Here is a 56,830-nt window from a genome sequence, read left to right on the forward strand (position 1 = left end):
CGGCACGAACGACCTGTTCCACGACGAGGACCTCGCCTACGCCGAAAGCTTGACGGCGGCCGGGGTGCCGTGCGAGGTCGAGGTCGTGCCGGGCGCGTTTCACGGATTCGACGGCGCGGTGCCGAAAGCTTCTGTGTCACAGGCCTTCTTCGCCAGCCAGGTGGCCTGGTTGCGGCAAAACCTCACGCCTTCAGGAAGCCGAGCAGGCCGGCGTTGATGACGTCGGCGTGGGTGGTGGGCATGTGGAAAAACTTTCGTCCACCTGGGCCCCGGCGTCGCCGATGCTGGCCTCCATCTGCGCTACCTGCGAGCACCCATCAGCTGCGCTCGTACACGACACGGCCCTCGACGACTGTGGCGGCGACCAGGCTCGCGTCGAGCTCGCGCAGCACGTGGTCCGGCGCTCCGGCAAGGACACACAGGTCGGCGGGCTCGCCGGGGCTGACCGACCGCGGAAGCGTCGGATGTTCTGGCGCGCCGAGGAACGACGTCAGCGCCGTGCGCGCCGCGATCCGCTCCTGCGCACCGATGACGGTGCCCGACGCCGTCGTCCGGTGCACTGCGGCCCGCATGGCCGCCCACGGGTCGGCGTCGCCGAACGGGAAGTCCGTCGACAGCGCGACCGGGATCCCCGCCGCGATCAGCGACGCCACGCGCCACAGCTGGTGAAGCTCGTCCTGCGGAACGTCGACGAGGTACTGGTCGCCCCGTTCGGCCACGAAGTTCGGTTGGGTGACAACGGCCAGTCCGAGTTCGGCGAGGTCGGCCAGGCAGTCGTCCGGTACGACGGCGGCGTGCTCGATGCGGTCCCCCGGGCGGGATCCCGCCGCACGCAGCGCGGCGATGGCGACGACGAGTTGCGCCGCCGTGACGCAGTGCAGGGCGACGACGGCACCCGCCGCATGGCGGGCGACGACCCATGAGGTCAGCCCGTCGAGGTCCAGGTCGTCGTCGTGCAGAATGCGCTTGCCGGGTGCCAGGCAGTGCACCCGTTGCAGGAGCTCGCCGTGGCGATGTGACTCGGCGAATCGCACGACGTCGTTCACCCCGAGATCGGGTGTCGCATCGGTCATTCCGGTGACGCCGTAGGACGCAAGCCTGAGGCTGACGTCGGCGAGTCCGGTTTCCCGTCGGGCCAGGGCGCCAGACCAACTCGGGTCGGCGCTGCGCAGCCGGCCGTCCGGGTGATCGGGGAGACCGACGCGGGCCAGGCCCGCAGAGTTCAGGGTCCACAGGATTCCGCTGCGGTGCTGCACGCGCACCGGCACCGGCGGTGAAACCTCGTCGAGCGCCACGCGGTCCAACTCCCCCGCGACCGCCTCGTGGTAGCCAACGGCGCGAATCCAGCCGTCCTCGCCGACGTGTGCGGTGGCCAGCGCGGCCCGAAGACCGTTTCGGTCGCGTACTTCCCGAGGTCCGACACTCACCGACGTCGTGGCTGCCGCCGCGGAGTGCACGTGCACGTGGTGGTCGTGCAGTCCAGGGATGACGGTGCACCCGGACGCGTCGAACACCGGCTCTCCTCGTGCCGGCGTCAGGTCCTGCGCAACCTCGACGACTTGGTGGTCGGTCCTGATGTCGGCGACGGTGCCGTCGAGCAGGTGCGCACGCTGGATCAGCACGAGGTCAATCTCCGTTCGGCGATCAGCCGCTCGACGCGTTGGTTGTCAGCGCCGAGGTCCGCAGCCCGGGTTTGCGGACCCGGTTTCCTAGCAACCATTGCAGGACAGCTACTTTCGCTAGGCACTTCGGGCAGGGAGGCGTAGGTGGCGGCGACCGCCGCCATGGCCACGTCGACGACCTCGCCACCGCCGTGGGACAGCGACTCGGCGACACCCAGCGCGGCGTGCAGTCCGGTGAGCGGATCGGCGATCGCGTCGCCGCAGAACACCGGACCCTCGGGGCTGTCGCCCACCAGCCCGCCCGACACCGCGGCGTCGTCACCGAACGCCGTCCGGTTGGCGCGTTCACCGTCGCTGCCGTGGCCGGTGATACGCACCCAGACGCGCCCGTCTCGGGCGGCGACGTCGTCTGGGCCGAGGCCGCGATGCTGCAACGCCGACGGCCGTGACGACTCGACGACGACGTCCGCCGCCTCCAGCAGGGCGCGCAGCCGACTACTGTCTTCGAAGTCAGCTGCATAACAGAGCTTTCCGGCGTTCATCCAGTTGAAGAAGGCGGACGAGCCGGCTCGGGTGCCGTCAGGTCTGGCCGTGGTCTCGACCTTCACGACGGTGGCGCCCGCCCGTCGAAGCAACTGCCCGCACAGGGGTCCCGCCCACATCGACGACAGGTCGACGACCAGCAGATCAGACGGTTCGCGCAGCGCAGCGGCGGGGCCGATGCGACGCACTGCGGGAGCAGCGGGGACGGTCTCCCCCCGAGCGCCCGCGGGCAGGCCGAGCAGCCTGGCACGTTCGACGACGTCGGCGGCAGTCCGGCCAATGCCCAGGCTTCTACGATGGGCCACGGATCGCCCTGTTGCTCAGCCGATTCGACCAGTGCGGAGACCGCATCGACGTCGTCGGGCCGGGACAGCGTCAACGCACACCACCCGTCACGCGCGGCGACGAGCCGGGTCGCTCCGCCAGCGGAGATCCGGCCCCGCCGCGACAGCCCGAGCAGGGCCGCGCGACCGGCGAGCAGTTCGGCGGCGTTCACCTGGACCCCGAGATGGCGGTGTAGATCGGCGGCCGTCGACCGCGCGGCGGCGAGGACCCCGGCGCGCGAGAAGTCTGGGAAACCCGACGGAAGCCCGGTGAGGTGAGCCAGTCCGCTTGCTCCCCAGTCCCGCTGCGCCCCGTCCACGGTGCCCATTGTCCCCGTACCTAGAACAGCAGGGCGCCGAATCTCCAGTCCAGTACCTGCCGGTCGGGCTCACCGACGGCATGGACGACGGACCGCAGCGCCAGGATCCCGCCGCGCCCACCGGGCAGTGGCGTCGCCTCGTCGACGTGGAGGTCGCTGTAGAGCGTGTCCCCCTCGTGCACGGGGCCGGTGTGGTCGCAGGATTGCCAGCCGAGCACGGTGACGAGGTTCGGCAGCGCACGGGTCGCCTGCGCCAGCGCCAGCCCGATGGTGTGTCCGCCGTACACCAGTCGTTGCCCGCCGACGCGGAAGTCATGGTGCGTCGCAGCGACGTTGAGGGTCAGTCGGGCGAGCTCCGGTGCACCGGTGACCACGTCGGCGGTACTACGCGTGACGGTGCCTGCGATCGCCGGGTCGAAGTGTGGGCCGGGAACACGGGCACGGAAGGCGTCGGCATCCCAATCGCGGGTCGGATCGAATGGGCGGGGAGCGTCCGCACCGATGGCCGAGAGGTCGTCGGCGTGGCCGGTGGCGCCGACGCCCTCGCGCAGCGGAAGCATCGCGCAGCGGTGGAAGTCGAGCACCAGCCGGTCGGCTTGGTCGATGGTGGTCATCCGCAACGCGGCAAGACCGGTCGGGGCGCGCCCGGGCTTCGTCGAATTCTGTTTCAGACCAACGACTTCGGTGCGGGTGTACAGCGTATCGCCGATCAACGGGAAGCGGTGGAACCACAGCCCGCGGTAGAACAGATTGGCCTTGACGCGCTGCGTGGACAGCGTGCTCTGGCCGATTGCGACGTCGCAGACGAATGCGGGGTGTGCCAGGGCGGCCGGCGCACCGGTGACGGCGTGCGTCAGCGTCTGGTCGAGCGGCAGGCGCAAGCGGTCCCCGAGGATCGACTGATGCACGGCCGCGCCGCCGGCGGTCAAGGTCATCGACGGTGCCCAGTCGAACACCTGGCCGACGTGGAGATCGTCGAAGTGTGGGCCGCCTTCGATATGGCCGGACAAAGTCACGGCTTCACATGCTGGCAGTCTGGCAATCAGCGTGTCAATATGGCCGTACATTTAGACCCCATGAATCTCAGTGGCGAAGAGACCATGCTGGTCGCGACCGTGCGCTCGTTCGTCGATCGCGACGTCAAGCCCACCGTGCGAGACGTCGAGCACGCGAACGAGTACCCCGAGGCGTGGATCGAACAGATGAAGCGCATCGGCATCTTCGGGTTGGCGGTGCCTGAAGAGTTCGGCGGCACGCCGGTGTCGACGCGGTGCTATGTGCTGGTCACCCAGGAGTTGGCGCGCGGCTGGATGAGCCTGGCGGGTGCGATGGGCGGCCACACCGTCGTCGCCAAGCTCCTGGACCTGTTCGGCACCGACGAGCAGAAGCAGCGTTACCTGCCCGCCATGGCCACCGGCGACGTCCGCGCGACCATGGCGCTCACCGAGCCGGGCGGTGGTTCGGACCTGCAGGCGATGACCACGGTTGCCCGCCCCGACGGTGACGACCTGGTGATCAACGGCGCCAAGACGTGGATCACCAATGCACGGCGCTCCGGCCTGATCGCCCTGCTGTGCAAGACCGATCCCGACGCGACGCCCAAGCACCGGGGCGTCTCGATCGTCCTCGTCGAACACGGCGACGGGCTCTCCGTGTCGCGGGATCTGCCCAAGCTCGGCTACAAGGGCATCGAGTCGTGTGAGCTTTCGTTCGCCGAGTACCGGGTGCCCGCGACGGCCATCCTCGGCGGAGCGCCCGGCAAGGGCTTTGGCCAGATGATGAAGGGCCTCGAGACCGGCCGCATCCAGGTCGCCTCGCGAGCCCTCGGGGTCGCCGCCGCGGCCCTCGAGGATGCGCTGGCTTACGCCCAGGAACGCGAGAGCTTCGGCCAGCCCATCTGGAAGCACCAGGCAGTCGGCCATTATCTCGCCGACATGGCGACCAAGCTGACCGCCGCACGCCAACTGACGTTCCACGCGGCCGACCGCTACGACTGCGGCGAGCGCGCCGACATGGAGGCGGGCATGGCCAAGCTGTTCGCCTCCGAGGCCGCCATGGAGATCGCGCTGAACGCGGTGCGGATCCACGGCGGTTACGGCTACTCCACCGAATACGACGTGGAGCGCTACTTCCGTGACGCGCCCCTTATGATCGTCGGCGAGGGCACCAACGAGATCCAGCGCAACGTGATCGCGGGGCAGCTGGTGGCTCGCGGCGGGATCTGATCATGCGGCCCGCACCGGCGTATCAGGCTCTGCGCCAGACACTTCGAGACGACATCGCCGCCGGGGCGTACCGGGACGGCGCACGGCTGCCCACCGAGTCCGAGCTCGTCGCGCAGCACGGGCTGTCACGGCAGACCGTGCGGCGGGCGTTCCAGGACCTGGTGGCCGAAGGCGTGGTGTACCGGATCCCTGGCCGTGGCACGTACGCACGCGACGGCGGACACCGATACCTCCGACAACTCGGCTCGATCGAAGACCTGATGAGCCTGTCCGACGACACCACCATGGAAGTGCTCACCGGACTCCGTCGCCGGGTCGACGTCGACGCGGCCAGCAGGATGCGACTCGACGACGACGTCGTCTACACCGTGGTGTTCCGTCGACTGCACGACGGCGTGCCCTTCGTCCTGACGCGGGTCCACCTGCCGGAGTCCGTGGCCAGGCCCGTGCTCGGACTGACCGACTTGACCGACGGCGCGGTCAGCACCAGCACCGTGATCGGCCTGACCGAGCCGCATCTCGCCCACCCGATAGCCGAAGCAGCCCAGTCGATCACGGTCTCGACGGCAGACGACGAGGTTGCCGTCGCGGTGGGCTGCGGTCGGGGTCATCCGATGCTGCGGGTCGACAGGCTTTACTCCGACGCGGCGGGCACACCCGTCGAGTTGGCCGTCAGCCACTTCCTGCCCGAGCAGTACACCTACCGCGTGACCCTGCGCCGCTCCACCTAGCCCCCACCTGCGATTTCGGCGCGCCAACGTTCGCCGGGCAACAGTTAGCGCGCCGAAATCGCTGGGTGGATGGTGTCGACGAGGCCCCAGTCGAGGGCGGTCGCGGCGTCGATCGTCCGGCCCGTCAACACCAGGTACGCCGTGCGCCAGCGGCCGATCCGTCGCGTGATGCTGACGGTTCCGCCCGCGCCGGGGAGGAGCCCCAGCGTCAACTCGGGCAGACCGAGGGTCGCATCGGGCGTGCACGTCACGTGTCCGCAGAACGCCGCCATCTCGAGTCCGCTGCCCAGTACCCGGCCGTGCACCTCGGCTCGACACGACGTGCCGAGGCGCGCGGTGATCTCGTCGAGGACCAGCGCCGGGCTGTGCCGCGTGCGGGCGAGATGCGCCGACGCCGGGTTGGCGAAGGTACCGAACTCGGCGAGATCACCTCCGCTGCAGAAGGATCGGCCGTTGCCGGAAAACACCACCTCGGTCACCGTCGGGTCGAGGCGGGCAACCTCGAGCGCATCGAGCAGTGCGGCGCGCGCGTCGGTCGAGAAGGCGTTGTGACGCTGCGGCCGGTTGAACCGCACGTAGAGCATGTCCCCTTCGCGCTGGGCCACGACCGGGTCGAGAAGTTCGGGCACGGTGGCCGGACCACGCTCGGCAAGCCACCGGGCGAACTCGGGTCCGGACTGCAGCGTCGAGTAGGCCAGGGATTCGGTGATGATCCCCGCGAAGGTAGACGCCGCCGGGTCGAACGCGCGCAGCACGTCACCGCACACCGCCGCGGCGATCGGCCAGCGAGAGCAACGCTCGCGGAGCTCGTCGACGGTGTCGGAGGCCGACGCCACCGCGATCGTCCGTCCGTCGGCAGTCGGCTCCTCGACCAGCGTGAAAGTCGCTTCCGCCAGCTCACTTTCGCTACCGGCACCGACGCCGACGGTCACGCCGTCGCAGAGCGCGACGCGCTTCACGAGTACTTCTTGATCAGCTCCTGCTTGTACAGCTTGCCCGTGTCGGTGCGTGGCAACTGCGCCTCGAACGATATCGATCGTGGACACTTGTAGTGCGCCAAGCGCTCCCGCAACCACGTCATCAGCTCGTCGCCGAACGCGTCGGTGTCGTCCTCAGGATCGACGGTCTGCACGACCCCCTTGACGCTCTGTCCCATCTCGTCGTCCGGAATGCCGAACACCGCGGCGTCCATCACCTTGGGATGGGTGACGAGCATGTTCTCCGCTTCCTGCGGATAGATGTTGACGCCGCCGGAGATGATCATGTGGTGCCGTCGATCGGTGAGGTAGAGGTAGCCCTCCTCGTCGACGTAGCCGATGTCGCCCACCGTCATCCACCCCTTGGCACTTCGGGATGAGGCGGTCTTCTCGGGATCGTTGAGGTACTCGAAGGTGTTGCCGCCTTCGAAGTAGATCTCCCCGGCCTTGCCTGCGGGCGCTTCGTTGCCGTCCTCGTCGAGGATGTGCAAGCCACCCGTCATCGGCCTACCGACTGAACCCGGGTGCGTCAGCCACTCCTCGGCCGAAATGAGCGTCGAGCCGTGAGCCTCGGAGGAGGCGTAGTACTCGTCAACGATCGGCCCCCACCAGTCGATCATCTGCTTCTTGATTTCGACGGGGCACGGAGCCGCCGCGTGGATCACCCGCTCGAGACTCGACACGTCGTACGAATTGCGCACGTCTTCAGGCAGTTTCAGCATTCGGGTGAACATGGCTGGGACGAACTGGCCGTGGGTGACGCGGTGCTGCGCAATCGCGTCGAGGCAGCCCTCGGCGTCGAACTTCTCCAGGACGACGGTCGTCACGCCGGCGGCCTGCACGCTCATCGACCAGACCGACGGCGCGGTGTGGTAGAGCGGGGCAGGGCTCAGATAGACCGCGCCGGGGTGCATCCAGACCCCCACCAGCGCCGACATCATGCCGGGCGCCTCGGCGGGTGAGACGTGTTGCAGTGCCCTCTTGATGCCCTTCGGGCGTCCGGTGGTACCCGACGAGTACTGCAACAGATCACCCTCCCACTCGTCGTCAATGGGCGTATCAGGTTGAACGGCAACGCATTCCGGGTAGCGATCCCAGCCTTCGAGGTCGTCGTCGGCGATCAGCAGCACGTCGGGTAGGCCATTGGGGAGGTGCTCGCCGAGGTTCTCGCACACCTTGCGCAGCGCCGCGGAGCCAATGATCGCCTTCGCACTGCTGTTGTCGATGATGTAGGCCGCTTCGGCCGCGGTCAGGTGCGTGTTGATGGGAACGTAGTACAGCCCGCTGCGGCGGGCGGCCCACATGACGGCGTGCATGTGCTCGTTGTTCTCCATGACGATCGCCACTGCGTCACCCTCGGCCAGTCCGGCCGACCGGAACAGATGCGCCAACTGGTTCGCCCTGGCCTCCAACTCGCCAAACGTGACCACCGTGCCAGACGGATGCATGATGATGGCCGGCTTGTCGGGGGTCGCTACGGCGGTGTCGCGAATCTGCATGCGCTGACTTTACGATGCCGGAAGTTGACGAGTGTCAAGTAGTGCTCTTGCGGCGCTCTTGCGACGGCGAAATTGATCTTGTGGCGGAGTAGATCGCCATACCATGACATCGCCGGGGAATTCCGGACGTGCGGGGGTGCTCCATGGACGCGGTGACGGATGACATGGCCACGCCTTCGGGCGTCATCACGTTTCTGTTCACCGACATCGAGCGGTCGACGCGGCGGTGGGAGGCCGACGCCAATGCGACGGCGGCTGCCCTGGAGACCCACGACGAGGTGATGCGTGGCGCTGTCACCATGGGCGTCGCGACCGGTGAAGCCGAGCAGCGCGGCGGCGACTACTTCGGCGCCGTACTCAACCGCGCTGCCAGGGTGATGTCCGCCGGACATGGCGGCCAGATCCTGCTCGACGGCCAAACCGCCGGGCTGGTGAACGAACTCGACCTCATCGTCCTCGGTACGCGGCGGCTTCGCGATCTGGCACAACCGGTCGACGTCTTTCAGGTCGACGCCCCTGGTCTGCGCGCGGAGTTTCCCGGGGCTGAACACACTGGATGCGAACGCCGGGAATCTGCGGGCACCCACAACGAGTTTGGTGGGGCGGTCATCGGAGCTCATCGAGGTCCAGGAGGCGCTGAAGGCGCATCGGTTGGTCACGCTGACCGGCGTCGGCGGGGTCGGTAAGGCACGGCTCGCGCTGGAGGTCGCCGCGCTCTCGGCGGACGGCTTCGCGGACGGGGTCTGGGTGATCGAACTCGCGCCGGTCGGCGCACCGGAATCGGTGCCAGACGCGGTGGCGGCCGTGCTCGGCGTTACTCAGCAGCAGGGCATGACTTTGGCGGACAGCCTGGCCGCCGCCTTGGAGGGCCGCTCGCGACTGCTTGTGTTCGACAACTGCGAGCACGTGCTCGATGCCGCCGCCGACCTGATCGAGGTGATCCTCGGCCGGTCGTCGACGGTGCGCGTGCTCGCCACCAGCCGCGAGGGATTGCGCGTCAGCGACGAACAACTGTGGCCGGTGCCGTCGCTCGCCATCGGGCTCAACTCGGCGGCCACGACCCTGTTCCTCGACCGCGCGCACGCGGTGGCGCCACATGTTTCGCTCGCGGATGCCTGCGATGAGCACGCGGTCGCCGAGATCGGTCGCCGCTTGGACGGCATCCCCCTGGCGATCGAGTTGGCCGCGTCCCGAATGCAGTCGATGACGGTCATCGAGGTGCGCGACCGACTCGACGACCGCTTTCGGCTATTGGTCGGATCGCGGCGGGGACTGGAGCGTCACCAGACGCTGCGCCATGCGGTGCAGTGGTCGTACGACCTGCTCGACGATGCCGAAGCGACACTCCTCGTGAGATGTTCGGTCTTCGCCGGCGGGTTCGACATCGATGGCGCAGGAGCCGTCGCCGATTCCGACGACGAATACGCCACTCTCGATCTTCTCGACGCTCTGGTGCGCAAGTCGTTGTTGGTGGCCGATCAGTCCGCGCACCGGACGCGGTACTCGATGCTGGAGACGATTCGGCAATTCGCCGAGGAGCAACTCGCGGCTAGCGGCCGGGCCGACGACGTCCGCGCCAGTCACGCCCACTATTTCGCCGAGTTCGAGGCCGAGGTGTTGGCACTATGGGACGGCCCCCGCCAACGCATGGCCTACGCGTGGTTGGACCTCGAGTTGGCGAACTTACGGGCTGCGTTCCGGTGGGCCGCCGACCACGATGACCTAGATGCCGCAGCGAGCGTCGCGCACTTTGCCGGGTTCGTCGGATTCTGGGGCGAGCAGCACGAGCCCATCCGGTGGGCCGAGGAACTCATCGAACCCGCGGCCGCGGTGCAGCACCGGCGCTTGGCTCAGCTCTATGCCCTTGCGACGCTGTGCTTCGCGGCTGGGCGGATCGACGATTCGATAAGGTACGCCGAGGCCGGTCAGGCAGCTGTCAGGAGCGGGCGCTTCGACGACGTACGCAAGGAATCCGAAGCAGCGGTGGGCAGCTGCTATGCCATGACAGGGGAGGCCGGGCGCTGGGTTGAGTGGTGCCGAGACGTCATCGCGCGCCGTCCGGAAACCTACGTTCACGCACAAGCAATCTTGGCACTCGCGCTGAAGATGGCCGGCGCCGACGACGAAGCAACCGCGGCAACGGAAGAGCTTCTCGCCGTCGCCGACACCATCGACAATCCCAACCTGGCCGCGTGGGCCCTGTTCGCATACGGCACCACCCACCGCGAGGTTGCTCCCGCCGCGGCGTATGACGCTCTGCGCCGGGGTTTGACCATCGCGCAGGACAGCGGCAGCGGGCAGACGGCGTCGAGCATCGCGTCGATGCTGTCGCCGCTTGCTATTACCAACGGTGAACCCCCGGCCGCCGTCGTCTGCGGATTCGCGGTGAACCCGTTCACCCAGTCATCACTCCCCGAGATCGTGTCGACCGTCGCGCATCTGCGGGAACTACTCGGCGATTCCAGCTACGAATCGCTCGCTCGCACAGGGCAAAACATGACCACGGCTGTCATGGTCAGGTACACCTACGAACAGATCGATCGCATCCGCGCCGAGCTCTAGTCCGCCTCGGCCAAGCGGGTCTTGAGCGCGTCGAACTCGTCCTTGATGCCGGTCGGTAACTTCTCGCCGACGAACTCGAACCACTCCTCGATCAGAGGTAGCTCCTTGCGCCACTCCTCGGCGTTGACCGCGAGCGCCTCGTCGACGTCGGCGGCGTCCACGTTCAGACCGTCGAGGTCCAGATCGGCGGCCGTCGGCACGATGCCGATCGGGGTCGACTTGCCCTCGGCCTGGTGCTCGATGCGCTCGATCGCCCACTTCAGCACGCGACTGTTCTCGCCGAAGCCCGGCCACAGGAAGCGACCGTTGTCGCCGCGCCGGAACCAGTTCACGAAGAACACCGCGGGCATCTTGGACTCATCGGCGTTCTTGCCGACGTCGATCCAGTGCTGCATGTAGTCGCCGACGTTGTAGCCCATGAACGGCAGCATCGCCATCGGGTCACGGCGCACGGTGCCGACCTTGCCCTCGGCGGCGGCGGTCTGCTCGGAGCCCAGCGTGGCACCGATGAAGACACCGTGCTGCCAGTCGCGTGCCTGCGTGATCAGCGGAACGGTCGTCTTGCGGCGGCCACCGAACAGGATCGCCGAGATCGGCACGCCCTGCGGGTCGTCCCACTCGGGGGCCAACGTCGGGCACTGCGAGATCGGGGTGCAGTAACGCGAGTTCGGATGTGCCGCTTTGGTTTCCGTCTCACGCAGGATCCAGTCGTTGCCCTTCCAGTCGATCAGATGGTCGGGCTCGCCCTCCAGACCCTCCCACCACACGTCGCCGTCGTCTGTCTTGGCGACGTTGGTGAAGACGGTGTTGCCCGCGGCGATGGTCTTCATCGCGTTCGGGTTGGAATCCCAGTTGGTGCCCGGCGCGACGCCGAAGAAGCCGAACTCGGGGTTGACTGCGTAGAGCCTGCCGTCCTTGCCGAAACGCATCCACGCGATGTCGTCGCCGACGGTCTCGGCGCGCCAGCCGGGGATGGTGGGCTGCAGCATCGCGAGGTTGGTCTTGCCACACGCGGACGGAAACGCGGCGGCGATGAAGTACGCCTTGTTCTCCGGCGAGATCAGCTTGAGGATCAGCATGTGCTCGGCGAGCCAGCCCTCGTCGTGGGCCATCGCCGACGCGATGCGCAGCGAGTAGCACTTCTTGCCGAGCAGCGCGTTGCCGCCGTACCCGGACCCGTAGCTCCAGATTTCGCGGGTCTCGGGGAAGTGGGTGATGTACTTGGTGTCGTTGCAGGGCCACGGCACGTCCGCCTGGCCCTCCTCCAACGGAGCGCCGATCGAGTGCAGAGCCTTGACGAAGAACCCGTCGTCGCCGATCTTGTCGAGTGCGGCCTTGCCCATCCGGGTCATCGTGCGCATCGAGACCACGACGTACTCCGAGTCGGTGATCTCGACGCCGAGCTTGGGGTCCTCCGCACCGAGCGGTCCCATGCAGAACGGCACCACCCACAGGGTCCGACCGCGCATCGATCCGCGGTACAGGCCGGTCATCAGCTCCCGCATCTCGGCGGGATCCATCCAGTTGTTGGTCGGGCCCGCGTCGATCTCGCGCGCCGAACAGATGAAGGTCCGCGACTCCACGCGCGCCACGTCGGACGGATTCGACAGCGCGAGGTAGGAATTCGGCTGCTTCTTGTCGTTCAGTTTCTGGAAGGTGCCCACCTCGACGAGCTGCGCGCACAGGCGCTCGTACTCTTCATCGGAACCGTCGGCGAACATCACGCGGTCGGGCTGAGTCAGCTCGGCAACCTCGCGAACCCAGGCGAGCAGCCCCTCGTGTTTGGTCGGCGCGCTGTCCAGACCGGGAATGGTCGCTGAGGTCATCAAAATCTCCTGCTGGCGGTCTCGGTTATACCTGGGTTGAGGTTAACGTGGGTGACTTACCCGCGGTAATTCGGGAGTATGTCCGTTCTCTCACAGGAACGATTCAGAATGGCGTTTCCCGCCAAATTGGCCGCCGATCAACGGTTCGATCACCATTCGTACTGATCAGTAATGTCTTCGCGGGTCCATTTGGGGTCGACGGAACCCGGGGTTGGCCTCGCTTTCGCCCACGCCGATTCGGCGGCGAGCAGTCGTTCGGCGACCACCGCTTCGCCGTGCCACCGCAGTGCCGCCCCGACCTCGGTGACCCACCTGTCGAGCAACGCGCGATCGTGCAGCAGCCCACGTGCGCGCACCACCCACGCCATCATTGCCAGACCCACGGCCGCGCCCGCCGTCAATCCCGCGACGGACAGGCCCGGCGCCACCCCTGCCAGGAGACGGCTCGACGCCAGCGCGATCCCCAGCCCGAAGCCAACCCCCAGCACCGCCATCAGCCGGCCCTCCAATCGCCGCGACGACGACGGCGACCGACTCACCTCGGGCGGAGGACGGCGGACTGGCTGCAGCGGCACTGCGCCGCGTTGCTCCAGCCCGAGGTCGGTCGCGGCGGCGCCGATCGCGCGGGCGATCTCCTCGTCGAGCTCGACGACGAACCGGTCGGCCTCGGCCCGCACCAGCGTCTCGAAGTCGGCCGATCCGCCGACGGGTACCGCAGAGGCGACCTCGCGCAGTTCGGCGCGCAACTCCGAGCACCCGTCCCTGACGAACCGGAGCAGCCGCAGGCGGGTGCGCTGGAGCACGCCTCTCAGCTCTACGGCACCGGCCCTGGCCGCCGACGCGCGCCGATCGGTGATCGGGCGCCCTCGCGACCGCTCCGCTTGCACTCGAAACTCACTAGACCGCAACTGATTTCGTCGTCTCAGATCCGGATCCGCGAGGCGCTCGTCCAGCTCGGCGACCAGATCGCCAAGGCGTGGTTCACCGAGATCGGGGGCAGCGGCGACACCCACCCACGGCATCGACTCGGCGCGCACGTCCCAACCCGCGACGAGTATCCGGTCGGCTTCCATCACATCGCGCCAACCCCTGTGCGCATCGACCTTCGACACCACTCCGACCACCAGATCGGTACGTGCCGCCGCCCGCTCCAAGAGCGCCCAGTCCGACCGGGTAGCCGGCGCCACCGCCGACACCACGGCGAGCACCGCGTCGGGCGCACGCTCCGGCGAGAGCCCGTCGGCCCCGACCACCGTCAGGTCGGGAATTTGCGTGCGCAGACCCTCGATGACACCGCTCACGCCCGACAGTGGCGGTCCGACCACCAGGACGACCCGATCCGGCGAGGTCACGTCGACGACCTCCGCGCACCGTCGAGGAGTCGCAGCGAGCCCCTGACGATGTCTGCGCTGCACCGGCGATGCAAGGCGTTGACGGGCCCGCGACCGTACCTTCGCCACCGGACGGCACGTTCGAGGTGGGCGGGTGCCGTGTCGCCGCGGTCGACGGACAGACCGGCGGCCTCGATCACCTCGACGGCAGCACCCATGGTAGCCATCACCGTGACGTCGTCAACAAGTAGATCCGACACCGCACTGGCATCCAATTGTACTGCGAGGCAGCGTATTTCGGCGATGGCCGCACGCAGGCGCCGGTACTTGACCGGTGCCGCCGTCGCGTCGAGTGCGGCGACCACCTCGTCGAGGTTGCCGAGGTGAGACAGGTGCGAACCCAGCCGACCGGCATCACACCCGTCGGCCAGCGCGAGAACCGCGTGCGCGATGCCGAACCTGTCGAGGCGTGCGAGCAGGCGGGCACGCACGTCACGACCGACCGGATGAGGATCGTCGACGAAGGCGTCGACACTGGTGAGGCTTGGCGGCTCGGTCACGAATCGACGAAGTGCCGCCACGAGATCGTGCTCGAGGTCGCCGCCGTCCTCCAGTGCCGCCAGGAGTCCCACCACCGGTATCACCGGGGCGCCGGTCAGCTCGTGAACGGCCACAGCCCTCCTGCGGGCGACGGCGATCGGTCCCCCTGCACCGGCACCCGCGAGATCGGCCTTCGTGAGGACGATCAGCACCGGCCGACGAGCGGATCGTGCGACCGCGAGATCCTCGGTCTTGGCAGTCTCGGCGATCACCAGGATGCAGACGTCGAACGCGTCGCCGCTGGCGCCGAACGGCACCACGTGAACACCCCGTTGCCGCAGTGCGGCCTCCACCCGGCCCCGGCCGACACCCGTCCGGCCGACCACCGCAACGCGCACCGGTCGCCGCAAACGGTTGATTACCGGCGTGAAGTGCGCGCTACCCACGGTTTCAGCGACGCTTGCCAGCTCGCCGATGAACTCCTGTGTCATGTTCCGGCCCCCCGGGACCATCGTCGCACCCCCGCGGACCCCCGGCAGGCGGCGCTATTCACAGAACCCGCCGGGTAGCTGAAGAAGACAACTGTTGGGTATCGAATTGCACCACGATGCGGGTCCACCGTCCTCGATGAGCGACCATGGACGGATGCACGTGCAGCGCGAGGAGGCCTGGGAGGCGGCCTCGGAGTCGGTTTCCGACCCAACCCCATTCCTCGCGCACCCTCATCCGCGCATCACCAGCTTCCGATCCCGCCGGTCAGCGCTGTCCGGTCTGCAGCGGGAGACGTGGGATCGCCGCTGGCCGGAGCTCGGAATGCAGGCCAGGGACTCCGACGGGAACCTCGCAGGAGTGCTGGACGCGCAGGCCTGGTTCGAACGCTCGGCGCCGCTGGTGCTCGAGATCGGCTGCGGAACCGGCGTCTCGACCCTGGCCATGGCCGCGTCCGAGCCCGACCTGGACGTGATCGCGGTCGAGGTCTACAAGCGCGGCCTCGCGCAGCTGCTGAACGGCATCGACCGCGAGGGCCTAGACAATGTGCGTCTGATCCGCGGTGACGGTGTCGACGTGCTCGAGCACCTTCTCGCACCGGAGTCCCTGACCGGCGTGCGGGTTTTCTTCCCGGACCCCTGGCCCAAGGTGCGGCACCACAAGCGCCGACTGATGCAGCCCGCGACGGTCGCCCTGATCGCCGACCGGCTCCGGCCCGGCGGGATCCTGCACGCCGCGACGGATCATCCCGGATATGCCGAACAGATCGGCGAGGTCGGCGACGCCGAACCCAGACTGCGCAGGCTCAGTGGTGACGCCATCACGGGAGCGGGTCCCGAGCTGCCCATCTCGGTACGACGACCCGTAACGAAGTACGAGGACAAGGCGCAGCGCGCGGGCAGCGCGGTGGCCGAATTCCTCTGGGAGAAGCGGCCATGAGCGTCACCGAGGACTTCGGGATCGTCGGGCAGGACGTCGGCGACGTTGCCGATGCGCTCGCCGGCGAGGTCGGCGACAGTGCGGAGACTCTGCTCCGGAGTCCTCAGCGGGTACTGCTCGTATGGGACGCACCGAACCTCGACATGGGTCTCGGGTCGATCCTGGGCGGCCGCCCGACCGCGGCCCACCGGCCACGGTTCGACGCGCTTGGTCGGTGGCTCCTGGCCCGTACCGCCGACTTGTCGAGCGCCCGCTCGTCCGCGGAGCCGCCGGTCACGTTCGAGCCGGAGGCCACGGTCTTCACCAACATCGCACCAGGCAGCGCCGACGTCGTCCGCCCGTGGGTGGAGGCGCTGCGCAACGTTGGTTTCGCGGTGTTCGCCAAACCCAAGATCGACGACGACAGCGACGTCGACAGCGACATGCTGGACCACATCGCGCTGCGCCTGAGCGAGGGCCTCGCCAGCGTGTACGTGGCGTCCGCTGACGGGCAGGCGTTCCGGCTCCCCCTCGAGGAGATCGCCCGCGACGGCATCCCGGTAAGCGTTCTCGGATTTCGCGAACATGCCAGTTGGGCGCTAGCGTCGGATACCTTGGAGTTTGTCGATCTCGAGGACATCCCCGGTGTCTTCCGGGAGCCGCTACCGCGAATCGGCCTTGACTCGCTGCCCCAGCAAGGGGCGTGGCTGCAGCCGTTCCGGCCGCTGTCCTCGCTACTTACCTCGCGCGCGTGAACAGATAGAAGCAGCCGAGGGAGAGACAACTTGAAGAAGACCAGTTAGGAGCTCACGTGTTCGCCTGGTGGGGTCGGATGGTGTACCAGTTCCGATACGCAGTCATCGGAATCATGGTCGCGCTGTGCCTTGGTGGCGGCATCTACGGCGCAAGCCTGGGTCAGCACGTTACCCAGAGCGGCTTCTACGACGACACCAGCCAGTCAGTCGCTGCCTCCGAGTTGGCCGACGACGTCTACGGGCGCGACCGGCTCAGCCACATCGTCGCCGTCCTGGACGCGCCCGAGGGCAAGAAGGCCAATGACCCGCAGTGGTCCAAGCAGATGAAGGACGAGCTCGACCAGGTCGTCGCGGACCACCCCGACCAGATTCTTTACTGGCGGGGCTATCTGGAGAGTCCCACCGGAGACCCAACTACCAACGCCGCGCTCGCCAACGACGGCACCCGCACGTTCGTCGTCATGCCGCTCAAGGGTGACAACGACGACACCATCCTCAAGAACTACAAGATCATTCAGCCCGATCTGCAGACCGTTGACGACGGCAAGATCAAACTGGCCGGCCTTCAGCCCATCGCCAGTGAGCTGACCGGCACCATCGGCGACGATCAGAAGCGCGCCGAGGTGGCGGCCATCCCGCTGGTGGCGGTGGTGCTGTTCTTCGTCTTCGGCACCGTCATCGCCGCGAGCCTGCCCGCCATCATCGGCGGACTGACAATCATGGGTGCGCTCGGCATCATGCGCCTGGCCGCCGAGTTCACCCCCGTGCACTTCTTCGCCCAACCCGTGGTCACGCTGATCGGCCTTGGCATCGCGATCGACTATGGCTTGTTCATCGTGAGTCGGTTCCGAGAAGAGCTGGCCGAGGGTTACGACACCGAGGCGGCAGTGCGGCGCACGATGATGACGTCGGGTCGCACCGTCATGTTCTCTGCGGTCATCATCGTGGCGTCGTCGGTGCCCCTGCTGCTCTTCCCGCAGGGCTTCCTCAAGTCGATCACCTACGCGATCATCGCCTCGGTCATGCTCGCGGCGATCATGTCGAACACCGTGCTCATCGCCGCGCTGGCCGTCCTCGGACACCGCGTTGACTCGCTCGGGGTGAGCTCCTTGACCAGGTTCGCCCTACCCGACACCATCAAGTCTGACGCCTCCAACCCGAAGAAGAACACCCTCGCCCTCGCCTCGATCCCGGCGGGCATCCTTCTTCCCCCGGTGGGCATCGCAATCGGGCACATCGCCCGTTCCCAGATCAAGAGGACCGGCGAACAGGGCGCAGGCCTGGCACTCATCGGCCTGCTGTTCGCCTACCTCGGCACCTATGGCGGACTCGCCTACGGCGCTTACGCCCTCCGGGATGCCGGCGTCGTCGAGGGAGCCCTGTTCTGGATCCTGCTCGGCATCGTGATCTTCTGCGCCACCGTCACCGCGATCCTCGTCCTGGCGAGGTACATCCCGCTGATCCGCAAGCCGACCATCTGGTGGCTGAACTTCCTGGCCGAGAAGACGCAGAAGACGAAAACCCGCGAAGAGGTCGAGAAGGGCTTCTGGGGCACGCTGGTCAACAAGGTCATGAAGCGGCCGGGACTGTTCGCGCTGCCGATCGTGATCGTGATGATCCTGCTCGTCATCCCGCTGGGTCAGCTGGCTCTCGGAGGCATCAGCGAGAAGTACCTGCCCCCGGACAATGCGGTGCGCCAGGCACAGAACGCCTTCGACTCCAGTTTCCCCGGGTACCGCACCGAGAAGCTGACGCTGGTCGTCCAGAACGCGACACCGGAGCAGCTCGCTCAGGTCAAGAACGAGGCGGCCCAGATCACCGGCTTCACCGGCACCTGGGACGAGCGCCCCGTGGCGCCGGACGTCAAGGATCCGGCGATACCGGTCGGCACCGACGGACAACCGCACCCCTGCCTGTCGAAAGACCTGCCCTGTGTACTGCAGAACGGTCTCGAACAGCGCAACGACGCCGCCAAGAAGATCGACGAGCTGCGGAACCTCTCGGCGCCCAAGGGCGTGACGATCTGGGTCGGCGGCACCCCCGCCCTGGAGCAGGACAGCATCCACAGCCTCTTCGCGAAGCTACCGCTGATGGTCGTGGTGCTGATCCTCACCACCACGGTGCTCATGTTCCTGGCGTTCGGCTCACTGGTGCTGCCCATCAAGGCCGCGCTGATGAGTGCGCTCACCCTCGGCTCGACGATGGGCATCCTGACGTGGATGTTCGTCGACGGGCACGGCTCGGGTCTGATGAACTACACGCCGCAGCCACTCATGGCCCCGATGATCGGTCTGATCATTGCCGTCATCTGGGGTCTGTCGACGGACTACGAGGTGTTCCTGGTCTCCCGCATGGTGGAGGCCAGAGCGCGCGGATTGTCCACGGCAGAGGCGATCCGCATCGGCACCGCCACCACGGGCCGCCTGATCACTGGCGCCGCACTCGTCCTTGCGGTCGTCGCGGGCGCGTTCGTGTTCTCGGACCTCGTGATGATGAAGTACCTGGCCTTCGGTCTGCTGTTGGCCCTGCTGCTCGACGCCACGATCATCCGAATGTTCCTGGTTCCAGCGATCATGAAGATGCTCGGCGACGACTGCTGGTGGGCGCCGCAGTGGATGAAGCGCATTCAGGAGCGGCTGGGGCTCGGTGAAGTGGAACTCCCCGACGAGCGCAAGCGGCCCACGGCCCGCGAGCCCGAGGTGGATTCCGAGGCTCTCGTCGGCGCCGGTGCACCCATGCGGGCGCTGCCACCTCACGACCCCACCCATCCGCAGGGTGGGCGGTCGTCGACGACGGGCAAGGTCGCTCCGCAGCGTGTCAGCCCACCTTCGGCCGCGGGGACGACGCGCATCCCGACCACCACGTCGGCGCCCGTTGCCGAGCCGCCGACCACGCGGATGCCCGCCGCGCCCGCCGATCAGACCACCCGGATACCGGCGCCGGCCGATGCCGCCACCACGCGCACGCCACGGATCGACCCGAATCGGCCCGCCACCCCGCCGCGGACCGCGACCCCCACCAGAGAATCCAGCTCCCGCGGGGCGAGCGCCACCGGGAGCCGCGAGATCGAGTCGTGGCTCGGCGACCTGCGCGGCGGAGCCACTGGTTCGGGCTCGCAATCGGAGGTCCAGCGGCCACCGACGGCTGGTCGACGTCAACCACCGCCCTCTCCGGCAGCCGAGCCACCCACCACGGCGATTCCCACTCAGCGGGCTTCGGACTCCGAGCCCACCGAGAAGATCGACACGCGCGACACCGAGGAGAATCCCAAGCGCCGCGGCGGCGGGGTAAGCGCGGCTGATCTGTTGCGCAGGGAAGGCCGGCTCTAGGTTTCGGCCTCGAGGTCGTCGGCCTTGCCTTCGATGGGTGGCCCGACGTCCGCGGCGAGGGCGGCCTCCTCGGCAGCCGGGTCGTCGGCCAGCAGCACGCGCGCCGCGCTGTTGAGAACCGCGACTATCGGGACCGCCAGAAGTGCGCCCACGATCCCGGCCGTGACACCGCCCGCAGCGATCGCGAGCACCACCGCAAGGGGATGAAGAGACACCGCGCGGCCCATCACGAGCGGCTGCAGGACGTGCGCCTCGAACTGCTGCACGGCGATGATCAGACCGAACGTGATCAACGCATAGACCCAGCCCTTCGCGATCAGCGCGACGATCACGGCCAGCCCGCCGGTGAGGACCGCGCCCACCAAGGGGATGAATGCACCGAGGAAGACGAGCGACGCCAGGGGCAGCGCAAGGGGAATCCCCATGATCGCCAGGCCGGTTCCAATGCCGACCGCGTCGACGAGCGCCACCAGGAAGGTGGCACGGACGTAGCCGATCAACGAGTGGAAGCCGGCGCGGCTCGCGTCGCGCACACGGTCGCGGACGGTCAGCGGGAAGATCTTGGTGACGAACGCGAAGATGTTGCGGCCGCCCTGCAGCAAGAAGATCAGCGTGAACAACATCAGCAACGCGCCGGTGACGATCTCGGTGATGGTGCCCGCCGTCGACAGAGCGCCGCTGGTCAACTTCGACTGATTGTTCTTGAGCGCCTCGATGGCGGTGTCCGTCGCGCTCTTGATCTGGTCGTTGCTGAAGTGCGACAGCAAGCCGGTGTTGAGCGAGTTCCTGGCGTTGGTGATGCTGAGGGTCACCTGGTCGACCAGTGCGGGGGCGCCCTGGATGAACTGGCTGACTACGAACGTCAGGATGCCGCCCACCACCACGATGCTGCACAGAATTACCGCGGCCACGGCCGCGCCCCTCGGCAGTCCGCGGCGGTCGAGGTGGTCGACGAGCGGCAGCAACATCGCCGTCACCATCGTCGCGAGCAACACCGGCACCACGATGACCTCGAGGTGCATCACCACCCAGAACAACGCGATGAGCGCACCCATGATGATCAGCAGTCGCCACGACCATGCGGCGGTCTTGCGGACGAGTGGGTGCACCGACGCGTCGGCCTGCGGGTCAAGCGACAAGAGGAAGCCCTCTGGCATCCCGGTAGCGTAACGACTCGCCGCGCGCGATCCGGGCAAGCTCGTCGGGCGGTCGCGCGCCGTTACCCTGTAGCCGTGTCGCAGGACGCCTCGGAGGGCAGGAGCAAAGCGACCCGGGAAGATGCCCCGGAGGGCAGGAGCGAAGCGACCCGGGAAATTCGCCAGCGCGGCAAGTACTGGTGGTTGCGTTGGGCGATCATCTGCGTCGCTCTCGCGGTGCTCGCCGTCGAGGTGGTGCTGGTATGGGACCAGCTCGCGAAGGCATGGCGGAGCCTGCTGTCGGCCAACTGGTGGTGGGTTCTCGCCTCGGTGTTCGCCGCGCTGGCGTCGATGCACAGCTTCGCCCAGATCCAGCGCACCCTGCTCAAGTCCGCGGGCGTACACGTAAAGCAGTGGCGGTCGGAGGCCGCGTTCTACGCCGGCAATGCCCTGTCGACGACCATGCCGGGTGGCCCCGTGCTCTCGGCGACGTTCGTCTATCGGCAGCAACGCATTTGGGGCGCCTCGCCCATGGTCGCGTCGTGGCAGTTGGTCATGTCGGGGGTGTTGCAGGTGGTCGGCCTGGCCCTGCTCGGGCTCGCGGGTGCCTTCCTCCTCGGCGCGAGCAAGAACCCCCTGTCGCTCATCTTCACGCTCGGCGGTTTCGTCGCGTTGCTGGTGTTGGCGCAGAGCGTTGCTTCGAATCCTCATCAGATCGACGGCATCGGGGTGCGCCTGCTGTCCTGGTTCAACTCGGTGCGGGGCAAGCCGGCCGACACCGGCCTGCACAAGTGGCGCGAGATGCTCGAGCAGCTCGAGTCGGTGAGCTTGACCCGACGTGCCCTTGGCACGGCGTTCAGCTGGTCACTCTTCAACTGGGTGGCCGACGTCGCCTGCCTGGCATTCGCCGCATACGCCGCGGGCGGCAAGCCGTCACTGGCGGGTCTCACGGTGGCCTACGCGGCGGCGCGCGCGGTCGGGTCCATCCCGCTAATGCCAGGTGGGTTACTGGTCGTGGAGGCCGTCCTCGTCCCCGGCCTGGTGTCCAGCGGCATGACGCTGGCGTCCGCGATCTCCGCGATGCTCATCTACCGGCTGGTGAGCTGGATCTTCATCTCGGCGATCGGCTGGGTGGTGTTCTTCTTCATGTTCCGCACCGAGAAGGACATCGACCCGGACGCGGCCCTCGAGCCCGACGCATCGTCATCCACGCCAGAGCAGTTCAGCCCCGGCCCGGAAGCGGTCTACGAGGCGGAGGTCCAACCACCGCGCCAGTTCAGTCCGGATCCCGAAGCAAGACACGAGCCCGAGGCGGGGCCATAGGATCGGCGGATGCACCGCACCATCTGGAACACCTTCGCGATTCTGGGTGCGGCCGCCCTCCTCACCGCCTGCGGGACTTCGAGCCAAACTCCGTCCGAGTCGACCGGAGCCTCCGGCTCGGCGACGTCGACCGCCGGCACGGCGACACCCACCACTGCCGCGAGGGTGCAAGCCACTCCCATCATCGCGAGTGTCATCGCGGCACCGGTGCCGGTGCCGACGACCGACGGCAAGAAGCACCTCGCCTACGAGCTGCAGCTGATCAATGCCCTCGGAGGTGACGTCACGCTGAAGTCGTTGTCCGTCAAGGCCGGAGGCGACGAGCTCGTGTCGTTGTCCGGCGATGGATTGAAGTACTGGACGCGCGCCCTCGGCGCCGGGGAGATCCCGACCACGACCTTGGGCCCCGGGCAGGCGGGCATCGTATGGCTCGACGTCGTGCTCGACGGCTCGGCGCCGGTACCCGCCGATCTGTCGCACACCATCGTCGTCGACCTGGCCAAGCCGATGCCACCGCTTCTGCCCGCCACAATGACCGAGGACGACGTCGCCCCCGTGACGGTGTCCACGCATCAGCCGGTCGTCATCTCGCCACCGCTGACCGGTCCGCGCTGGCTGGACGCCAACAGCTGCTGCGACATGACGGCGCACCGGACCGCGATGAACCCCCTGGACGGAAACCTTTGGGCTGCTGAGCGATTCGCGATCGACTACCTACAGCTCAGCGCCGACGGCACCATCGTCAAGGGCGATCAAACCAAGCCGGAGAGCTACCCGTACTTCGGCGCCGACATCCACGCGGTCGCCGACGGGCCCGTCGTCACCGTGCTCGACGGGTTGCCCGAGCAGGTGGCGGGCAAGAGTCCCACCGGATTGACGCTCGAGCAGTACGGCGGCAACCACGTCGTACAGGACATCGGCGGGGGCAACTATGCGTTCTACGCACACCTGAAGACCGGCTCCGTGAAGGTGAAGCCCGGCGACCAACTCACCACCGGTCAGGTGATCGCCAACCTCGGCAACACCGGCAACACCGACGCGCCACATCTTCACTTCCACGTGATGAGCACACCGGACCCGTTGCGCTCCAACGGTTTACCGTTCGTCTTCAAGGACTTCACCCTGGACGGAAGGATGGCGTCGATGGAAGCGCTGGATCCGCTGTTGACGGGCCAACCCGCCCCGATGGCACCGGGCAGTGCGTCGCGTGACGAGAAGAACCTCAGTCCGTTGGTACTCGACGTGATGACCTATGCAGGAGGCTAGCGACGCGACGGCGCGCGCCGCGGCGACCGCACTGCTCGCCGACGTCGTGTGCGTGCTGGTGTTCTGCGCGATCGGCAGGCGGAGTCACGCCGAGGGGATCACCGTCGCGGGCGTGCTCGAAACGGCATGGCCGTTCCTGTCCGGCACTGCGGCCGGTTGGCTGGCCGCCAGGGCATGGCAACGTCCGACCTCGTTGGCCCCGACGGGCCTCGTCATCTGGCTGAGCACCGTCGTCATCGGAATGTTGTTGCGCAAGGCCACATCTCAAGGCACGGCGATCAGCTTCGTGGTGGTCGCTTCGCTTTCGACCGCCATCCTGCTACTCGGTTGGCGCCTCGGCGCAAGGGCCCTGGCTCGCCGCTGAGCGAGCCGTCGCCCTCTGAAAACGGTTCCGGTTCAGGCGAAGTCGACACGGTCAGCGTGGCGCGCAGACCGCCGAGTGGGCCGGTCGACAACTCGATGCCGCCACCGTGCAGCGCCGCCTGCTGCGCCACCAACGCGAGTCCGAGGCCCGATCCACCGGGCGCCGCCGTACTGCCACGGGCGAACCTGCCCATGACGAACTGGTGCTCGTCGGCGGGAAGTCCGCATCCGTCGTCGTCGACGACGATGGTGAGCACCTCGTCGCGGCCGTCGACTGCGGCATGCCGGTGTGCGGTCAACAAGATCGTGGTGGCGCCGCCGTGAGCAATTGCATTGCGCACCAGGTTGTCCACCGCGAGCCGCAGCCCAGCCGGCCAACCCCAGATCGTGCCCATGGCATCGTCACTGTGCACGACGATCTCCACGTCGCCGGCCCGGCTGTTCTCGCGGGCCACCCGGTCGAGCATGTCCGTGACGTCGATCAGTTCACGGTCCTCGGCCTGCGCCAACTGTCCCGACGCGAGCTGTCCGAGAGCCGTGATGATGGCCTCCACCCGGCGCTGGGCACGGGCCAGGTCGCCGACGACCTCGTCCCGTTCGTCGGCGGGCAGGTCGTGGATCCTCAGGGTGTCGAGGTCGGCCCGCATCGCGGTCAACGGAGTACGCAATTCGTGTGCGGCATTGGCCGCGAAGTCCTGAGCAGCCTGGAGAGAGTTCGTCGTGGCCAGCTGCGCAGCGGCGAGGCGTTCGAGCATGCCGGCCATCGCATCGGACAGCTCCTCGGCCTCCCGCGCGCCCTTCACCGCCGTCATCCGGTCGCTGCCCTTCCCCAGTCGCATGGTCTGCTCGGTGAGCCTGCGCAACGGCCGGATCGCCGGACCCGCCAGCATCCACCCCAGTCCCCCGGCGATGAGCACGGTCACGACGCCGACTGCGCTGTAGAGCGGGATACGCGCCCGGTTCAGCAGGATGCTGTCGGCACGGATGCCGACCGACATTAGTACCCCGCCCTGTTGGTCCACCGGGATGGTGCGTACCCGATACTCGATGCCGTTGACCTCGACGGTCTCGCTCCCCGGCGGCAACAGAGGCAGCTGGAAGCCCCGCTGGAACACCACCTGACCCGACGATCGCGACCGCCCGGTCTGGAGCACGCCATTCGTTTGGTCGTAGACGCTGGCGTCGACGATCGCGTCCAGTCGACGGTCGAGCTGCGCGGCGTCGTTGTTGGCCAACACCACCGACGTGAGAACGGTGAACACCGCGACGACGGCGGCCGCCGCGACCGCCGAGGCGAGGGCGACGCGCGTACGCAGTGAGGCGGACCGGCCGACTCGGGGCAGTCGCACCTCAAGGCTCGTCGCGCAGGACGTACCCGATCCCGCGAACGGTGTGGATCACCCGGGGGTGGCCTTCGCGCTCGAGCTTGCGTCGCAGGTAGCTGATGAACACGTCGGCGACGTTGGTGTCCACGTCGAAGTCGTAACCCCACACCAACTCGAGCAACCGCTGCCGCGACAACACCACGCCCGCATTCTCCGCCAGAACCGCAAGCAGATCGAACTCTCGCTTGGTCAGTTCTGCCCGCTCGCCCTCGACGAACACCAGCCGCCTGGCCGTGTCGATGGTCAGCGGTCCGACCGTCATCGTGTCCGGCGAACGGTCCGACAAACTCGACCGCCGCAACAGCGCATGCAGCCTGGCGACCAGTTCGCCGAGGTCGAACGGCTTGGTCAGGTAGTCGTCCGCACCCGCTTCGAGACCGGCGATCCTGTCGTTGACCGTGTCTCGCGCAGACAGCACGCAGATCGGGATGTCGTTGCCCAGCGCCCGCAATGCGGTCACCACCGCCACGCCGTCCAGTTCCGGCATCTGCACGTCCAGCACCAGCGCGTCGTGCGATTCGGTGGACAGCAGGCGCAGCGCTTCCTTGCCAGTCGCCGCGACCCGCACGTCGAAACCGGAGTGCCGCAATCCACGGGACACGGATGTTCTGACGTCCGGATCGTCGTCCACCATCAACACCGTGCGACCCGCGCCGTCAAGCGCAGGTGGCCCCGCCACCCGCACCAGGTCTACGGAATGGCTGGGGCAGGCGCCGCGCCGCAGCGGTTCTTCAGGTCGACGAGAGGCTGACGGATGCCCGTGAGGTCGGCCTTCACGCCCGGGTTCTGCTCCATGTAGGTGGCCACCTCCGTGCGCACCTCATCGCGCGGCAGACCCTCGAGGCTGGTGAAGAAGTAGTTCACGTCGGGGTGGGTGAACAGGTACGCCGAGGTCGACGCGGAGACGCCCGACGCCACGCCTGCGAGGTCCGCGGCGGTGCAGTTCGGGGGGTTGAGGGCTGGATCATCTGCCATGGCAGACGGAAGCGCACCGAACAACATCGCGCCTGCGATCGCGCCGGCGCCCATTGCGCCAGCTACCGCACGTCGCCCAGCACGGGCCGAGAGCAACATGATCAAGCTCCTTCATCGAATGTGCAGAGTCCTTCAGGTTCCTCGGTGACCGCCAAACCTGTGCAGTCACCGACAACGGAAAGCTAAGCAGAATCGGTGACGACTTTCTTGCCTTGCGGCCAAACCGGCGTCAAAAAGATCGAACTTCCAGTTCACGGGCGTCTCGTGAAGACGCGGGCGAGTCGCTGAGGGCTACCTGGGAGTCGTCGTCGAAGGCCCCGGCAGCGGGCCGGTGCCGGGTGCGACTGCCGTGGCGGGCGATGACTGCGCCGGCACTGAGGTCCCCGGCACCCCTACCGTCTGTGCCGTGGGGAGCGCGCCTGGCAAACCTCCGGGCGGCGAGCCGGCCTGCGACTGCGCCCCCTGCAGCAGCCCCATCACCTGCGGCAGCGTCACCGGCAGCTTGCAGCGGGTCGACAGGCTCACCAGCGGACTCTGCAGCGCCTGCATGTCCTTGGCCGCCTGCGGGTTCGCGTCGAAGTACGTCTTCAACGCACCGAGTGACTGCGGTCCCGCCTGCTGCTGCGAAATCGTCGTCAGGGCGGTGTTGGTTTGGGGGTGCGCATCGAGGTAGTTACCGGTCGAGGTGGCCACCGAACCGATCGTGCGCGCAACCTGGCTCGCCGCGCAGGGGTCCGGCGCGGCCGTCGCCGACGGCGCCCCCGGCACCGCCATCGCTGTCACGATCACACCACCGACTGCAGACGCAGCGAACACGCCTCCGAGGCAGCGCCGAAGGGCGGGAGTGGTGGTCTTCATGGGAAACTCCTCACCTGGGGCGGTCGTGCAATTGCCTGCCCACCGCACGGATCACCGATATTCGCCGCTGGGAGAGACCCCCGACCCGCAGCGTTCACGCGCCATACTGCCATCAGGCGAGCCCAGCCACCAATCCGCACAGCAAAGCCCCAGGTCAGTGGACGAGGTAGCTGGCAGCGATCCGGCCCGTCGCGCGGGGCGGAGACCATACCCCACGCTGAGGTAGGCTCTCGCTACGAAACGCGGGGAGTAAGGCAGGGGTCCGCCATCCAGCATTTCATGTTGCGGTTGAGCAGCAAGCTGCGCAGATACCGCTGGGCAGTCTTCGTAGCGTGGCTGCTCCTCCTGGTTCCCTCGCTGTACCTTGCGCTGAACCAGTCGGGCAACCTCACCGGCGGCGGCTTCGAAGTGGCCGGATCTCAGTCGCTGACCGTCGAGCACGCGATCCAGGATCACTTCCCCGATCAGGGCGCCTCCCCCTTGGCGCTGGTCGCTGCGCCACGCGCGGATGCCTCGTTCGACGACATGAACCAGGCCGTCGCGCAGCTCGAACGCATCGCGGCCGAGGTCCCCAGCGTCAAGGTCGTGTCGAATCCGCAGCAGCCGCCGCCCCAGCCGGACCGGCCGTACGTCCTCACCTTGCAGACGGACTTCAACAGCGGCAGTTCCGACCTGGCGAAGCAACTGCGCAAGAAGGTCGGCATCGACGGCGACCAACCGGGGCAGATCGAGAACGGGAAGGTCAAGCTCTACGTCATCGGCCAGGGCGCGCTCGGTGCCGCGGCGAGCGAGGCCACCAAGCACGACATCGCTCAGGCTGAGAAGTGGAACCTCCCGATCGTCATGATCGTCCTGCTGGCGGTCTTCGGATCGCTTGCCGCCGCCGCGATGCCGTTGGTGCTGGGCATCTGCACGGTGGTCGTGACCATGGGGCTCGTCTATCTACTGTCGATGGTCACCCAGATGTCGGTCTTCGTCACCTCGACGGTTTCGATGTTCGGCATCGCCTTGGCCGTGGATTACTCCCTCTTCATCCTGATGCGGTTCCGGGAGGAATTGCGGTCGGGCCGTGACCCTGCGCAGGCGGCCGACGCCGCGATGGCGACCTCCGGTCTCGCGGTGCTGCTGTCGGGCCTCACGGTGATCGCCTCGGTGACCGGCATCTACCTGATCCACACGCCCGTCCTGGCGTCGATGGCCACCGGTGCGATCCTTGCGGTCGCAGTCGCCGTGCTGACCTCGACGACGCTGATCCCCGCGGTACTAGCGACGGTCGGGAAGGCGGCGTCCAAGCGGTCGTCGTGGCTGCACGTCTCGCGCAGACCCGAGACGACGCAGTCGCGGTTCTGGACCCGCTGGGTGGGCTGGGTCATGCGACGACAGTGGCTGTCGGCGCTCGGCGCGACGCTCGTGCTGATCGTGCTCGCCACTCCTGCGTTCGCGATGACGCTGGGTAACAGCCTGCAGCGCCAGTTCGAGCCCACCCACGAGATCCGTGGTGGCATCAGCGCGGCGTCACAGGCGCTCGGTCCCGGCGCGCTCGGCCCCATCCGAGTCCTGGTCACCTTCCCCGACGGCAACGCCAACGGGTCGGAGAACACCGGGGCCCTGGACGCGGTCCAGCAGAAGATGAGCCAGGGGCCCGACGTGGCGACGGTGTCGCCCCCGGTCTTCGGCAATGACAACCGCAACGCGTTGCTGTCGGCGGTGCTCTCCATCGACCCAGAGGACCCGGCAGCGCGCGACACCGTCGACTGGTTGCGCGCCGAGCTGCCACGCGCCGCCCCCGGGTCCCCTGCCGTCATCGACGTCGGCGGCCCCACCGCACTACTCAAGGACTTCGACCAACGCGTGGCCGCGACTCAGCCCATGGTCTTCGTGTTCGTCGCGCTGATCGCATTCGTGATGCTCCTGATCTCGATCCGCTCGGTGTTCCTGGCGCTCAAGGGCGTCCTGATGACGTGCCTGTCCGTGGCCGCCGCCTACGGCAGCCTCGTCGTCGTATTCAAGTGGGGCTGGCTCGAGGCGTTGGGATTCCAACCGCTCGGATCACTGGACAGCACCATCCCGCCCCTGGTGCTCGCGATGACCTTCGGGTTGTCGATGGACTACGAGATCTTCCTGCTGACCCGGATCCGCGAGCGATTCCTCCAGACCAACAACACCCGCGACGCCGTCGCATACGGCGTCAGCACGAGTGCGCGCACGATCACCAGCGCGGCTCTGATCATGATCGCGGTGTTCATCGGATTCGCGTTCGCGGGCATGCCGCTGGTGGCCCAGCTCGGTGTCGCGTGCGCCGTCGCGATCGCCGTGGACGCGACGATCGTCCGCCTGGTGCTGGTGCCCGCGCTGATGGCCATGTTCGCGCAGTGGAACTGGTGGCTGCCCGGTTGGCTCGATCGCATTCTGCCGTCGGTGGACTTCGAGAAGCCGCTGCCCAAGGCCGACATCGGCGATCTCATCGTCATCCCGGAAGACATCTCCAGGATCGGGCCGTCGGGCGCCGACATCCGCAACGTGGTGAAGTCGGCGGCGAAACTCAAGACGCTCGCGCCGCAGACCATCACCGTCGCCGACCCGCTGGCGTTCAGTGGCTGTTTGCCGCTGGGCGGATCGCTTGCACAACACGTCAAGGGCGGCGACGAGCCCCTGGCCGCGCTACGACCCGGCGACACCCTGCGGCTCAACGTCACTCACCACGGCAAGTCGGGCAAGAAGAACGGTGGGACCCGGTTCCTCCCCCGCCAGCCCGTCCATCCGGTGACCATGTGGCGCGGCCGGCTCGCGGTGGCACTCGATGCACTGGCGGCGGCCGCCGACGCAGACGAGCCGATGGTGCGACGGCTCAGCCCGATGGAGACCACGAACGTCCTCCTGCCGACCGGCGACCGTTTGCAGATCCCCACCGGGGCCGAGACCCTGCGTCTGAAGTGCTACCTGATCATGTGCCGCAACAGTGCACGGGACTACGCAGAGTTTGCCGATCTGGTCGAGTCGATGGAGACTCAAGCTGCGGCAGTGGTGCTGGCAGGAATGGACCGGTATTACTGTGGACAACGGTTGAGAAGCCAGTGGGTGGCGACGCAGCTCGTACGGCGGCTAGCCGACCCACACCCGTCTGGTGACGCCGAAGAGTGGATGAGCCCCGAGGCGGAGTCCGATTGGGCACACGTCAGGCAGCGCTGCCTGTCCGTGGCAGTTGCAATGTTGGAGGAGGCGAGGTGACGTTGACGACGGACGCGCGTGGCGACGCCGCCGGGCGCCCGAACCAAGCCGCGACGGCAGCGCGGAGACGTCCAGCCGTCGACCAGCGGCCGGTGGAGTTCTGGCCCACGTCAGCGATTCGTGCAGCGCTCGAGACCGACGATCTGACCGTATGGCAGCGCATCGTCGTCGCGATCAAGCGCGACCCGTACGGCAGGACCGCCCGTCAGGTCGAGGAAGTCCTGGATACGGCACCGCCCTACGGCGTGTCGAAGGCCTTGGACGAGGTTCTGGCCCGCACCCGAGCAGACCTCGAGGCCAACGAGTGTGCCGAGGTGGCGCGCCACGTCCACGGGCTTCTCCAGCGGTCCGGTCTCGGGCAGCACGAGTTCTCGTCGCGCATCGGCATTCCCGGCGACCAGTTCGCGAGCTACCTCCAAGGCACCACCAGCCCGGCGGCATCGTTGATGATCAGGATGCGGCGGTTGTCCGACCGCTTCGCCAAGATGCGCAACGGCCGCCCCGACTGACTAGCGGGAGTTGATGGGCGACAGATCGTCGACCAGCCAGCGCCCGTCCTGCTTGATCAGCGAAACCCGTAGTGGCAGAGGCACGGTCGCCGGTTGCCGGCCCGGCGCGTTCTGCGTGCCGCGCATGATCACGGCGACGACCGCATTCTGCGGGCCGATGGCCTCGACTCCCGCCGAGACGGTGCTGGCCTGAACGGTGAGCCCCTTGCCCGTCAAATCCTTTGCCATGGCTGCGAACTCGCCGCGGAAGCCGTCGGCTCCCCACTGCGTCATCATCGCCGTCAACCGGTCGAAGTTGGCGCTCGGACTTTGCGGGGTGAACGTCGCCGACGCCTCCGCAGCACTGCTGGCGATGCCGACCACCTCGGTCATGTCGCGATGCATGGCGGCCTCCGGTGCCGTCCACTTCGTGTAGCCGACCACGACGGCCGCGGCCAACGCGACGGTGGCAAGACCCGCCACGGCCAATCGCAGACCAGGACCGTCGTCGTCGGTGCCGACCGTGACGCCGTCGCGGCGGAACAGCACGGCGTTGACCACGACACCCTGCCCGATCAGCAGGCTCAGCACCGAGCACACCGACACCCACCACAGCGGCCACGCAAGCGCGATGCCGACGTAGACCAGCGCCAGAATCGCCCCGAGCGGAGCCAGCACGTCGAACGCCAGGACCCTGAACCGGTTCCTCATCTGATGGTCTCCAACCGCGACACCAGCAGCTTGCCGTCGACGTCGGACACCGCCAGCCGCAGCGTCCAGTGCACGGTCAACGGCTTCGAACCCACGTTCTGGCTGACCGAGGTGGCGACCACGATGACGTTGTCGGTCCGCGACGACACGGTCGCCAGCTCGGGCTGCGGCACCGGCGGTAGGCCCGCGTCACCGGGCGAGGCGTGGTATCGAGACTCGATCGCGACGGACTCGACCTGGCCGACCGTCTGGGACTGCAGCTTCTGCACCACCTGGCTGAACGGCTCGACCGCGGTTTCGAAGTTCGCGTTGAGCTGACCGACGGTGCCGTCGTGCAGTGTCTGCATGCTCTGCGTGACCGTGTCCTTGTTCATGTTGATCAGGACGCCGGTCCAGTCGGCGGCGGCCTGAAGCACGCGGGTCTGGTAGGCGCGGTCGTCGACCTCGTGGCGATGGCCCACCCACATCAGCGCCGCCAGGACGACTGCGGCCACCGAGATGACGCCGAGCACCGCGGAGCCGATGCCGAACCCGGTCATACCGCCGTTGCCCGCCTGGGTGGGCTCGTCATCGAGCTGGTCTGGCATGGCCGTGAGGGTACCCGGCGTGACCCGGCGGCCGCGTTTGCCGTCGACCCCGCTCCCCCCGGCACGCACAGTGCATCCGATGGCAGGATGGTGAGGTGACGTTAGAAGCCACCCACAGCGGTATCGACCTGTCCTACGTCGACGACGACGCCCGCCCCCAGGACGACCTCTTCGGTCACGTCAACGGTCGCTGGCTGGCCGATTACGACATCCCGGCGGATAGGGCCACCGACGGCGCCTTCCGGTTGCTCGCCGACCGCGCCGAGGAGCAGGTGCGCGACCTGATCGTCGAAGCCAGCGAGCTCGACGCGGCGCCGGACACCGACGAGCAGCGGGTGGGCGATCTGTACGGCAGCTTCATGGACACCGAGACCGTCGCGCGCGTCGGCGTCCAGCCGCTGCTCGACGAGCTGGCGACGATCGACGCCGCCGACGACGCGACCGCGTTGGCGGCGGTGCTCGGGGGGCTGCAGCGCACCGGCGTCGGCGGTGGCACCGGCCTGTACGTCGACACCGACTCCAAGGACTCGACGCGCTACCTACTGCACCTATCGCAGTCCGGCCTCGGTCTGCCCGACGAGTCGTACTACCGCGACGCCCAGCACGCCGAGATCCTGGCCGCCTACCCGGGACACATCACGCGGATGTTCTCTCTGGCCTTCGGCGAGGAACCGCAGCCGAACGAGTGGGAGGCCACGTCTGAGCGAATCGTCGTGCTGGAGACCAAGATTGCGGCCGCACACTGGGACGTGGTGAAGCGTCGCGACGCCGACCTGACCTACAACCTGCGCGCCTTCACCGACCTGACCGCAGAGGCGCCCGGGTTCGACTGGGCAGGCTGGATCGCAGCGATCGGCACCACCCCGGAGGCCGCCGCCGAGGTCGTGGTGCGCCAGCCGGACTTCCTGACCGCCTTCGCCGCGCTGTGGGCCGGCGAGGACCTCGAGGACTGGAAGCGCTGGCTCCGCTGGCGGCTGATCAGCTCACGCTCGCCGATGCTGACCGACCCGCTGGTGGCCGAGAACTTCGACTTCTACGGCCGCACCCTCAGCGGCACCGAGGAGATCCGCGATCGCTGGAAGCGCGGCGTGGCCCTGGTGGAGAACCTGATGGGCGACGCGGTCGGAAAGCTTTACGTCGAACGCCACTTTCCGCCCGACGCGAAGGCGCGGATGGACGAGTTGGTGGCCAACCTCCGCGAGGCGTACCGCGTCAGCATCAGCCAGCTGGAGTGGATGACGCCCGAGACGCGCGAGCGAGCACTGGCCAAGCTGGACAAGTTCACCCCCAAGATCGGCTACCCCGTGCGGTGGCGGGACTACCCGGGCCTGGTGATCGACCGCGCCGACCTGTACGGAAACTACAAGCGCGGCAACGCCGTCGGCTACGACCGAGAGCTGGCGAAGTTGGGCGGCCCGGTGGATCGTGACGAGTGGTTCATGACGCCGCAGACCGTGAATGCCTACTACAACCCCGGCATGAACGAAATCGTCTTTCCCGCAGCGATTCTGCAGCCACCGTTCTTCGACGCCGCTGCCGACGACGCAGCCAACTACGGCGGCATCGGCGCGGTGATCGGCCACGAGATCGGCCATGGCTTCGACGACCAGGGCGCCAAGTACGACGGTGACGGCAACCTCGTCGACTGGTGGACCGACAGCGACCGCACCGAATTCGGTTCTCGCACCCAGGCATTGATCGCCCAGTACGAAGACTTCGTCCCGCGGCGGCTCAGCGGCGGTCAACACGTGAACGGCGCGTTCACCGTCGGCGAGAACATCGGCGATCTCGGCGGGCTCTCGATCGCGCTGCTGGCCTACGAGTTGTCGCTGGGCGGCGAGCCCGCCCCGGCGATCGACGGGCTGACGGGCGTGCAGCGGGTGTTCTTCGGTTGGGCGCAGGTGTGGCGCACCAAGTCCCGCGACGCAGAAGCCATCCGGCGGCTCGCGATCGACCCGCACTCGCCGCCGGAGTTCCGGTGCAACGGTGTCGTCCGCAACATCGACGCGTACTACGACGCCTTCGAGGTTGACGAATCCGACGAGCTCTATCTGGATCCCGAGAAGCGCGTGCGCATCTGGAACTAGCCTCACACGAAGACGGCCGCCCCGATGGGGCGGCCGTTCTCGTCTGCTCGGTCTTACATCTGCCAGTCCTGTGCCCCGTCGTTCTGGCTGTAGGTACCGACGGAGTTCTTCACGACGATCGGGTCACCACTGCCGAAGTTGTCGAAGAACCACTGCGCGTTGGCCGCGCTGAGGTTGATGCACCCGTGGCTGACGTTCCGCTTGCCCTGGTCGGCCACCGACCACGGCGCGCTGTGTGCGAAGTTGCCGCTGTTGTCGATGCGGACCGCGTTCTGGACCGTCAGCTTGTATCCCTGCGCCGAGGTGCTCGGCACGCCGTACGTCGCGGAGTCCATGACGATGCTGGGGAACTTCTCGAGTACGTAGTACGTGCCGTTCGGGGTGTCGTTGCCGGTCTTGCCCATCGACACCGGGAACGTCTTCTCCAGCGTGCCGTTGCGCACGATCTGCATCTGATGCGTGGTGTTGTCGACGGTCGCCACCAGCGACTCCCCGGTCCGGAAGCTGGACTTGGTGCCGCCCGCGTCGATGTTGACGGTCGTGTTCGCCGGCCAGAAGTTGATCGGGCGCCAGCGCAGTTGCGTGTCGCTCAACCAGTAGAACTTGCCGGGCACCGGCGGTACCGACGAGACGTGCACTGCCGACTGGGCCATCTGACGGTCCGCGATCGGCCGCGCGAAGTTGATCGCGATCGGCTTGGCGACGCCCACCATCGCACCGTTGCTCGGGTTGAACGTCGGCGGAGCGAAGACCGGCTTCCCGGTGTAGGGCGTGGGATCCTGACCCGCGGGCGTGCCCTCGGGGATCACCGTGGGCGCGGGCGCGGCCAGAGGATCGACGGGCGCAGGCGCCATCGGGTCGACCGGCGGAGCGAACCCGAACGGCAGCGGCGCAGGCGGCGGCACGTCCCCGACCGGGGGCGGTGCCGGCTGCTCGATGGGTGGCGAATCGATTGCCGCCGGATCGGGGTTGACCTCGGGATCTGCCCAGGCAGACGGGCTGCCGATCAGCGCGCCGCCGACCAGTCCGGCTGCGAAGATCGCCGAGGCGAATCGCGTCATGGTTCGCGTGAACGTTCTCTGTGGCATGCGCCACCTCCAATGCACAAGTGATTCCAGTGTCGCACAGCGCGGAGACCGGATATCTACGGCGGAACTCGCCAGCACCCGGACACCGCTCGATCGAAACGGCAGTGACCTGCTCGTTTGATCGGCTCCATGCGTCAGTTCGTTACGTTCGCCGCATCTTCCCGGTCAGGACTTCACCAGTCGGGCGATGGCCGCCGACGCCTCGGCGAGCTTTCTGTCAGCCTCGTCGCCACCCTCGGCGACCGCATGCGACACGCAATGGCCCAGATGCTCGTCGAGCAATCCCAGCGCGACGGACTGCAGCGCGCTGTTCACGGCACTGATCTGCGTCAGGATGTCGATGCAGTACTTGTCGTCGTCGATCATCTTGGCGATGCCGCGCACCTGACCCTCGATGCGGCGCAGGCGCTTCGCGTAGTTCTCCTTGTGGGGCGAATAGCCGTGCTCGGTCGCCTCGACCACGTCGGACACCGTCACCCTCCCAGCATCTGCTTCATCTGGCCGATCTCAGCCTGCTGTACCGTCACGATCTGCTTCGCCAACGTCTTGGCGTCGGTGTTGGCCCCGTCGGCGATCTCGGTGTTGGCCATCGCGATGGCTCCCTCGTGGTGGCCGATCATCGACTGCAGCCAGAGTTTGTCGAACTCGGCACCCTTGAGCGACTCCAACCTCGTCATTGTCGCCTCATCGACCATTCCCTGCATCTCCATGCCGTCCATACCGCCCTCGTGACCCTCGTGACCGGTGTCGGTGTCGGCGTTCCACTGGACCAGGAAGACCTTCATGGTCTGGATCTCGGGGCCCTGCGCCGCGGAGATGCCCGAGGCCAGCTTGATCACCGCCGGGTCGGTGGAACGCTGGGGCACCAGGTCTGACATCTCGACTGCCTGTTCGTGGTGCGGAATCATGCCCGTGACGAACGTGACGTCGGCGGCGTTGTTCGGGGCGGGGCTCTCCGCGGGCGCCGCAGCGCTCGACTCGCTGCCATCCGCGTCGGTGTGGCCGTCGGAGGCCGGGCCGGTACACGAGGTCAGGAACAGTGCGGCGGCGATCGCGGCAACCAGGGCGATGAACGGCTTCATGCAATCCACCTTACCGGATACCCCACAGGGGTATCCGGTACGGTGGATTGGTCGGCGAACGACCCGAAGGCATACTTGATCAATGCCCTCAGACGCTCCTGCTGATGATCTTCACGCAAGCGGCTCATCTACCCCCGACATCAAGCCTCGCAGCCGCGACGTCACCGATGGTCTCGAGAAGACCGCCGCCCGCGGGATGCTCCGAGCCGTAGGAATGGGCGACGACGACTGGGTCAAGTCGCAGATCGGCGTCGCGTCGTCGTGGAACGAGATCACCCCGTGCAACCTGTCGCTGGACCGGCTGGCCAAAGCCGTCAAGGAAGGCGTGCACGCCGCGGGCGGCTTCCCGATGGAGTTCGGCACCATCTCGGTGTCCGACGGCATCTCGATGGGCCACGAGGGCATGCACTTCTCGCTCGTCTCGCGTGAGGTGATCGCCGACAGCGTGGAGACCGTGATGATGGCCGAACGCCTCGACGGTTCCGTGCTGCTCGCCGGCTGCGACAAGTCCCTGCCCGGCATGCTGATGGCCGCTGCCCGCCTCGATCTGGCCAGCGTCTTCCTCTATGCCGGCTCGATCATGCCCGGCAAGGCCACGCTGACCGACGGCACTGAGATGGACGTCACGATCATCGACGCGTTCGAGGCGGTCGGCGCCTGCGCACGAGGACTGATGTCCCGCGACGACGTCGACATCATCGAACGCGCGATCTGCCCCGGCGAGGGTGCCTGCGGCGGTATGTACACCGCGAACACCATGGCCAGCGCCGCCGAGGCGATCGGCATGTCCCTGCCGGGCAGCGCGGCACCGCCTGCTAGCGACCGCCGGCGCGACGGCTTCGCCAAGCGCAGCGGGGAAGCCGTCGTCGACTTGCTCAAGCGCGGCATCACCGCCCGCGACATCATGACCAAGGAGGCGTTCGAGAACGCCATCGCCGTGGTGATGGCGTTCGGTGGGTCGACGAACGCGGTGCTCCACCTCCTGGCGATTGCCCACGAGGCCGACGTGAAGCTGACCCTCGACGACTTCATCCGGGTCGGCGCCAAGGTGCCGCACCTGGCCGACGTCAAGCCGTTCGGCAAGCACGTGATGTTCGACGTCGACCACATCGGCGGCGTTCCGGTCATCATGAAGACCCTGCTGGACGCGGGCCTGATGCACGGTGACTGCCTGACCGTCACGGGCGAGACGATGGCCGAGAACCTCGCTCACATCGCGCCGCCGGATCCCGACGGCAAGGTGCTGCGCGCGTTGAGCAACCCGATCCATCCGACCGGCGGCATCACGATCCTGCACGGCTCCCTGGCGCCCGAAGGCGCCGTGGTCAAGTCGGCGGGTTTCGATTCCGACGTGTTCGTCGGCACCGCAAGGGTTTTCGACGGTGAGCGCGCGGCGATGGACGCGCTCGAGGACGGCACCATCGTCGCGGGTGACGTCGTCGTGATTCGCTACGAGGGTCCCAAGGGCGGCCCGGGAATGCGTGAGATGTTGGCCATCACCGGCGCCATCAAGGGCGCCGGCCTCGGCAAGGAAGTGCTGCTGATGACCGACGGCCGGTTCTCGGGTGGCACCACCGGCCTGTGCGTCGGGCACGTGGCACCGGAAGCCGTCGACGCAGGCCCGATCGCGTTCCTTCGGGACGGTGACCAGATTCGCCTCGACGTCGGCAAGGGCACCCTTGACGTTCTCGTCGATACCGCCGAATTCGATTCCCGCAAGGCGGGTTTCAACCCGCCGGCACCCAGGTACACCAGCGGCGTCCTGGCCAAGTACCGCAAGCTGGTGGGTTCGGCAGCCACCGGCGCGGTCTGTGGCTGACCTCCATCCAGCGTTGGCCACCCTCGCTCCCCTACTGGGCAGCTGGGCGGGTTCCGGCGCCGGTGAGTACCCGACGATCCCGTCGTTCGGCTACCTCGAAGAGGTCACGTTCGGCCACGTCGGCAAGCCGTTCCTCAGCTACGGGCAGCGGACCAGGGCAAGCGATGACGGCCGCCCGCTGCACGCCGAGACCGGGTATCTCCGGCTGCCGTCACCGGGACGCGTCGAACTGGTTCTCGCGCATCCGACGGGTGTCACGGAAATCCAGGAGGGCTCGCTCACGGTTACCGGCGACGTGCTCGAGTTGGAGTTGAACGCGACGTCGATCGGACTCACCGCCTCCGCCAAAGACGTTACGGCGCTGAGCCGTTCGATTCGCATCGACGGTGACGAGCTGATCTACACCCTGCGAATGGGCGCGGTCGGCCAGCCGCTTCAACATCACCTGGCCGCGACGTTGCACAGGAAGCAGGCATGACCAGCCAGACGAATCCCGACGGCAGAATCAGGGTCCCGGCCGACCTCGACGCGGTCACGTCGGTGGGCGAGGAGGATCACTCCGACGTCGACCCCGCGTCGATCGAGCGCATCTGGCAGGCCACCCGTCACTGGTACTCGGCAGGAATGCATCCCGCCATCCAGGTGTGCGTCCGCCACCACGGCAAGGTGGTCCTCGACCGAGCGATCGGGCACGGCTGGGGCAATGGTCCCGAGGATCCGGCCGACGCCGACAAGGTTGCGGTGACGACGGAGACGCCGTTCTGCGTGTACTCCGCGGCCAAGGCCATGACCACGACGGTCATCCACATGTTGGCCGAACGCGGTGTCTTCTCCCTCGACGATCGCGTCTGCGACTACCTGCCGACCTACACCAGTTACGGAAAGGACCGCACGACGATCCGGCACGTGCTTACCCACAGCGCGGGCGTTCCCTTCGCCACCGGACCGAAGCCCGACCTGAAGCGGATGAACGACAGTGAGTACGCCCGCGAGATGCTCGGCAACCTGCGGACCATCTACCCGCCCGGGATGGTGCACGTCTACCACGCGCTGACGTGGGGGCCGCTCACCCGGGAGATCGTCTCGGCCGCCACCGGCAAGGACATTCGGGACGTGCTCGGCGACGAGATCCTGAAACCCCTCGGCTTCCGGTGGACCAATTACGGCGTTGCGCCCCAAGACATTTCACTGGTCGCGCCCAGTCATGCGACGGGCAAGCCGTTGCCCGCACCGATCGCGGCGGCCTTCAAACTGGCCGTAGGCGGAACGACGCACCAGATCATCCCGTTCACCAACACCCCACACTTCCTCACCAGCGTGGTGCCGTCGTCCAGCACGGTCTCGACCGCGAACGAGCTGTCCCGCTTCGCCGAGATGCTGCGCCGCGGCGGCGAACTCGACGGCGTGCGCATCATGCGCCCCGAGACCCTGCGCGCTGCGACCACTCAGGCTCGCCGCCTACGGCCGGACATCGCGATGGGGTTGATGCCCATGCGCTGGGGTACCGGATACATGCTGGGCTCCAAGCGATTCGGGCCGTTCGGACTCAATGCCCCCGCTGCGTTCGGACACACCGGTCTGGTCGACATCGCCATCTGGGCCGACCCCGAGCGCGGGCTCGCGGCCGGAATCGTCAGCAGCGGTAAACCCGGGGGCCATCGCGAGGCCAAGCGCTACCCCGCGGTCCTCGACGCCATCGCCGCCGGATTCCCGCGAGCCGCCGCGGGCTAACATTCGCGGATGGCCAAAATCGAGCTGTCCCGCACGCTGTCGATCACCCAGGAGGAGGCATGGTCGCACGTGTCCGACCTGTCGACACTCGGTGACTGGCTGGAGATGCACCAGGGCTGGCGTAGCGATCTGCCCGACGAACTCACCGAAGGCGCCACCCTCGTCGGCGTGGCAGGCGCCAAGGGCATGCGCAACCGGGTGACCTGGACGGTGAGGGAATTCGATCCGCCCCAGCTGATCGGCATCAACGGCGAGGGTGTCGGCGGCACCAAGTACGCGCTGCGCATGACCGTGGCGCCGCTCCCGGCTGGGTCGAGGTTCACCGTCAAGATCGACCTCGGTGGACGACCACTGTTCGGGCCCATCGGCGTCGCCGCCGCCCGCGCCGTAAAGGGCGACATCGAGCGGTCGATCAGAAAGTTCGAGGAGCTGTACGGCTAACCGATGCTCTCGCCGTAGACCCGGTCGACCGTCAGCGCCATCAGCACCCGCCGGTCGGACACCATCACCGACCGGTACTCGTCCCAGTCGGGATGCTCCCCCGCCGCGCTTCGGTAGTAGTCGACCAGCGCCTCGACCTCGGGGCTCTGCGGGTCGGTCCCCGGGCCGGTCAGGGTCGCCGTCCCCTCGGCGGTCGCCCACGACCTGCCGTCGGCGCTGGTGACCTCCAGTGCGGTCCGCGGGTCACGCCGCAGGTTGGCCGTCTTCGCGCGGCCCTCGGTCATCGAGACGTAGACGACGTCCGCGGCCTGATCGTAGAACGGTGTCACGGGCGACAGCTGCGGAATGCCGTTCGCCTTGATGGTCGCCAGCACGCCGAGTCGCGCGTCGGCCAGCAGCGTGCGCGGGTTGAATGAAGATGCGGTCATGTCAGAGCCCAACCCGTGACCGCGCACCCACTATTCCGCAGAGGGGTTCACATGCCGACTGACGAGACGATGCGCGCAGACCTCACAGAGCTGGTGCGACGCCGGGCGCTGACCGAGGACGCCGCCCGGCCCGAGGCGGTCGAGCGCAGGCACGCCGGGGGTGGGCGCACGGCGCGGGAGAACGTCGCCGACCTCGTCGACTCGGGGTCGTTCGTCGAATACGGCAGGTATGCGATCGCCGCGCAACGCTTTCGGCGCGACGTCGACGACCTGATCGAGCGCACCCCTGCGGACGGCATGATCGCCGGCACGGCGCGGGTCGACGGCGACGCCTGCGCGGTGCTGGCCTACGACTACACGGTGCTGGCGGGCACGCAGGGCGCGCTCGGTCACCGCAAGAAGGACCGGCTGTTCGACGTCATCGAACGGTTGCGGCTGCCCACCGTGTTCTTCGCCGAGGGCGGCGGCGGCAGGCCGGGAGACACCGACTACCCGGTCGTGTCGTCCCTCGACGTGCGCGCGTTCAAGCTGTGGGCGGCGCTGTCCGGTCTAGTGCCGCGGATCGCGGTCGTCAAGGGGCGGTGCTTCGCGGGCAACGCCGTGATCGCCGGCTGCTCCGATCTGATCGTCGCCACCGAGGACTCGTCCATCGGGATGGGTGGGCCGGCGATGATCGCGGGTGGAGGGCTCGGCAACGTCGCACCCGACGAGGTGGGTCCGATCTCGGTGCAGGCCCCGAACGGCGTGGTCGACGTCGTGGTGGCCGACGAGGCGGAGGCGGTCGCCGTCACCAAGAAGCTCCTCGGCTACTTCCGCGGCCGCACCACGTCCTGCGGGGCTGCCGACCAAACCGGCTTGCGCTCAATGGTTCCCGAGCGCGCCCGCCGCGCGTATCACATCGGGCCGATCATCGAGACCATCGCGGACGGGGGGTCGGTGACGTACTTGCGGGAACGGTTCGCACCGGAGATGGTGACCGCGCTGGCCCGTATCGACGGGCGTCCGGTGGGGGTGCTCGCCAGCAACACCCGCGTGATGGCGGGTGCGATCACCGCGGGCGCCGCGGACAAGGCGGCGCGGTTCCTGCAGCTGTGCGACGCGTTCGGCCTGCCGGTCGTGTCGCTCGTCGACTGCCCCGGTTACATGGTCGGCCAGGCCGCCGAGGCGGAGGCATTGGTGCGGCGCGGCTCGCGTCTGCTGGTCGCCGGGGCGTCGCTACGGGTGCCACTGGTGGCGGTCGTCCTGCGCCGTGGTTACGGCCTTGGAGCCCAAGCCATGTGCGGCGGTGGCTTGCACGAGCCGCTGCTGACGGTGGCGTGGCCCGGCGCCCATCTCGGCCCCATGGGGCTGGAGGGTGCGGTCCGGTTGGGCCTCCGCAAGGAGCTCGAGGCGATCGCCGATGACGACGAGCGGGAGGACCGCGTCCGCCAGGCCACCGCCGCCGCGCAGGAGAACGCCAAGGCGCTGAACGCGGCGGCGCTGTTCGAGATCGACGACGTCATCGACCCGGCGGACACGCGCGAACTGATTGTCGCGACGCTGGCCGCGGCCGCGAAGCACCCGTTGGATGCGCCGCGGCCGCGGTTCGTCGACACCTGGTAGGTGTTAGCCCGCCATGAACCGGTCGTAGGCCGAAGACAGGTCGGCCGGAAGGACGGACACGTTGCACTGGCTCTGGGTGTCGCCGATCGGCGCCAGGATGCCGCGCAGCTCGTAGTACTCCTGCGGATTGGCCGTGAAGTAGCCACGGATGTCGGCTGCGGTCTGATCCCGCGGCTGGTTGTGTGCCGCGAAGACCACCTGTTCGGCACCCGGGTGGGCCCGCAGGTAGTCCCGCGCCGAGCCCGTCACGGTGCTGACGGTGTTGGCGACGCCTGCGCCGCTGCAATCGGGTGCCGCCGACGCCGCCGGTGCGGCGATGGTTGCGGCAGCTACTCCGGTGAACAGCCCGCCGACCACCATGCCGATGGCTCCGCGACGCATGGTCATACCACTGAATTTCATGATCGATTTCCCCTCGGGAGTCTCGTGTAATTCGCCGTTTCCTCGACTCGAACTCCACGGTACGCGTCGTCCAGGGACTCCCCCGGTGTCGTCAAAGCTCGCTCGCAGCATTCCTGCCAGGCGTTACGCGAATGCGGCGTGAGTTGGGCAACATTGTGGGCCGAAATCGATGAGCGTCGGGGTAGATCTTCAGAGCTCGGGCCGAATTCTTAATTGATCGTGATCATTCGCGTGACCGAATCGTTATTCGGCCAATTTGCGGACACCCCTGTAAATGCCCTTTCGGACGATCAACGGCTGCAGGATCCGGTCGATCGACCACGAGGGGAACCGGAACGCCCGGCCGTTGGGCGCGAAGACCTCCAACCCGTCGGGTTGGGCGCCCAACACCGAACCCCAGCGGCGCTCCGGCGCGCGGTAACTGCGCAGCCTTTTCCCGTCGAACTCGGCGCGAACGTTGTGAGCCAGCAGACCGTCGGCCCGGTTGCGCGCGGAGCTGCGAAGCGGGTCCGTGGCGGCGACGTCGCCGATCGCGAACAGTCCCGCGTGGCCGGGTACGCGGAGGTCGGGCGCCACACGGACGAAGCCGTTCTCGTCGAGAAGTTCGGCAGGCAGCCAGTCGGTATTCGGCTTCACCCGCCCGATCGCCCAGAGCACGGCGTCCGCAGACGTCGGCGCCTCGCCGGTACTCCATTGGACGGGCCCGGTGCTGATCTCGTCGCAGGCGAAGCCATCGGGGACGACCGCGCGGTGCCCGTCGTGCAGCCCGACCCCGAGATCGGTGAGCCTGCGTCGGATTCGGCTCCAGACCCGGGGGTGGTGCGCAGGTAGCGGGCGCTCGCCCGGGTAGTACAGGTCCACCCGCTTGTCCGGCCAGGTGCCCGCCAGGTTGGCGGCACTGCTAACCGCCGCCGCACCGCCTCCGACGACGGCGATGGCGTCGGCGCGGGTCAGTCGGTCGTGCGCGGCGCGGAGATCGGCGCCTACGTCTGCGGCGGACTGCAGCGTCGGTCGCCGCCAGAAGCCGTTCGCCACCCCGGTCGAGATCACCAGCGCGTCGTAGCCCTCGGTCTGCAACGTGCCGTCCCCGTACTCGACCGAGACCTCTCGCGCTAGGAGGTCGACGCCGGCGAGTCTGCCGTGCACGGTGCGCACACGGTCGAGTCCGCGGAATCTGTCGAAGCCGATCCAGTAGTCGTTGGCCCAGTCGTCGGGGCGGCTGAGTCGGATGCCCAACTCCTGACCGCTGACCAGCGCGGGCTTGGCCGAGATGCCGACGACGTCGGTGTGGCGCGCCAGCCGGATCGCGGTGAGGATCCCACTGTCGCCGAGCCCGGCGATGACGACGCGGCGCCTCACGTCACCCTCTTCGGCGGGCGGGGCACGAACCGCGACACCCGGTCGAGGACGTCCTGGTACGCCGGCCGTCTTTCGAGGCTGCGCGTCTCCATCATCGGGATGCTGGCGCCGAGGAACATCGCCAGGATGGCTACCGCGCCGAGGACCAGCCACCACGCGTCAGCCGGCGCGGCCGCGACGCCGAACAGGGCGAGGGCGAGCCAGAAGGCGAACTCTCCGAAGTAGTTTGGATGCCGCGACCAACTCCACAGGCCATGGTCCATCACGTCACCCGGGCGACGGTCCCGCACGAACCGGTGCATTTGGACGTCGGCCACGAGCTCGAGCGCGACCGCCGCCAGACCGATGACGAACGCCAGCCAGCTGAGCCACGCGATGCCCGCGCCGGGCCGGGTCACCGCCACGTACACCGGCACCATGCCGAGGAAGACCTGGCACGTGGGGATGAGGTGGATGGCGACCAGGTCGGCACCGAACTCCCAGCGACCCGCGCGTTCCTTGAACATCGGGTAGCGCCAGTCCTCGTGGTGCAGGCCGGGGAAGGCGTACACCCAGTTGGCGGTCAGCCGGATCGCCCAGAGCACGACCACGATGGCCACCAGCCAGCACCGCAGCCGGTCCACGTCCGGGCTTGCCTGGCTCCACCAATAGAAGAGCAGCAGCGGCGGGATCACGCTCCAGTACGCGTCGTAGAAACTCGAGTTCCGGTAGGCGCGGCTGAAGGCGAAGATGACGACGGTGGCCAGCAGGTCGGCGATGAAGGTGTCGAGCCAGAGCAGACCCGTAGTGGGGCCCCAACCGAGCCACGCCGCAGCCACGCCGACGGCGACGACGTAGGCGGCGGTGACGATGGCCAGTGACCGGGTCTTGCTCATCAGCTCCCTCGGGGTCCGCGGCGAGCCGAAATGTAACACGTTCTAGTTGCACTGCGGGCTGGGTCACATCTCCGCCCACGACCCTCGCCTCGGCGCCGTTTCGCTCTCCGGGCCGTCGGGTAAGTCCAAGGAGGCGCCCAGCCGCCCGCGCCGAAACCCACACGCTCGACAGAATGAGGTATCCATGCCCAGGAATGACGCCATCACCAGCAATCAGGACCTCGTGGACTTCCTGACCACCCAGCACGAAGAGATCAAGCGACTCTTCGTCGAGACGCTCGACGCGGCTGACGTTGCGGCACAAGAGAAGTCGTTCAATGCGTTGCGCACGCTGCTCGCCGTGCACGAGACCGCCGAGGAGATGATGGTCCATCCGCGGGTACGCCGGAAGATCACCGACGGGCCGGCGATCGTGGCGGCGCGCCTCGCCGAGGAGCACGACTCCAAGGTGGCGCTGGAGGCGATCGAGAAGCTGGAGTTCGGCACCGCCGAGTTCAGCAAGTCTCTGATACATCTTCAGGCGGCCGTCCTCCGGCATGCCGAGAAGGAGGAGACCGAGGAGTTCACGCGCCTCGAAGAGGAGTTGGACGCGGACGAACTGAAGAAGCTGACCGCCGCGGTCATCGTCGCCGAGCGGATCGCGCCGACTCGCCCACACGTCGGCATCGAGTCGGGTACCGCGAACTTCCTCGTGGGTCCCTTCGCGTCGTTGCTCGACCGGGCACGCGACGCGCTGAAGCGCATCGCTGCGTAGAGGCATGACCGCCGAACGTCCCCCCGGTGTCGGTTGACGGGTGTCGACTTCCTATCGTGGCTGGATGAGCAACGTTGCTGATTCAGACCTGGTCGCCGACCTGGCGTCGGGGGTCGTTCGAGACCACGATCCGAAGTCGGTGCCCGTCCAGGAGTTCCTCGGCGCCTGCTACGACGCTGGCCTGTCGTGGGTGCACTTTCCCGAAAACTCTGGCGGACTCGGGCTTTCACGCAGAACTCAGGCCGTCGCGGACCGGATCCTTCAGGGTGCGGGCGGCCCCGTGCCGCTGGGACTGAACCCGATGGGCTACGGCATGGCGGCGCCGACGCTGCGCGAACACGCGCAGTCCGACGATCTCAAGCGCTTCTGGTTGCGTCCCCTGGCCACCACCGAGGACATCTGGTGCCAGCTGTTCTCCGAGCCGGGTGCAGGCTCCGACCTGGCTGGACTCGCCACGTCGGCGGTCCCGGACGGCGACGTCTGGGTGATCAACGGACAGAAGGTCTGGACCAGCCTCGCGCACCGGGCACGGTGGGGTCTGCTGCTCGCCCGCACCAATCCCGACGTGCCGAAGCACAAGGGCCTGACCTACTTCGTCATCGACATGCACTCCCCTGGTGTCGAGACGCGCCCGCTGCGCCAGTTGACCGGCCAGGCCGAGTTCAACGAGGTGTACTTCACCGACGCGCGCATCCCCGACGCGCACCGCCTCGGCGAGGTCGGCAACGGCTGGGCCGTGGCGATGACCACGCTGATGAACGAACGCAGCGCACTCGGCGGCAGCGGCAGCAGGCGCGGTGCGGGCACCATCTCCGAAGCCGTCTCGCTGTGGGCGGCCAGGCCGGAGCGACAGACACCCGTCCTGCGCGACCGGCTCACCCAACTGTGGTTGCGGTCGGAGGCACAGCGCCTCACCTCCGAGCGGTCGCGGGCGATGGCCACCGTCGGCGGGCCGGGCCCGGAAGGCTCGATCGGCAAGCTCGTGGGCGCCGAACTGAACCAGCACATCTACCAGTTCTGCATGGATCTGCTTGGGCCGGAAGGGATTCTGTACCACGGGTACGTGACGCCCGACGCGGATCGAGACGACGCGGACTGGCGAGGTCCGATCCAGCAGCGGTACCTGCGAAGCCGTGCCAACACCATCGAAGGTGGCACGTCAGACGTGATGCGCAACATCCTCGGCGAGCGGGTCCTCGGCCTGCCCGGCGACCTACGTGCCGATGCAGGCATGCCGTGGAAGGAGATCCCCCGTGGTTGAGGAGCTAGCGGATCAACCCCGCCAATCTGCTGAGTTCACGTTCACCGACGAGCAGGACCAGTTGCGCGGTGCGGTGCGCCGGTTCTGCGCCGAGAACTTCGACGAGCAGGCGGTGCGCCGGCTGATGGAGTCCGATCCGCCGTTCGACCCGAAGTCATGGGCCCGTCTGGGCACCGAGCTCGGCGTGCTCGGGCTCTCGGTGCCGGAGGCCGACGGCGGCGTCGGGGGCACCCTCGTCGACCAGGCCGTCGCGGTCGAGGAACTGGGTGCGGCACTCGCCTGCGGACCGTCGTTCGGCACGGTGTTCCTCGCCGTCCCCGCGCTGGTGGCCGCCTCCGCGAGCGCGGTGCGAAACGAACTGTTGACCGAGCTCGTCGAGGGTCGTCGGACCGCGGCGTTCGCCGTCAACGACCGGGCGGGGGCCTTCGATGCCTCTGCGGTCGCGGTCACCGCATCGGGGTCCGGTGATTCGTGGGCGCTGACCGGGACCGTCGACCGCATCGTCGACGCGGGCGCGGCCGACGAGCTGTTGGTGGCGGCGGCCGGCCCCGACGGGGTCGGGTTGTACGCGGTCGACACCGCGGGTTCCGGCGTGCAGCGGACGCCGCTCCTCACGGTCGACCAGACGCGGCCCCAGGCCGGGGTGACGTTGTCCGACGCACCCGCCCGCCTGGTGGCCGGACCCGACGAAGCCGAGCGCGTCATCACCCACGCGTTGCAGGTCGGGTCGGCGCTGTTGGCGGTCGAGCAGGTTGGTGCCGGGCAGCATCTGCTCGACGTCGCGGTGCAGTACGCCAAAGACCGCTTGCAGTTCGGCAGGCCCATCGGATCGTTCCAGGCCGTCAAGCACCGGTTGGCGGACATGATGGTCGACCTCGAGCACGCTCGGTCGACGGCCTATCACGCGGTGTGGGCGTTGACGGACGGCTCGGACGACCCCGTGCTCGCGACCAGCATCGCGCAGGCGACGTGCTCAGCGGCCTTCAGCCGGATCGCCAACGACACCATCCAGACCCTCGGCGGCATCGGCTTCACCTGGGAACACCAGGCGCACTTGTACTTCAAGCGCGCAACCACCGACGCGGCGCTGCTGGGAAGCGCGGAGCAACACCGATCGCGCGTCGCCGAGCTGGTCCTGGACAACGCGACTGAAGAGAAGCCGCCGCGAGTCGCCGACGGCACCCGCACCTAATCGCCGTCTTCTTTTCGCGCGAGCGTGCGTGTTTGCGGGCGACACGCCGATCAACGTCGCGAGTTCACGCACGCTCGGTGAGTTTATATCTGTCCATTCGGGTCAGACCGTGCTGCAATCACGAAATGAGCAGCTACCACCCCGACATGCAGAAGGCGCGTTTCGCCGACATCAAGAGCGACGTGCACGGCCTGATCTCCAAGAAGACAGCCGAACTCGACGGCGTGGCGGTCACGCAGGTGATCTTCGGCAAGGGCGCACGCTGGTCGAACGACCTCAAGGAGTATGCAGGCACCGACCTCTGCGAACTGCCGCACGTGGCGGTCGTCGTCAGCGGTGCGCTCGGTGTTCAGATGGCCGACGGTTCGGAAGAGGTCTTCGCCGCCGGTGACGTGATGCTGCTTCCGCCAGGGCACGACGCGTGGACCGTCGGCGACGAAGCCTGCACGTTCGTCGAATTCTCCCGCGGCGGCGACTATTACGCGCCCTAGGAAATGCCCTGCGGCGAGTTCTGCGCGAAGGTTGTGAATCGGTTCTTGAATTCAGCGTCTTGGTACAGAATTCGTGACGCGGAAACGCGCGGAGCCGTCACCACAGCGCGCGGTAGTTCAGCAGCGCACCGATGACGAGCACTATTCCGATGCCCAGGAACAGGATTCGCACGGTGATCGGCCCGTAGCGGGTCGTCACCCGAATGATGTTGCGCTGCATGCGCCTGGCCCGGATCGTCCGCTGCGTCGACAGGACCAACACCAGCAGTGACGGCACCAACGCGAGGCCGCAGTAGACGACCACGATCAGCGGCCACAGCGTCGGCAGCGGGTTGCGCGCGGACACCATCGTCAGCGTCGTCAGGTACGGGACGGACGTCGCCGCCTGGCCCAGCCCGATGGCCATCCCGACGATCGCGAACAACCACGGGTTGCGTCGGGTCAGGTTCAGCGCCCAGATGGGCGGTGCGGGTCGCGCCGAGCCCGAGAAGCTCGCAACGGCGACTAAGACCAGACCGAGCACCAACTGGCCCCAGTACCGTATGGCCGGGGTCAGGTCGAACTCGACCCGGTCGGTCAGGAAGTTGATGCCGAGGACGGTGAGCACGCCGAACGAGGTGGTCGCCGCGAAGACCCCCGCCACGAAGCTCAGGCCACCGGGCAGCGCCGACCGGCGGCTCAGCCTGCTGTCGTACACGACCGCCGACGTCACTCCCAGGTTCAGAACGTTCAGCGAGTCGAGTAACGCGAAGCCCAGGAGAGGCAGTAGTAGTCCCAGCATGACGTGACGAACCTACGGGAGCGGGCGCGCACCGTCGACGGGAGCCAGGGCATGAACTCGGCGTATGCGGGTATCCAGCACACTTCACGTCATCTCTCGGAAGGACTCATGACCGCGGCACGATCGCAGCTCGACCAGCCCGCCTTGGCCGAGGCCAACCGCATCGTGAGTGCGGTGGCCGGTGCGTTCTCGGCGAAGGTCGTCGGCCAGCACCACCTGCGGGAATCCATGCTGATAGGTCTCCTCGCCGGCGGTCACCTGCTCGTCGAGAGCGTGCCCGGCCTCGCGAAGACGACCGCGGCCCGGGTCGTCGCCGAATCGGTGGGCGGCGCATTCAAACGGATCCAGTGCACGCCCGACCTGCTGCCCAGCGACATCATCGGCACACAGATCTACGAGGCGGCGACCAATTCGTTCGTCACCCGACTGGGGCCCGTGCACGCCAACATCGTCCTGCTCGACGAGGTCAACCGCTCGAGCGCCAAGACCCAGAGCGCGATGTTGGAGGCGATGGAGGAACGCCAGACGACCATCGCGGGCGTCGAGTATCCGATTCCGGACCCGTTTCTGGTGATCGCCACCCAGAACCCGGTGGATCAGGAAGGCACGTACCCGCTGTCGGAGGCGCAGACCGACCGATTCATGCTCAAGGAGGTCGTCCAGTACCCGTCCACCGAGGATGAGGTCGAGGTGATCTCTCGGATGGACGCGGGGTTGTACGACAAGGACCACCGCACGGCGCCGGTGGTACACATCGACGACATCCGGCGCGTGCAGCAGTTGGCGGCGGCGGTGCACATGGACCGAGTACTCATTCGGTACGCCAGCCGCTTGGTCGGCGTCACCCGTGAGCCGGAGCTGCACCTGTCGCCGGGGACGGCTCGGCTCATCGAGTACGGGGCCAGCCCACGCGCCACCATCGCGTTCTGCCGCACGGCTCGGGCGCTTGCGGTGCTGCGCGGCCGCAGCCACGTCGTGCCGGACGACATCGCGAAGCTGGCGCACCGCGTCCTGCGGCACCGTCTGATCCTCGGTTTCGAGGCGGCCAGCGCGCGCGTCACGCCCGACGTCGTCGTCGACGCGGTTCTGCAGGCGGTGCGGGTGCCGTGAGCTCGTGGACGGTTGGATAGGTGGGGATGCATCTCGACCGCGCGAAGGCGTGCTTCGGGCGCGACGCCAGCGGTCTCCTCGAGGGTGGCCGCTATGCGTTGGTCCACACGCGCAGCCTGGAGTTCGATGATCTGCGGCCGTACGTGCAGGGCGACGACGTCCGCGACATCGACTGGAAGGCGTCGGCCCGCTCGGGCCAGGTGCTGATCAAGCGTTTCGTGACCGAGAAGCACCACAAGATCATGGTGGTGGCCGACGCGGGCCGGAACATGGCGGCGTCGGCCCCCTCGGGCGAGGTCAAGCGGGACGTGGCCGCCAACGTCATCGGCGCGATGGGGCTGATCACCCTGAGGCGGTCCGACGAGATCGGCGTGGTATTCGGTGATGCCCGCGGATGCGTCGACATCCGACTGCGACGCGGTGAGACGCACGTCGAGCACATGCTGCATCGGTTCCACCACCACGCCACCACCCGTCCGGCACCCAGTCACATACTGACGCAACTGAATTGGGTGGCGGTGCATCAACGTCGTCCATTGTTGATTTTCGTGGTGTCCGACGAGCCCGACCTCGACCCCCTGCTGGACGACGTACTCATCCGGCTCACGGCCAGGCACGACGTCCTTTGGGCGATGGTGTCGGACATGCCCCCTGTCGGTTCGGCCGACGACGAGCGCGACGGCTTCGACGTGGGCAACGGCGGCTTCGTCCTCAGCGGCGCAGCACTCGGTACACGCGTGGTCGACGCCTATCGTCGCGCCGAATTCGAACGGCGCGAACGCCTCTCGGAGTTCATGGTCAGCCATGGCATCCCGCACGCGGTGGTCCGGAGCAGCACCGCCGTGCGGACTCAGCTGATCGCGATGACCGAGGTGTACGCCCGTGCCGGATGACTTGATACGGCACGTCATCGGTCCGACGCCCTACTCGTCGTGGTGGTTCTGGCTCTCGGTCCTGCTCACGGTGACTCTGCTCGCCTGGTACGCCGCAATCCTCCTGATCACCATGCCGCGCCGGCGGTTGCGGAGCGTTCCGTTGGTCGGAGCGACGCGCGACCGAATCCTCCGCCACCGTTTCGCGCGCGCGGTGCATGCCATCGGGAACAGTTATCGGGCGGGCGAGTTGGATGCGGCGCCTGCCGGGGAGGCGGTCAGTCGCGAAGTGCGCCTCTTCCTCCGCGAAGCGACCGGCGTACGCGCCGAGTACATGCAGCTCGATGCCATCGCACGCAGTGAGATCGCACCAGCCGCAACACTTCTCGCAGACCTGATCGACGTCCAGTTCAACGCGGAGTCCGAGGTGGACGTCGGCCGGGTCAGCCGCGAGGCCGAGGAGCTGATCCGATCGTGGGCCTGACGTGGATGCTGGTCGTGATCGCAGGCTGCGTCGCCCTTGCGGTCTGCATCATCGCGGTACTGCTTCGACCGATGGGCGCCGAACGCCGGAGCCTCCGCCCGCTGGCCAACGCGGGGCGCTTGACCCAGTTGCCGGAGTACGTGCGTGCGGTTCGGTCGCGCACGCGGTCGGCCGTCGTGACGATCGTGCTACTCGTCGTGATGTTCGCCGGGGCGATCGTCGTCGGAGCACGACCGACCGGGTTACCCACCTCGGCAACGAAATACGGTGCGGGCGACCCCGAGGACATCATGCTGTGCATCGGTGCGCCCACGACCGATCCAGCCGCGAGCGCGTCGCTGAGTTACTTCGCCGGTCACGTGAACGGGTTCGGTACCCAACGCATCGGGCTGACCTCGCCGAACCGACGGGTGATACCGCTGACCCGCGACTATCAGTACGCGAAGCAGACGCTGTCGGACCATGCACGGCCCGCCGACCAACGCGGTGACGTGGCGGCGTTCTCGCCCGCGGTGTCCTACGCGGACTACTCCGAGGACGCCCGGGACTTGTTGGCGCTGTGCCTGACCGGGTTCCCCGACTTCGACCAGACTGCCGCGCAACGCCGTTCGTTGATCTACGTCGGCCCCGACGCGCCGCGAAGTCCCGGCGACCGGGGTCCGGCACTCTTCACCGCCGACCGGGTGAGAGACCTGGCGATCACGGCCGGCGTCCAGGTCAACACCGTCGTCACCGGCTACGATTCCGGCGCTCTCTCGTCGATTTCCCGCGACACCGGCGGACGCTCGTTCCCCGCGGAGTCGAACATGGCCAGGAACCTGGACGACATTCGCGACCACCCGCCCGCGGCCAGGTTCAGCGATCAGGACGATGAGAGCAGTCGTGCACACGAATCCCCCGACGTGCCGGCGTTGATCGCGCTCGCAGCGGCCGCGCTGGCCGGTTGGCCGATGGTGCAGCGCCGATGACCTTCCAGCCCGCCCTGCCCCCGTTGCTGTTCGCCGCCATCGCTGCGATCGTCCTGGTGGCCCGCATCGCCGCCCTACGCAGGCTCACACCGGCGACCCGCACCCGGACAGCGTTGTGGCGGTGGGCCGGGCTGACGGGCGCGGCGCTGCTCCTCGTCGCGACTGCCACGCGGCCCGTCCTGGAGCACCCTGATGAGTCCGCCACCCGCGTCGCGGATCGTGATGCCCCCAACGTGTTCCTCGTCGTCGACCGCTCGCCCGACATGCGGGTGGCGGACCAATCCGACGGGTCAACCAGGATGTCGGTAGCACGCGACGACGTCACCGCGCTGATCGACCGGTACCCCGGCGCCCGCGTCGCCGTCATCTCCTTCGCGGCGCGGCCCGCGCTCGACTGGCCGCTGTCGGTGGACACCTGGAGCCTGCGACCGGTGGCGTCCACGCTCGTGCCCTATGCGGCGGCCCCCGACACCGTGATGCTGACGAATGCAGGTGCGGCCGGAAACATGTTGCGCTACCAGCTGATCGGGGCGGTGCAGCAGTATCCGCGGGCGAAGAACCTGGTCTTCTATCTCGGCGCGGGTGCGGCGGAGTCGGAGGTGCCGGCACGCGACTTCAACCTACCCGAGGGGGCGGTCGACGGCGGCGCAGTGCTCGGCTACGGCACCGACGCGGGCGGTCCGATCCCCGGGACGGACGTCGCACGGTCGGCGATCGACGAGCCTGCGCTGCGCGGCATCGCCGGACAGATCGGCGTGCCGTATCTGGCGCGAGACAGCGTCGATCCGCTGGCATCCGCGCTTCCGAACGACGCCACCGACGTCGAGGCGTCCCGACCCCTCCGCAACGGCGACTCCGCAGGCCGGACGGAACTGTACTGGGCTCCGGCGATCCTGGCGGCCGCGTTGGTGCTCGTCGAGCTGTACTACGTGCTGCGGGAGTTCCGACGCACGCGACTGACCAACGCGGACGTCGACGTATGACCATGGATTGGTGGCGCCACGGATCACGCCGGGCACGGCTGCGTCGTCGGCTCCTGGTGTTCTCCGCACCCGTCGCGGTCGCGCTGATCGTCGTGCTGGTCAAGATGTGGTCCGTCGTGATCGCGGGTGGTTCGGCCGCTGCCGCCTTCGCCGAGCGTGACGCTGACGCATTGCGTGGTGACGTGGCGGCGCTCCAGGTCCTCAACGTCGTCGAACCAGCGAACGCCTATTTCGCCGTAGGCAATCTCGCCGTGCTCGACGACCGGCTCGACGATGCCGACGAGCAGTTCGGCAATGCACTGGCCCGCACCGAGTCTCGGGAGTCGTGTTCCGTCCGGGTCAACCTCGAACTCGTCAGGGAGACCCTCGGAGACCGCGCCGCCGAGGTATTCGACGGGAGATCGGCCGTCAACTGGTATCGCAGCGCGTTGGCCGCCGTTGAGGGCTCCCCGGGCGGCTGCTTCAGGGGCAGCACCGACCCCGACGAGGAGCGCCGACGGTTGCTCGACGGAGCGGCCGCCCGACTCACCGACAAGATCAACGCCGCGTCGGCGGCACCCCCTCCCCCGCCGCCACCGCCGGACGCACCCCCTCCGGCAGCACCGTCTTCGCCGTCCGGGTCGGCGCCGACGGACCCGGACCGGCAGCTGCGGCTCAATCCCGGTGTCGGTGACCCACTGGAACGTCTACAGCAGATCTTGCGCGATGCGGCGGCCGCTCAGAACGGTGGCTAGGACCGGCACGCACGGAGCGGTCGCACTACATTCGGGGGGTGGCATCGGTATTGACGGTGAACCGCACGCAGGTGGATGCGGACGGCGCCGAACCCAAGACGGGGATCGACAAGCGTCCGGCCAGCGGAGCGCTCGCCGTTCGGACGCCCGGCGCGAAGCGCGGCGGACTCGGCAGCGGCATCGTCGGCGACGTCATCGGCAACCGGAAGTTGCACGGGGGCGACGATCAAGCCGTCTACGCCTACGCACGCGAGGATCTCGACGCGTGGGCGGCCCGATTGGGCCGTGATCTCACCAACGGCATGTTCGGCGAGAACCTCACGACGGCGGGCATCGACGTGACCGGCGCAGTGATCGGCGAGCGGTGGCGCATCGGCTCCGAAGGCGTGTTGCTCGAGGTGACCAGTCCAAGGACGCCGTGCAAGACCTTCGCCAAGCGGCTCGGAATCGACGGCTGGATAAAGACATTCGCGCACGGCGGCTCGCCGGGTGGCTACCTGCGGGTGATCGAGCCGGGGTCGGTGTCCGGTGGGGATTCCGTCGAGGTGGTGGAGCGTCCCGAACACGGCATCACCATCGGCTTCGTGTACCGCGCCCTCATGTTGGAGCCGGACCTCCTGCCCGCGATTCTCGAAGCCGACGCACTCCCCGACGACGTCAAGCAACTCGCACGGCGACGAGCAGCAGGATAGCAAGAAGGGCACCCGATGTCGGGTGCCCTTCGTTGGTGTGACGCCGATTCAGCGGCCGTTGCCCACGACGGGGGCTGGCGGGGTGTTCACCTGCTGCTGGATGTCGTTGATCCACTGGTGGTGGTCGATGCCGGTGACGAAACCAACCGAGGCGGGCTCGGCGACGGTGGTGGCCCCAGCGGGGGCGGCCAACCCCACGAGTGCGGCGGCGAATGCGGTGGCGGCCATGGTGGCAAACCCGAACTTCTTCATCTCGAAGCCTTCTTCCTTGATCCTTCTCGGTGTTCTGCCTGCTCCAACACGGTGCTCGACCGCAAAATTCCGCTAGCAGGAAGTGTGCGCCCGGTGGCAGAATCGAATCAGCCGACCCCGAATCACTAGCCCGTCTAGCGTGCGCTGGAATCAGCATTCGCGCGGAGGCGGGCAACTGCAACCGTGACCTGAGACACCCTGCCTCGTGCGTGGAATGAATCCTCTCCCTTGCCGGTTCGACCAAACAGACCGGAACGAAGGCGACTTCAACCGGTAAGAGCGTCCGAATCGGGGCATCCAGGCCACGGCTCGATCACGTTCGAGATGAAGGGATGAGCATCATGAAGAGCATGAAGAAGATTGGTTTCGCCACGATCGTCGCCGGTGGCCTCGCCGCCAGCGCCCTGGGTTTCTCGGGTGCCGCGCAGGCCGACATCGACCATCACGCGTTCATCAACGAGATCACGCCGACCGTCAACGTGCCGCACGTCGACACCACGGTTCACCAGAGCCGCTAACCACGACTCCCGAAGGGTGCACCCGCAACGCGGGTGCCCCCTTCTTCGTGCGCGCCTGCAGGCGGCAGTATGGGTTGATGACGCTCACCCACCGCGACGTCGAGGCCAACGGAATCTCGATTCACACCGTCTCCGTGGGTGACGGCCCACCGGTGCTGTTCTGCCATGGTTTCCCCGAATCCTGGTACTCCTGGCGCCACCAGCTCCAGTCCGTGGCCGACGCGGGTTTCCGTGCTGTGGCGATGGACATGCGTGGCTACGGCAAGACCAGTGCGCCCGAGGACATCGGCGCCTACACGTTGAGCCACCTGGTCGGCGACACGGTCGGCGTCGTCAGTGCGTTGGGCGCCGACCAGGCGGTCATCGTGGGCCACGACTGGGGCGCGCCCGTGGCCTGGTATAGCGCCTTGATGCGGCCCGACGTCTTCCGCGCCGTGGCGGCGCTTGGCGTTCCGTACACACCGCCGATCGGAGGCTTCCCTCCTGGCGTGACCATGAACGACCTGATGCAGGC

55 protein-coding genes and 1 pseudogene (1 of these 56 cut by a window edge) are annotated in these 56,830 nt (G+C 67.8%); 32 read left to right on the plus strand and 24 right to left on the minus strand.

The window, feature by feature from the left end:
* Positions 1 to 217: alpha/beta hydrolase (locus VET27_RS13545; RefSeq protein WP_526518874.1), on the plus strand; the 217-nt coding region annotated here is incomplete at its 5' end.
* Positions 218 to 317: 100 nt separating this feature from the next.
* Here the strand turns inward: VET27_RS13545 and VET27_RS13550 are convergent.
* From VET27_RS13550 to VET27_RS13560, 3 genes and pseudogenes are all read right to left on the minus strand, one after another.
* Complete coding sequence (locus VET27_RS13550; RefSeq protein ID WP_526518876.1) at positions 318 to 1,622, minus strand: amidohydrolase family protein; 1,305 nt, start codon at positions 1,620 to 1,622, stop codon at positions 318 to 320.
* A pseudogene (locus VET27_RS13555) lies at positions 1,616 to 2,817 on the minus strand (CoA transferase). The gene VET27_RS13550 and the pseudogene VET27_RS13555 overlap by 7 nt, the downstream one beginning before the upstream one ends.
* A gap of 11 nt (positions 2,818 to 2,828) precedes the next feature.
* Positions 2,829 to 3,743: a hotdog family protein gene (locus VET27_RS13560; protein ID WP_526519021.1), complete on the minus strand. Its 915-nt coding sequence runs from the start codon at positions 3,741 to 3,743 to the stop codon at positions 2,829 to 2,831.
* 141 nt (positions 3,744 to 3,884) lie between these two features.
* Here VET27_RS13560 and VET27_RS13565 point away from each other — a divergent pair, with 141 nt between their 5' ends.
* Positions 3,885 to 5,033, plus strand: a complete 1,149-nt coding sequence (locus tag VET27_RS13565; protein WP_526518878.1) for an acyl-CoA dehydrogenase family protein — start codon at positions 3,885 to 3,887, stop codon at positions 5,031 to 5,033.
* 2 nt (positions 5,034 to 5,035) lie between these two features.
* Positions 5,036 to 5,764, plus strand: a complete 729-nt coding sequence (locus VET27_RS13570; RefSeq protein ID WP_526518880.1) for a GntR family transcriptional regulator — start codon at positions 5,036 to 5,038, stop codon at positions 5,762 to 5,764.
* Between the two features lie 44 nt (positions 5,765 to 5,808).
* On the opposite strand, the gene VET27_RS13575 is transcribed toward VET27_RS13570, so the two are convergent.
* Both VET27_RS13575 and fadD4 read right to left on the minus strand, forming a co-directional pair.
* Positions 5,809 to 6,696 (minus strand): enoyl-CoA hydratase/isomerase family protein, encoded by an 888-nt coding sequence (locus tag VET27_RS13575; RefSeq protein ID WP_526519023.1) that lies wholly within the window; start codon positions 6,694 to 6,696, stop codon positions 5,809 to 5,811.
* Positions 6,697 to 6,719: 23 nt separating this feature from the next.
* Entirely contained in the window at positions 6,720 to 8,240 is a 1,521-nt protein-coding gene (fadD4, locus tag VET27_RS13580) for a fatty-acid--CoA ligase FadD4 (RefSeq protein ID WP_526518882.1), read from the minus strand.
* Between the two features lie 164 nt (positions 8,241 to 8,404).
* On the opposite strand from fadD4, the gene VET27_RS13585 reads away from it, so the two are divergent.
* Entirely contained in the window at positions 8,405 to 8,926 is a 522-nt protein-coding gene (locus VET27_RS13585; RefSeq protein ID WP_526518884.1) for a nucleotidyl cyclase domain-containing protein, read from the plus strand.
* Positions 8,838 to 10,802 carry an ATP-binding protein gene (locus tag VET27_RS13590; RefSeq protein WP_526518886.1) on the plus strand — a complete coding sequence of 655 codons (1,965 nt, stop codon included), beginning with the start codon at positions 8,838 to 8,840 and terminating at the stop codon, positions 10,800 to 10,802. Before VET27_RS13585 ends, VET27_RS13590 begins: the two co-directional genes overlap by 89 nt.
* Here the strand turns inward: VET27_RS13590 and VET27_RS13595 are convergent.
* The 3 genes from VET27_RS13595 to VET27_RS13605 form a co-directional block, all read right to left on the minus strand.
* On the minus strand, positions 10,799 to 12,628 hold the full coding sequence (locus VET27_RS13595) for a phosphoenolpyruvate carboxykinase (GTP) (RefSeq protein ID WP_526518888.1): 1,830 nt from the start codon (positions 12,626 to 12,628) through the stop codon (positions 10,799 to 10,801). The genes VET27_RS13590 and VET27_RS13595 overlap by 4 nt on opposite strands.
* A gap of 149 nt (positions 12,629 to 12,777) precedes the next feature.
* Entirely contained in the window at positions 12,778 to 13,980 is a 1,203-nt protein-coding gene (locus tag VET27_RS13600) for a hypothetical protein (protein WP_526518890.1), read from the minus strand.
* Positions 13,977 to 14,990, minus strand: a complete 1,014-nt coding sequence (locus VET27_RS13605; RefSeq protein WP_526518892.1) for a hypothetical protein — start codon at positions 14,988 to 14,990, stop codon at positions 13,977 to 13,979. Before VET27_RS13605 ends, VET27_RS13600 begins: the two co-directional genes overlap by 4 nt.
* A 136-nt stretch (positions 14,991 to 15,126) precedes the next feature.
* Here VET27_RS13605 and trmB point away from each other — a divergent pair, with 136 nt between their 5' ends.
* From trmB to VET27_RS13620, 3 genes are read left to right on the plus strand one after another with little or no spacing between them, the layout of a single operon-like run.
* A complete protein-coding gene (gene trmB / locus VET27_RS13610; RefSeq protein ID WP_526519025.1) occupies positions 15,127 to 15,927 on the plus strand; it encodes a tRNA (guanosine(46)-N7)-methyltransferase TrmB in 801 nt (266 codons plus the stop codon).
* On the plus strand, positions 15,924 to 16,661 hold the full coding sequence (locus VET27_RS13615; RefSeq protein WP_526518894.1) for an NYN domain-containing protein: 738 nt from the start codon (positions 15,924 to 15,926) through the stop codon (positions 16,659 to 16,661). Before trmB ends, VET27_RS13615 begins: the two co-directional genes overlap by 4 nt.
* A 56-nt stretch (positions 16,662 to 16,717) precedes the next feature.
* Positions 16,718 to 19,990, plus strand: coding sequence for an MMPL family transporter (locus tag VET27_RS13620; protein WP_526518896.1), 3,273 nt, complete (start codon positions 16,718 to 16,720; stop codon positions 19,988 to 19,990).
* On the opposite strand, the gene VET27_RS13625 is transcribed toward VET27_RS13620, so the two are convergent.
* On the minus strand, positions 19,987 to 21,147 hold the full coding sequence (locus VET27_RS13625) for an AI-2E family transporter (RefSeq protein WP_526518898.1): 1,161 nt from the start codon (positions 21,145 to 21,147) through the stop codon (positions 19,987 to 19,989). The two genes, VET27_RS13620 and VET27_RS13625, sit on opposite strands and share 4 nt — an antisense overlap.
* Before the next feature lie 75 nt (positions 21,148 to 21,222).
* On the opposite strand from VET27_RS13625, the gene VET27_RS13630 reads away from it, so the two are divergent.
* Genes VET27_RS13630 through VET27_RS13640 form a run of 3 tightly spaced genes read left to right on the plus strand, consistent with a single transcriptional unit; the run spans position 21,223 to position 24,079 of the window.
* Positions 21,223 to 22,449, plus strand: a complete 1,227-nt coding sequence (locus VET27_RS13630; RefSeq protein WP_526518900.1) for a lysylphosphatidylglycerol synthase transmembrane domain-containing protein — start codon at positions 21,223 to 21,225, stop codon at positions 22,447 to 22,449.
* Between the two features lie 9 nt (positions 22,450 to 22,458).
* Complete coding sequence (locus VET27_RS13635) at positions 22,459 to 23,715, plus strand: M23 family metallopeptidase (RefSeq protein WP_526518902.1); 1,257 nt, start codon at positions 22,459 to 22,461, stop codon at positions 23,713 to 23,715.
* Positions 23,702 to 24,079, plus strand: coding sequence for a DUF3054 family protein (locus VET27_RS13640; protein WP_526518904.1), 378 nt, complete (start codon positions 23,702 to 23,704; stop codon positions 24,077 to 24,079). The genes VET27_RS13635 and VET27_RS13640 overlap by 14 nt, the downstream gene beginning before the upstream one ends.
* Here VET27_RS13640 and VET27_RS13645 read toward each other — a convergent pair.
* The 4 genes from VET27_RS13645 to VET27_RS13660 form a co-directional block, all read right to left on the minus strand.
* A complete protein-coding gene (locus VET27_RS13645; RefSeq protein WP_526518906.1) occupies positions 23,994 to 25,427 on the minus strand; it encodes a sensor histidine kinase in 1,434 nt (477 codons plus the stop codon). The genes VET27_RS13640 and VET27_RS13645 overlap by 86 nt on opposite strands.
* A 1-nt stretch (position 25,428) precedes the next feature.
* Positions 25,429 to 26,097: a response regulator transcription factor gene (locus VET27_RS13650; protein ID WP_526519028.1), complete on the minus strand. Its 669-nt coding sequence runs from the start codon at positions 26,095 to 26,097 to the stop codon at positions 25,429 to 25,431.
* 56 nt (positions 26,098 to 26,153) lie between these two features.
* On the minus strand, positions 26,154 to 26,537 hold the full coding sequence (locus VET27_RS13655; protein ID WP_526518908.1) for a hemophore-related protein: 384 nt from the start codon (positions 26,535 to 26,537) through the stop codon (positions 26,154 to 26,156).
* 192 nt (positions 26,538 to 26,729) lie between these two features.
* On the minus strand, positions 26,730 to 27,296 hold the full coding sequence (locus VET27_RS13660) for a hemophore (protein ID WP_526518910.1): 567 nt from the start codon (positions 27,294 to 27,296) through the stop codon (positions 26,730 to 26,732).
* Positions 27,297 to 27,575: 279 nt separating this feature from the next.
* On the opposite strand from VET27_RS13660, the gene VET27_RS13665 reads away from it, so the two are divergent.
* A complete protein-coding gene (locus tag VET27_RS13665) occupies positions 27,576 to 30,524 on the plus strand; it encodes an MMPL family transporter (RefSeq protein ID WP_526518912.1) in 2,949 nt (982 codons plus the stop codon).
* Positions 30,521 to 31,033: an XRE family transcriptional regulator gene (locus VET27_RS13670; protein ID WP_526518914.1), complete on the plus strand. Its 513-nt coding sequence runs from the start codon at positions 30,521 to 30,523 to the stop codon at positions 31,031 to 31,033. The genes VET27_RS13665 and VET27_RS13670 overlap by 4 nt, the downstream gene beginning before the upstream one ends.
* Here VET27_RS13670 and VET27_RS13675 read toward each other — a convergent pair whose 3' ends face one another.
* Together VET27_RS13675 and VET27_RS13680 are read right to left on the minus strand one after the other, a co-directional pair.
* Positions 31,034 to 31,723 (minus strand): hypothetical protein, encoded by a 690-nt coding sequence (locus VET27_RS13675; protein ID WP_526518916.1) that lies wholly within the window; start codon positions 31,721 to 31,723, stop codon positions 31,034 to 31,036.
* Positions 31,720 to 32,310 carry a hypothetical protein gene (locus VET27_RS13680; RefSeq protein WP_526518918.1) on the minus strand — a complete coding sequence of 197 codons (591 nt, stop codon included), beginning with the start codon at positions 32,308 to 32,310 and terminating at the stop codon, positions 31,720 to 31,722. The genes VET27_RS13675 and VET27_RS13680 overlap by 4 nt, the downstream gene beginning before the upstream one ends.
* Positions 32,311 to 32,405: 95 nt before the next feature.
* Between VET27_RS13680 and VET27_RS13685 the strand changes: the two genes are divergently transcribed.
* Positions 32,406 to 34,397, plus strand: coding sequence for a M13 family metallopeptidase (locus VET27_RS13685; RefSeq protein WP_526518920.1), 1,992 nt, complete (start codon positions 32,406 to 32,408; stop codon positions 34,395 to 34,397).
* Positions 34,398 to 34,450: 53 nt separating this feature from the next.
* Here VET27_RS13685 and VET27_RS13690 read toward each other — a convergent pair whose 3' ends face one another.
* The 3 genes from VET27_RS13690 to VET27_RS13700 form a co-directional block, all read right to left on the minus strand.
* On the minus strand, positions 34,451 to 35,458 hold the full coding sequence (locus tag VET27_RS13690) for a L,D-transpeptidase (RefSeq protein ID WP_526518922.1): 1,008 nt from the start codon (positions 35,456 to 35,458) through the stop codon (positions 34,451 to 34,453).
* A 192-nt stretch (positions 35,459 to 35,650) separates the two neighbouring features.
* Entirely contained in the window at positions 35,651 to 35,947 is a 297-nt protein-coding gene (gene ricR / locus VET27_RS13695; RefSeq protein WP_526519030.1) for a copper-sensing transcriptional repressor RicR, read from the minus strand.
* 11 nt (positions 35,948 to 35,958) lie between these two features.
* The gene (locus VET27_RS13700; protein ID WP_526518924.1) at positions 35,959 to 36,567 is read right to left on the minus strand and encodes a DUF305 domain-containing protein; all 609 of its coding nucleotides are present in this window, start codon (positions 36,565 to 36,567) and stop codon (positions 35,959 to 35,961) included.
* Between the two features lie 82 nt (positions 36,568 to 36,649).
* Between VET27_RS13700 and ilvD the strand changes: the two genes are divergently transcribed.
* From ilvD to VET27_RS13720, 4 genes are read left to right on the plus strand one after another with little or no spacing between them, the layout of a single operon-like run.
* Positions 36,650 to 38,386, plus strand: coding sequence for a dihydroxy-acid dehydratase (gene ilvD / locus VET27_RS13705; RefSeq protein ID WP_526518926.1), 1,737 nt, complete (start codon positions 36,650 to 36,652; stop codon positions 38,384 to 38,386).
* Positions 38,379 to 38,864, plus strand: coding sequence for a peroxynitrite isomerase (locus tag VET27_RS13710; RefSeq protein ID WP_526518929.1), 486 nt, complete (start codon positions 38,379 to 38,381; stop codon positions 38,862 to 38,864). Before ilvD ends, VET27_RS13710 begins: the two co-directional genes overlap by 8 nt.
* The gene (gene lipE / locus VET27_RS13715; protein WP_526518931.1) at positions 38,861 to 40,117 is read left to right on the plus strand and encodes a lipase LipE; all 1,257 of its coding nucleotides are present in this window, start codon (positions 38,861 to 38,863) and stop codon (positions 40,115 to 40,117) included. Before VET27_RS13710 ends, lipE begins: the two co-directional genes overlap by 4 nt.
* Before the next feature lie 9 nt (positions 40,118 to 40,126).
* Positions 40,127 to 40,558 (plus strand): type II toxin-antitoxin system Rv0910 family toxin, encoded by a 432-nt coding sequence (locus tag VET27_RS13720; protein ID WP_526518933.1) that lies wholly within the window; start codon positions 40,127 to 40,129, stop codon positions 40,556 to 40,558.
* On the opposite strand, the gene VET27_RS13725 is transcribed toward VET27_RS13720, so the two are convergent.
* Positions 40,555 to 40,986 carry a PPOX class F420-dependent oxidoreductase gene (locus VET27_RS13725; RefSeq protein ID WP_526518935.1) on the minus strand — a complete coding sequence of 144 codons (432 nt, stop codon included), beginning with the start codon at positions 40,984 to 40,986 and terminating at the stop codon, positions 40,555 to 40,557. The genes VET27_RS13720 and VET27_RS13725 overlap by 4 nt on opposite strands.
* Before the next feature lie 51 nt (positions 40,987 to 41,037).
* On the opposite strand from VET27_RS13725, the gene VET27_RS13730 reads away from it, so the two are divergent.
* Positions 41,038 to 42,588, plus strand: coding sequence for an acyl-CoA carboxylase subunit beta (locus tag VET27_RS13730; protein ID WP_526518937.1), 1,551 nt, complete (start codon positions 41,038 to 41,040; stop codon positions 42,586 to 42,588).
* A 3-nt stretch (positions 42,589 to 42,591) separates the two neighbouring features.
* Here VET27_RS13730 and VET27_RS13735 read toward each other — a convergent pair whose 3' ends face one another.
* From VET27_RS13735 to VET27_RS13745, 3 genes are all read right to left on the minus strand, one after another.
* A complete protein-coding gene (locus tag VET27_RS13735) occupies positions 42,592 to 42,990 on the minus strand; it encodes a hemophore-related protein (protein ID WP_526518939.1) in 399 nt (132 codons plus the stop codon).
* A 243-nt stretch (positions 42,991 to 43,233) separates the two neighbouring features.
* Entirely contained in the window at positions 43,234 to 44,349 is a 1,116-nt protein-coding gene (locus tag VET27_RS13740) for an FAD-dependent oxidoreductase (protein ID WP_526518941.1), read from the minus strand.
* Complete coding sequence (locus tag VET27_RS13745; protein WP_526518943.1) at positions 44,346 to 45,224, minus strand: DUF1295 domain-containing protein; 879 nt, start codon at positions 45,222 to 45,224, stop codon at positions 44,346 to 44,348. The genes VET27_RS13740 and VET27_RS13745 overlap by 4 nt, the downstream gene beginning before the upstream one ends.
* Positions 45,225 to 45,408: 184 nt before the next feature.
* Between VET27_RS13745 and VET27_RS13750 the strand changes: the two genes are divergently transcribed.
* From VET27_RS13750 to VET27_RS13765, 4 genes are all read left to right on the plus strand, one after another.
* Positions 45,409 to 45,978 (plus strand): hemerythrin domain-containing protein, encoded by a 570-nt coding sequence (locus VET27_RS13750; protein ID WP_526518945.1) that lies wholly within the window; start codon positions 45,409 to 45,411, stop codon positions 45,976 to 45,978.
* A gap of 64 nt (positions 45,979 to 46,042) precedes the next feature.
* Positions 46,043 to 47,239 (plus strand): acyl-CoA dehydrogenase family protein, encoded by a 1,197-nt coding sequence (locus tag VET27_RS13755; RefSeq protein ID WP_526518947.1) that lies wholly within the window; start codon positions 46,043 to 46,045, stop codon positions 47,237 to 47,239.
* Complete coding sequence (locus VET27_RS13760; protein ID WP_526518949.1) at positions 47,232 to 48,431, plus strand: acyl-CoA dehydrogenase family protein; 1,200 nt, start codon at positions 47,232 to 47,234, stop codon at positions 48,429 to 48,431. The genes VET27_RS13755 and VET27_RS13760 overlap by 8 nt, the downstream gene beginning before the upstream one ends.
* 125 nt (positions 48,432 to 48,556) lie before the next feature.
* Complete coding sequence (locus VET27_RS13765; RefSeq protein WP_526518951.1) at positions 48,557 to 48,922, plus strand: cupin domain-containing protein; 366 nt, start codon at positions 48,557 to 48,559, stop codon at positions 48,920 to 48,922.
* A gap of 97 nt (positions 48,923 to 49,019) precedes the next feature.
* On the opposite strand, the gene VET27_RS13770 is transcribed toward VET27_RS13765, so the two are convergent.
* Entirely contained in the window at positions 49,020 to 49,703 is a 684-nt protein-coding gene (locus VET27_RS13770) for a GAP family protein (RefSeq protein ID WP_526518953.1), read from the minus strand.
* Positions 49,704 to 49,811: 108 nt separating this feature from the next.
* Between VET27_RS13770 and VET27_RS13775 the strand changes: the two genes are divergently transcribed.
* From VET27_RS13775 to VET27_RS13805, 7 genes are read left to right on the plus strand one after another with little or no spacing between them, the layout of a single operon-like run.
* Positions 49,812 to 50,813, plus strand: coding sequence for an AAA family ATPase (locus VET27_RS13775; protein ID WP_526519032.1), 1,002 nt, complete (start codon positions 49,812 to 49,814; stop codon positions 50,811 to 50,813).
* A 20-nt stretch (positions 50,814 to 50,833) separates the two neighbouring features.
* Positions 50,834 to 51,706, plus strand: coding sequence for a DUF58 domain-containing protein (locus tag VET27_RS13780; protein ID WP_526518955.1), 873 nt, complete (start codon positions 50,834 to 50,836; stop codon positions 51,704 to 51,706).
* On the plus strand, positions 51,696 to 52,169 hold the full coding sequence (locus tag VET27_RS13785; protein ID WP_526518957.1) for a hypothetical protein: 474 nt from the start codon (positions 51,696 to 51,698) through the stop codon (positions 52,167 to 52,169). Before VET27_RS13780 ends, VET27_RS13785 begins: the two co-directional genes overlap by 11 nt.
* Positions 52,160 to 53,137, plus strand: a complete 978-nt coding sequence (locus tag VET27_RS13790; protein WP_526518959.1) for a hypothetical protein — start codon at positions 52,160 to 52,162, stop codon at positions 53,135 to 53,137. The genes VET27_RS13785 and VET27_RS13790 overlap by 10 nt, the downstream gene beginning before the upstream one ends.
* On the plus strand, positions 53,134 to 54,120 hold the full coding sequence (locus VET27_RS13795) for a peptidase (RefSeq protein ID WP_526518961.1): 987 nt from the start codon (positions 53,134 to 53,136) through the stop codon (positions 54,118 to 54,120). The genes VET27_RS13790 and VET27_RS13795 overlap by 4 nt, the downstream gene beginning before the upstream one ends.
* Entirely contained in the window at positions 54,117 to 54,854 is a 738-nt protein-coding gene (locus VET27_RS13800) for a hypothetical protein (RefSeq protein ID WP_526518963.1), read from the plus strand. Before VET27_RS13795 ends, VET27_RS13800 begins: the two co-directional genes overlap by 4 nt.
* Positions 54,855 to 54,892: 38 nt before the next feature.
* On the plus strand, positions 54,893 to 55,546 hold the full coding sequence (locus VET27_RS13805) for an MOSC domain-containing protein (protein WP_526518965.1): 654 nt from the start codon (positions 54,893 to 54,895) through the stop codon (positions 55,544 to 55,546).
* A gap of 48 nt (positions 55,547 to 55,594) precedes the next feature.
* On the opposite strand, the gene VET27_RS13810 is transcribed toward VET27_RS13805, so the two are convergent.
* Positions 55,595 to 55,798, minus strand: a complete 204-nt coding sequence (locus VET27_RS13810) for a hypothetical protein (RefSeq protein WP_526518967.1) — start codon at positions 55,796 to 55,798, stop codon at positions 55,595 to 55,597.
* A 350-nt stretch (positions 55,799 to 56,148) separates the two neighbouring features.
* Between VET27_RS13810 and VET27_RS13815 the strand changes: the two genes are divergently transcribed.
* Together VET27_RS13815 and VET27_RS13820 are read left to right on the plus strand one after the other, a co-directional pair.
* Complete coding sequence (locus VET27_RS13815) at positions 56,149 to 56,316, plus strand: hypothetical protein (RefSeq protein WP_526518969.1); 168 nt, start codon at positions 56,149 to 56,151, stop codon at positions 56,314 to 56,316.
* A gap of 77 nt (positions 56,317 to 56,393) precedes the next feature.
* Positions 56,394 to 56,830 carry the 5' end (the start) of an alpha/beta fold hydrolase gene (locus tag VET27_RS13820; RefSeq protein WP_526518971.1) on the plus strand. 547 nt of this gene lie beyond the right edge of the window, so 437 of the gene's 984 nt are visible here — the first part of the coding sequence; it begins with the start codon at positions 56,394 to 56,396; the stop codon falls past the right edge of the window.

Source organism: Mycobacterium sp., from assembly GCF_035633495.1.
Lineage (GTDB): Bacteria > Actinomycetota > Actinomycetes > Mycobacteriales > Mycobacteriaceae > Mycobacterium.

Excerpts from the sequence above, each read along its gene's own strand:
- VET27_RS13660 (WP_526518910.1), bottom strand. The coding sequence starts at position 27,296 with ATGAAGACCACCACTCCCGCCCTTCGGCGCTGCCTCGGAGGCGTGTTC.
- VET27_RS13800 (WP_526518963.1), top strand. The coding sequence starts at position 54,117 with ATGACCATGGATTGGTGGCGCCACGGATCACGCCGGGCACGGCTGCGT.
- VET27_RS13765 (WP_526518951.1), top strand. The coding sequence starts at position 48,557 with ATGAGCAGCTACCACCCCGACATGCAGAAGGCGCGTTTCGCCGACATC.
- VET27_RS13680 (WP_526518918.1), bottom strand. The coding sequence starts at position 32,310 with ATGCCAGACCAGCTCGATGACGAGCCCACCCAGGCGGGCAACGGCGGT.
- VET27_RS13570 (WP_526518880.1), top strand. The coding sequence starts at position 5,036 with ATGCGGCCCGCACCGGCGTATCAGGCTCTGCGCCAGACACTTCGAGAC.
- trmB (WP_526519025.1), top strand. The coding sequence starts at position 15,127 with ATGAGCGACCATGGACGGATGCACGTGCAGCGCGAGGAGGCCTGGGAG.
- VET27_RS13615 (WP_526518894.1), top strand. The coding sequence starts at position 15,924 with ATGAGCGTCACCGAGGACTTCGGGATCGTCGGGCAGGACGTCGGCGAC.
- VET27_RS13595 (WP_526518888.1), bottom strand. The coding sequence starts at position 12,628 with ATGACCTCAGCGACCATTCCCGGTCTGGACAGCGCGCCGACCAAACAC.
- VET27_RS13720 (WP_526518933.1), top strand. The coding sequence starts at position 40,127 with ATGGCCAAAATCGAGCTGTCCCGCACGCTGTCGATCACCCAGGAGGAG.
- VET27_RS13795 (WP_526518961.1), top strand. The coding sequence starts at position 53,134 with ATGACCTTCCAGCCCGCCCTGCCCCCGTTGCTGTTCGCCGCCATCGCT.
- VET27_RS13725 (WP_526518935.1), bottom strand. The coding sequence starts at position 40,986 with ATGACCGCATCTTCATTCAACCCGCGCACGCTGCTGGCCGACGCGCGA.
- VET27_RS13650 (WP_526519028.1), bottom strand. The coding sequence starts at position 26,097 with ATGGTGGACGACGATCCGGACGTCAGAACATCCGTGTCCCGTGGATTG.
- VET27_RS13770 (WP_526518953.1), bottom strand. The coding sequence starts at position 49,703 with ATGCTGGGACTACTACTGCCTCTCCTGGGCTTCGCGTTACTCGACTCG.
- ilvD (WP_526518926.1), top strand. The coding sequence starts at position 36,650 with ATGCCCTCAGACGCTCCTGCTGATGATCTTCACGCAAGCGGCTCATCT.
- VET27_RS13690 (WP_526518922.1), bottom strand. The coding sequence starts at position 35,458 with ATGACGCGATTCGCCTCGGCGATCTTCGCAGCCGGACTGGTCGGCGGC.
- VET27_RS13750 (WP_526518945.1), top strand. The coding sequence starts at position 45,409 with ATGCCCAGGAATGACGCCATCACCAGCAATCAGGACCTCGTGGACTTC.
- VET27_RS13745 (WP_526518943.1), bottom strand. The coding sequence starts at position 45,224 with ATGAGCAAGACCCGGTCACTGGCCATCGTCACCGCCGCCTACGTCGTC.
- VET27_RS13605 (WP_526518892.1), bottom strand. The coding sequence starts at position 14,990 with ATGACACAGGAGTTCATCGGCGAGCTGGCAAGCGTCGCTGAAACCGTG.
- VET27_RS13640 (WP_526518904.1), top strand. The coding sequence starts at position 23,702 with ATGCAGGAGGCTAGCGACGCGACGGCGCGCGCCGCGGCGACCGCACTG.
- VET27_RS13635 (WP_526518902.1), top strand. The coding sequence starts at position 22,459 with ATGCACCGCACCATCTGGAACACCTTCGCGATTCTGGGTGCGGCCGCC.
- VET27_RS13775 (WP_526519032.1), top strand. The coding sequence starts at position 49,812 with ATGACCGCGGCACGATCGCAGCTCGACCAGCCCGCCTTGGCCGAGGCC.
- VET27_RS13730 (WP_526518937.1), top strand. The coding sequence starts at position 41,038 with ATGCCGACTGACGAGACGATGCGCGCAGACCTCACAGAGCTGGTGCGA.
- VET27_RS13735 (WP_526518939.1), bottom strand. The coding sequence starts at position 42,990 with ATGAAATTCAGTGGTATGACCATGCGTCGCGGAGCCATCGGCATGGTG.
- VET27_RS13665 (WP_526518912.1), top strand. The coding sequence starts at position 27,576 with ATGTTGCGGTTGAGCAGCAAGCTGCGCAGATACCGCTGGGCAGTCTTC.
- VET27_RS13585 (WP_526518884.1), top strand. The coding sequence starts at position 8,405 with ATGGCCACGCCTTCGGGCGTCATCACGTTTCTGTTCACCGACATCGAG.
- VET27_RS13625 (WP_526518898.1), bottom strand. The coding sequence starts at position 21,147 with ATGCCAGAGGGCTTCCTCTTGTCGCTTGACCCGCAGGCCGACGCGTCG.
- fadD4 (WP_526518882.1), bottom strand. The coding sequence starts at position 8,240 with ATGCAGATTCGCGACACCGCCGTAGCGACCCCCGACAAGCCGGCCATC.
- VET27_RS13675 (WP_526518916.1), bottom strand. The coding sequence starts at position 31,723 with ATGAGGAACCGGTTCAGGGTCCTGGCGTTCGACGTGCTGGCTCCGCTC.
- VET27_RS13565 (WP_526518878.1), top strand. The coding sequence starts at position 3,885 with ATGAATCTCAGTGGCGAAGAGACCATGCTGGTCGCGACCGTGCGCTCG.
- VET27_RS13755 (WP_526518947.1), top strand. The coding sequence starts at position 46,043 with ATGAGCAACGTTGCTGATTCAGACCTGGTCGCCGACCTGGCGTCGGGG.
- VET27_RS13700 (WP_526518924.1), bottom strand. The coding sequence starts at position 36,567 with ATGAAGCCGTTCATCGCCCTGGTTGCCGCGATCGCCGCCGCACTGTTC.
- VET27_RS13815 (WP_526518969.1), top strand. The coding sequence starts at position 56,149 with ATGAAGAAGATTGGTTTCGCCACGATCGTCGCCGGTGGCCTCGCCGCC.
- VET27_RS13655 (WP_526518908.1), bottom strand. The coding sequence starts at position 26,537 with ATGTTGCTCTCGGCCCGTGCTGGGCGACGTGCGGTAGCTGGCGCAATG.
- VET27_RS13810 (WP_526518967.1), bottom strand. The coding sequence starts at position 55,798 with ATGAAGAAGTTCGGGTTTGCCACCATGGCCGCCACCGCATTCGCCGCC.
- lipE (WP_526518931.1), top strand. The coding sequence starts at position 38,861 with ATGACCAGCCAGACGAATCCCGACGGCAGAATCAGGGTCCCGGCCGAC.
- VET27_RS13560 (WP_526519021.1), bottom strand. The coding sequence starts at position 3,743 with ATGACCTTGACCGCCGGCGGCGCGGCCGTGCATCAGTCGATCCTCGGG.